Origin of the sequence: Halobacillus sp. B29 (assembly GCF_052246755.1) — a bacterium.
GTDB lineage: Bacteria > Bacillota > Bacilli > Bacillales > Halobacillaceae > Halobacillus > Halobacillus halophilus.
In genome coordinates this window covers 57,672-115,342 of sequence record NZ_JBQQCM010000008.1, presented here as the reverse complement: position 1 = coordinate 115,342, position 57,671 = coordinate 57,672, and the positions used below count along the sequence as shown (strand labels likewise).

Genomic DNA, 57,671 nt, shown 5'->3' with positions numbered 1-57,671 from the left:
TCGTTTCCTGGAGCCATTTACATCTTCCAACTATTTTTATAAAAAGGGCCAAACCGTCGGGGCCGTTAAAGAAGTTAATTTGCGCTCCCAGCCGACAACCTCCAACCCGAACGTAATAGGAAAAGTGAAACAGGGGGAACACCTGACGATCGAAGGTTCCTATGCGTATGAAAAAAGTCAGGAAAGTTTAAATCCATTTGTATGGTATAAAGTTGAAAAAGAGAACGGCACTAAGGGATACGTAGCATCGAATTATTTAAGAAATAAATTTAAAGATGTACCTGCTAATCATTATGCTGAAGAGAGTATTGATCAATTATTCGATATGAACATACTGAGGGGCCATAATGAAGATACTTTCGGGATGAAGGAGAATTTAATTCGTATTCATGCCGCTATGCTTTTCGTGCGTGCGGAGAATCTTTCATTGACTGGTCGTCCAGACCCTGGTTTTGTGGATGTATCACCAGAGAGCCGTTATTTTGATACTGTATCTGCTGTTGCTGATGAAGGTATTTTTAACGGAGATGAGAAAGGAAACTTCCATATAGAAGATGACTTGAAGCGGAGCGAAATGGCCGTCCTGCTGCAAAATGTCTATAATTTTGAAAAGTCATCGAAAGAGCATCCATTTGTGGATGTAGAAGATGACATATGGTACGACGAATCCGTAAACCGCCTTTATCATGCAGGGATAACTTCTGGTGTGAGTGCTGACCAGTACGGTCCATCAGAAACGGTGACACGAGAGCAGTTTGCTGCCTTTTTGATCCGATCCATTGAATATCAGAAAAACAATTAAAGTCTCATCAAATTACTCCGGCTTCGGCCGGAATTTTTTTGGGAAAAATGGATGATTTTTACCAGCGGGGACATACTACTGGTCGTAATCATTAAAAAGGAGGAATACAAATGAAATCTCTATCAATTAAGTTGCTAATTGCTATGCTGATGGTTTCCCTTTTAGGTGCCTGTGGTACGGATGAAGATCCAATGGGTAAAGAAGAAAATGACACGGAACAGAACATGAATGAGGAAGAGAACAAAGAAGAGGATCAAATGAATGAAGACGGTATGAATGAGGACGATGAAGAAAATATGGATCAAGAAGATATGACAGATGGGGAAAATGATGCTACGGAAGAAGATATGACGAACGAAGATACCATGGAGAATGACATGACAGAGAACGAAAATGATAGCAAAGACAATCAATAACAGAAAAGCCGCTAAACTTAGCGGCTTTTATTGTGTTTGTTATTATAGGATAAAAATACTGAAGTGACCACCATACATATTCCACCCAGGGTTAGAAGGGGAATAAGAAAATGAAAGGCTGACAAATAATCGAGTAATAGCAATCCAACTCCTGTAAGAAACGAAATAAATCCACTGACCGCCAACGTTTTTCCCTTCTGATTCACATAAGTTCCTCGCTTTCTAAAAGAAATAAGTGCATGGCGCATGCTTTATTTCTGGAACATAGTTTGCTGCTAGTGTGCGGAGGAGTTAACGACATATAATATTCTGCTTTATAGTTATATCGGTTAAGAAAAGGAAATATAAACAATTTTCCGGACTCTTTAAAACTAAGTCCGACTATTTGAAATTGATTGGAAAATCCGTTTCGCTTATGTAGAATAGAGGTAAGATACACATTAATAAATCCTTTACAATTTTACGTTTCTTGGTTTTATTGGTGTGGAATAAGCGAATAGAGGTGATTATTAATGAAATACAGAACGACAAGCGATTTAAAGGACTTACTTCTAGAAGACTTTGAAAATGTAGTCAACAAAATTCCACAGGAAAAACTGGACGTTTACCTCTATCTTCATAGAGAGTTCCAGAATACTTACGTACCGGATGATAGTTTATATCAATTTATCTTTCGTTATTTTTTCCGTTTAGACAACCCGAGCTTAACGAATGAGTTCGAAACATCTTATTTTAAGTTGATGGAAGAGCAGAGAAAAGTAGAAAGACCGAACATTGTACAAATTACAAAGAGCTTGTACGAGATTAAGAACCACAAAGGCAACCCGACCATGCAGTTCCCATTAGCGGCTTCCATGCTGCATGCGATCAATCCTCAATTCCCAACATACGATAGTGATATTGTGAAAGCATTCGACTTTTCTTCCACTTATCACTTGTCCGGTTTTGAGAAGAAGATGAAGCGTTACATGAAACAATATCAGCATGCTTACAGAACTTATACTGAATTAATCGATGATGAAGCTATGGAGCCTATGTTCAAGCACTTTGATGAACGCTTTCGCGATTACAATCTTCCAAAGGTCAAAAAGTTGGACTTAATGACAGCACAGCTCGGAAATATTATTCAATAAAAATAACCGGATCCGGCCCTGGGTCCGGCTTTTTTTATGAGTACTTTTTTTAAATTCACAACTTAATCTCATTTCCAGAAAAAGTGACACAATATTGTCATTTTAGAGTGTTTTGTACAAGTTGCATTACAATCCGTACTTTAGTAACATTATTCATAATTATGACTACTTGGTCAGAATGAAATGGAACGTTAGTGAAGGAATGGAAGTTGTCCTAGAGGAGACACTACGGAAATGAAAAGGTTACATAATCGCCCTCGTACACTAGTTTTATGGTTTGTTAAATGAGCTGCTTAGATATAGAAGGAGAGGAAGTCTTAGATGAAAAGAATAGCCGTGCTGATATTTCTAATAATTTTTCTGGCCGCCTGTTCAAACGACGACACGGAAGAAGAAACAGTGGAAAGAGAAACACCGGTAGAAGTTGAACAAGTTCAGACAGAGGATTTTGTCATAAATCGCGAAATAATTGGACGAACCACAACCTCTGATACGACTCCCGTTATTTCTGAAACGCCAGGAGAGTTGGTTACGCTGAACGTTTCCAAGGGAGATCAGATTGAAGAAGGACAGCAAATCGGTGTAGTAGATCCTGGAGATGGTGAAAGCCAGGTTGAACTCCAGCAAATCGCAGTACGCCAAGCAGAAAAACAGCTCGAAAATGCGCAGATTTCTAAAGAGCAGGCGGAAAGTGGCCTTGAGAGTGCGCAGGATCAGCTGGAAGTAGCTGAAGAGGCCGAAGATGCCCAGGAAAATCAAAATGAGCAGGCGAAAGAGATGGCTAAGCAGCAATATGAGCAAGCCCAGGGGCTTGCTGATCAGACGAAATCACTTTTTGAAGAAGGAATCATTCCTGAGGTTCTCTATCAGCAGGCTCAAAGCCGTGCGGATCAGGCCCAGGCTCAGCTTAAGCAGCTGCAGGGAGGGTCACAGCAATCTTCAGGTGTAGCTCAAGCTGAAGCACAGGTGGATCAGGCTCGTCAGCAACTGGAACAAGCGAGGATTGCTGTCGATCAGGCTGAACTGCAGGTGGAGCAGGCGAACGTCCAACTGAACCAAACGCAGGATCAAACCTCGAACAAAATTATTAAAGCCCCGGCTACCGGTGAGATTGCTTCCCTTGAAGCAACTGAAGGCGCACTCGTAACGAATCAGCAGCCCTTTGCTACCATTGTGGGGCTAAACCCTATGACGGTAACAGCATCGATTACAGCTGAGCAGCTTTCTCTATTTAATAATGGAGATGAACTGGAAGTAGAAATTAGTACGTTGGATGAGAAAATAACTTCTACTGTGGAATCCGTTTCTTCTATTCCTGACGATACGGGTCTTTACCCTGTTGAAGCAGCAGTTGAAAATGACGAAGAGAGTATCAAACCAGGCATGATGGCGACTTTTTTACTTCCTGAAACGGTAGTGGAAAACAGTTTGGTTGTACCAACGGATGCCGTAATGGAAGAAGGTAACGAATCTTATATTTACCACGTAGTGGATGGGAAGGCTGTACGTGTAAATGTTGAAGTCATAGAAGCTCAAACCGAACGTACAGCCATAAATGCTGAACTTCCAGAAGATGCTCAAGTGATTACTACGGGTCAATTGACGCTGACAGATGGCAGGAAAGTGACGATCATGGAGGAGGACGAACAGAGTGAAGCTAGTTAATCTGTCTGTCAAACGCCCCGTTGGGGTTATCATGATTGTCGCGGCTATTCTTGCTTTAGGATTTGTTTCATTACGAAGCTTGACGATTGATCTCTATCCGGAAATTGACTTGCCCATTGCCGTAGTTTCCACTTCCTATGAAGGAGCAGCGCCGCAAGAGGTAGAGGAGCTGGTCAGCCGGCCCGTTGAATCCTCCGTAAGTTCGATTGAAGGTCTTGAAGTGCTCCAGTCCCAATCGCAGGCTGGGGCTTCACTCGTTCTTTTGCAATTTAATACGGGAGTAGATCTGGACAGTACCTTGCTTCAGGTGAGGGAAAATGTAGACCAGGCCCGGGCTGCTCTTCCAGATGGAGCGGGAGAACCTAGTGTTCTGCGCTTTGATCCCCAGCAGCTCCCAATCATGACGGTTGGCTTATCAGGTGATGATCCGGAAGAATTACAGCAAGTGGCTGAGAACCGGCTTGTCCCTTTCCTGGAAAGACAGGAAGGTGTGGCGTCTGTAAGTATTGAAGGCGGCAAGGTACGAGAAGTACAAGTATTAGTAGATCGTGCTCAGATGGCTCAGTATGGACTTGATTCCCAAACCATTGTTCAAACGTTGAATGCTTCCAATCAGTCGGCCTCTGCAGGTGCTGTAGATAAAGGACAAAAAGATTTGCAAATTAGAATTGATGGTGAGTTTGAGTCAATTGAAGATGTGCGCAGTACGATTTTACAATCGCCATCCGGTGCGCAGGTAACCTTGGATCAAATAGCTGAGGTGGAAGAAAAGCTAACCAATTCTAATTCAGTCGCAAAAGTAAATGGTTCTTCTTCAGTTGTACTTTCCGTTCTGAAGAAAACCGATGCGAATACCGTAGAAGCGGCTGATAACGTCCGAGAAGCATTGAATGAAGGAAGTGCGGACCTTCCGGAAAATGTGAGTTCTGAGATTGTGCTGGACACTTCTGAATTTATTAAGATTTCAATTAATAGTGTTGTGCTGAACATTATTCTCGGAGGGATTTTCTCTATTCTTGTTTTACTACTGTTCCTGAAAAGTATCAGGGCCACTCTTGTAATTGGTATCTCGATTCCGATTGCGATTATTTCAACGTTTACCCTTATGTATTTTACAGGGGAAACATTGAATGTATTAACGATGGGGGGACTTGCTTTAGGAATAGGGATGATGGTGGATAGTTCCATCGTCATACTAGAAAATATCGTCAGCTACCGGCAGCGGGGTTACTCGATGGTGGAAGCTGCGAAAGAGGGAGCTTCTGAACTGGCTCCAGCAGTAGTGGCTTCAGCTACTACAACGCTTGTCGTATTTCTGCCTATTATATTTGTTGAGGGAATTGCTTCCGAATTGTTTACACCTTTAGCGTTGACTATTATGTTTGCCTTAATTGCATCGCTGGCTGTATCAGTCACCTTAATCCCGATGCTCTCCTCGAAATTGCTGACGAAATCATTGAAGGAGAGTGGACGGCGTTACTGGTTTGATCGCTTCCTTGATAAAGTAAATGATAAATATCGCTCTTTACTGCGAAGGGTATTAAAGTTTAGAAAGACAACCATAGCCATTACTGTGGCTCTAATAGCAGGAAGTGCGGCCTTAGTTCCTCTCATTGGGACGGAATTTATACCTCCTTCTGATCAGGGTCAAATTGAAGTGAGTGTGGAAATGCCGGCCGGTACGTCGATTGAAGATACAGAAGAGTTTACAAACCAAATTGATTCACGAATAGAAGAGTTCGGAGACGTTATTGACGTGAGCTACTTATCTGTTGGTGGAGGGGGCATGGGGAGCGTTGGAAATGGCTCTTCTGACCAGGCTTCTTACACGATACAACTGGTGGATCCCGATGAACGGGAAAGGACCACACAGCGAGTAATGGAACAGCTGGATGAATCGCTGAGCGGCCTGGCTGGTGCTGAAGTTCAAGTAAGTGAATTGAATGCAGGACTGGGCACAGGGGCCCCGCTCCAAGTACAGCTGAACGGTGATGATTTTGAAGTACTGTCCGAGTTAGCCAATCAAGTTTCTTATGTTATGAATCAAGTCGATGGGGTGAGTAATGCCACTTCTTCTACGGAGGAAGGGCGTCCGGAAATGCGGATAAATGTTAACCGTGAAAAAGCTGCGCAGTATGGTCTTTCTTATCAGCAAGTGATTGGCCAGACTCAGCTTGCGTTTAACGGCCAAATTGCTACCCGATATCGCCAGGGTGGCGACGAACTTGATGTGCGGTTGATTTTACCGGAAGATGAGAGACAGACGATTTCTGATTTGGAAGGAATGACGGTACAAACACCTAATGGAGGACTTGTTCCGCTGGCATCTATTGCTGATCTTGAACAAGTCCAGGGTCCTGTTACACTGCTTCGCCAGGACCAGCAGCCGCAAGTCAATGTTGAATCGGAAGTGACAGGCCGGGACCTCGGAAGCGTGACAGAAGATGTTCGCGCTGAATTGGAGAGTTTGAATATGCCAGATGGCTATTCCTTCGAAATTGGAGGGCAGGCGCAGGATATGCAGGAAGCCTTTGGGGATCTCTCCTTAGCGTTAATCTTCTCCCTCTTCCTGGTCTACGCCGTGATGGCCATTCAGTTTGAAAACTTCTTGTTTCCATTTATCATTATGTTCTCATTACCTGCAACGCTAATCGGTATAACCGGCGGGCTGTTTATTACGAATTTACCGTTCAGTCTGCCAGCATTTGTAGGTATTATCATGCTCGCAGGTATTGTAGTCAACAACGCCATTGTCCTGGTTGACTACATTAATATCCTGCGAAGGAAGTCTTACGATCGTTACGAAGCGATCCTTGAAGCTGGACCGAATCGCCTGCGCCCTATCCTCATGACCACGCTGACCACGGTCCTAGGAATGGTGCCGCTGGCTATAGGGATCGGCCGCGGTGCAGAAGCTCAGCAGCCGCTTGCCGTTACAATTATTTTCGGTTTAACGGTATCCAGTTTCTTTACACTTGTTTTAATTCCAGTGGTTTATACGTACTTTGACGATTTATCCAATAAGATCACCGGAAAGTTTCGTAAAAACAAAACCAAAGAAACAACAGAATAAGGCTCCTATTTATTGCCACCTCAGGTCATCCATAATTTGGATGACCTGAGGTGGTTTTTATTTTCAAAAAAAATCTTTAAAAAAATTCTATTAAAAAGTGATCCAATTCATTTTACTAGACGATAGCTATGTGAAAAGGCAAACCAATCAATGAGAGAAAATAAAAAATTAAAAGGAGAGATGAGAACATGAAAACATTCAAGAAAATTTTTGTCGTGATGATGGCGATCCTGCTGTTAGCGCCATCCGCAGCATTGGCTGATAACCACGGGGACACGATGGCGACAGTTAAAACTCCCGCCGCGGATTTAAGAGCAGACTTGGACAAATTGTTATCTGAACACTTTGTTCTGGCTACTACATTTATGATGAAATCCTATGAGGACGCTGAAGACGCCGATCAGGTTTGGAATAAGCTGGATCAAAATGCACAGGATATGACACCGGCTATCGCTTCTGTCTACGGGGAAGAAGCAGCGTCGCAGTTTGAGGACATATTCAGAGGTCATAATGATTACTCCGACGAGTTTGTGAAAGCGGCAAAGAATGATGACCCGGAAGCCCGCGAAGCGGCTGAACAAGAAGTAGAAGAATTTGTGAATGAATTTGGAGCATTTTTATCAAAAGCAACAGAGGGAAATCTGTCTGAAGAAGCAGCAAAAAAAGTACTGACTGCTCACGAAGAGGACGTAATAAACGTTTTTGACCACTATGTAAATGAAGAATACCAGAAGGCCTACCAATCATTCCGCGATGGGTTCCATCGCATGTTTGATATTAGTAAAGCCCTGTCAACGGCCATTACAACCCAAATGCCAGACAAATTTGAGCAGACTGCAGCAGATTCTAAGGCAGCAGATCTTCGTTCTAACTTAAATGCGCTCGCATCTGAGCACTTTGCATTGGCTACCCTTGAAATGCAAAAAGGATTCAACCAGGCTCCAGATTATGATTTTGTAACCTGGGCAGAAAATGAACATACAAAAGAGTTTGCGGCAACAATCGACTCTCTTTATGGAGAACAAGGGGCAGAGCAATTTGAGAAAGTATGGCAGCAGGATCATATCACAGCTCAATCTGATATTGTAACAGCAGCTTTGGAAAACAATGAAGAAGCTCGTATGGATGCAGAAGAAAGCTTGAAAATGTTTGCAGAAGATTTCGGTGCTTTCTTAGCTTCAGCAACGGAAGGCAACCTTCCTCAAGAAGCCGCAACGGAAGCGGTATGGACACATGAAGAAGATGTACTTGAAACGTTCGATCACTATGCAGCGGAAGATTATGAAGCTGCTTATAACAGCTTCCGTGAAGGCTATGGCTTTATGTTTGGTATCGGTGAAACGCTTGGAGATGCGATAGCTAAACAAATGCCAGATCAGTTCGGTAACGATCAAATGCCTGAAGAAATGCCTGATACAGGAATGGGTGGCATGAGTAAAGCAGGTTCATTATCTGTATGGGCCTGGGCAGCATTTGGAATTCTTGCTCTTCTATCTGGCGGATTGCTTTACAGAAAGAAATCCAATCAATAAATTCGCTTCGCAAGTTTCGGTTCGTTAGACTAAGAAGAGAGGCTATTCCTCTCTTCTTAGTTGTTTTAAAAAATGGATAACCAATAAACGAAAAAGGTGATGGGTTATGGAGATGAAGTGGAAGATTTACTTTACAATCGTAGGAATAGTAGCCCTTCTCATGGTTGGGTATGAAACGAATGTATGGGCGAATCTGACCAGTTCGGAGTCGGAAACTCAAGTAGAAAAAATTGAAACACCAGAAGTCGAAGCCTCAGATATCACACCTCCTGAGGAAAAGCTCAAGGAAAAAGTGGCTGGCGGAGAGTTTACCGTAATTAATAAAAATAAAGATATGAATTCATCGGAAGTGGTCAAAGAAGAAAAGCAGAAAGAAACCGGAATTGTTCCTGCCAATATTCAAATCCCTGCTATTGATGTTAATTCTGACATTGAATCGGTTGGCGTCCTTGATAATGGACAAATGGGCGTGCCTGAAGATCCGGATAAAGCGGGGTGGTTTGAACCTGGTACGGAACCTGGTAATACAGGGAATTCAGTTATTGCCGGGCACGTGGACAGTCGTACAGGTCCTGCGGTTTTCTATGACTTGGATAAGCTTGAAAAAGGTAATGAAATTACAGTCACCGATCAAAACGGCGAAAAGAAAACATACGTCGTTCAGAAATTGGAAAGTTATCCAGAGAAAGAGTCCCCTATCGGACGGATTTTTGGCCCCACTGATGAAAAGAGGCTGAACCTTATCACTTGTACGGGAGAGTTTGTGAGGGATCAAGGAGGTCACCAGGATCGTCTGGTCGTTTATTCCACCCTGAAAGAGACTGAAAAGGAAAAGTCGGATATTAAAGCTCCTACGAATATCGAAGTTAACGGCAGCCTTGTTACATGGTACGCCGTTCGTAAAGATTATGTAGCGGGCTATAGAGTATACAGGAGTAGAGATGGAGATGAATTTGAGAAAGTTGCCAGTATCTCGGCTCATGAGAGAAAAGCGTATGCAGATTCCGAAGCTTCTCAATATAAGTATTATGTAACCACGGTTGATTTAGAAGGAAATGAATCAGAACCATCCCAAACGGCTTCATCAAAATAACACAAGCTTCCATCACCCGACACCCATAACCAATATTTACCACCTCAGGTCATCCAATATTGGATGACCTGAGGTGGTATGTTTATATCCAAAAAAAGCCTCCCCGTGTGGGAGGCTTTAAATTAAATGAAGTTTTTATTTTTGTTCAGGGACTCGCCCAATCGGTAAATTTCATTGCGGAGAGATTCAGGGAACATAAATACATTAACCCCGCAAGTCATCGTACCATTATCCGAGCTGATCCAGATAATCCGGCCTTCTGCTGAGTACGTTTCTTTATGATAAATAAAAGAAAGAAGAACCTCATCTTTCATGGAAAGATCCGGGTTTTCATCACAAGAGAAGCGCAGGCCATTCAAGCTGATGTCTTTCACTTGCAGCGGTCCGGAGATATTCGGGCTTAATTTTTTATTATAAAACCCTGGCAGCGGTTCATTAAATGAGTAGCGGAATGGTTCAATTCTTCGTTCATCTGCCATAACCAAACCCCTTTACTTAAGTGTAGTTAATCTAATGATATACTTCATTAAGTTATGCTACAACAATAATATTCAATAAACGCCAGATCTTCCTAAGAAATGACCTGTTGATCAACAAGCTGCCGGTAAAGAATATTTTGATCATAAAGTTCTTTGTGAGTCCCTTGCCCAGTTACCTGCCCTTTTTCAAATACAAGCATGTGATCCGCTTCAACCACTGTAGACAACCGGTGCGCAATGATAAATGTAGTGCGGCCTTTCATAAGAGCCTTTAGAGCGGTCTGCACAGCAGCTTCGGATTCTGAGTCAAGGTTCGATGTCGCTTCATCCAATAGCAGGATAGCAGGATTGCGCAGTAAGGCTCGAGCAATGGCTATACGCTGCTTTTGACCTCCAGAGAGTTTGATTCCACGTTCACCGACCATAGTTTCTAACTGTTCGGGTAAGGCTTGGACGAATTCATAAGCATTAGCCTGGTGCAGGGCATGTTCAATTTCTGAATGTGTTACGCTCCGGTCAAGACCATAGCACACATTGTCACGGATAGACCCTGCCATAATAGGGCTTTCCTGTGAAACGTAACCAATGGACTGCCGCCACACAGCAAGGTTAATCGATTCGATGGGCGTCTCACCCATTCTTATTTCACCTGAGACAGGGGCATAGAAACGTTCGATTAAAGAAAATACAGTAGTCTTTCCGGCCCCGCTCGGACCAACAAGAGCGACGGTTTCCCCGGGTTGAACTGTAAAATTCAAATCATATAAAACCATCTGGTTTTCAGCATAGGAGAAGGAAACGTGATGGAACTGAAGAGGTTTCATTTTAAATGTACCATGCTGCGTATTCATTTCAGCGGGCGTTTTTAAAAGAGCCTGAATTCGCTCCGTAGCCCCCATAGCCTTTTGAAAAGCTGTCATGAATGTAGCCATCTGGCTGAAGGGAACAATAATTTGAAACATATAGATAATAATGGCTACAAGAGAGCCCGCACTCAGCTCACCAGAAGCGACACGGACACCTCCATATCCTATAAGTATGACGAGGACGACCATAATAATTGTCGTCATAAATGGAGAAATGACGGACTGAATTCGTGCTTCCTTCAATCCGTAAGTAAAAAGACGGTTAATTCCTCCCCGCCCCTTATCCTCTTCTGCGTCTTCAGCATTAGAAGATTTTACAAGTCTGATTTCACTTAGAACTCGACCCAGATTTGCACTGAAGTCGGCCATTTCATCCTGCATTTTTTTAGATACACGGTACATCATGCGCCCCAGTGGAAGAATGATAAGAAAAGAAAGGGGAACCGCGGCAAGCATGATGACCGTCATTCTCCAATCAATAGTTAACAAAATGACCACAGCCCCAATAATGGAGATAATCCCTGTAAAAAAAGTAACCAGATGATTGGTAATTAAATTTTTAACAGTATTAGTATCCTGCGTGATCCTGCTCATTGTTTCACCGGATTCATGCTCATCAAAATAAGCTACCGGCAGATGAAGAACCCTTTCCCACAACTGTCTTCTTATGTATGAAACGATGTGTTCTCCAATATAGGCAAGCAAGTAATATGAAAAGCCGCTGGAAACTGTTTGGATCACAAAGGTTATGATAAGGAAGGTAATAAGTCCGGTGCTCAAAGAACCTGTAGACAGCCCGTCAACTAAATTCCTGGTGAATAATGGAACAACCAGGCTTGCGGCTGTTTCAAAAAGACTGAGAACAATGGCGAGGGTAAGAATCCATTTAGAAGGAATCCCACCCTTAATAAACCTGAAGAAGTCGCGAACCGTCGTTTTTTCTTCACTCATCCTCATTCCTCCGATCCACCTTGATTAAATCCCAGGTGGTTACGATTCCTAAAGGAGCGTCATTAGCTTTACCAGATTCAGTGAGAATCACAGCTTTTAATTTACGTTCCTCTTCCAGACTTCTTTCAAATCGTTCCTCTAATTCATACACCGTTCCGTGAGAGGATAAAAATTCTATACTAGGGTTTAATCCGTCTTGTAGAACATCCTTAGCCGTAACATCCGCCAAATTTACAACGTTGTTGTCCACTGACCGGGCAATCCAGCGAACGATTCCATCATTCGTTAGTAAACCAAGGAAGTCATTGTCTCGGCTATAAATTGGAAATTGTGAAACCGCTTGTGTATCAAAAGCATTCATAATTTCAGTTAATAAGCTGGTTTCTTTAAAGAAGATGACCGGTTGAGTAGCAAATTCAAGCGCTTCAGGAGGTTGATCAAGCGTTTGTTTAATATGCTCCAAGCTCTCGACTACTTCCAAATGAGGGGTGGCAATATAATAATCATCACGTATCCTCTCGTGGACAAGTGCATTTCGAAGTTTTGCATATTGTTTTAAAAGATCAAAGTGGACACGGATCACACTGTGCTTCAATTTGCTTCGCTGTAATAATTCAACGAAGTTATCATTTTTCGGATACCCATTAAACTCCTTAAGGTGCTGATGGATTTGGTTAAAGGCTACCTCGAAACGTTCAACAAGATCGTTCATAGCAATCACCTGTTATTTTTTATTTATCTTTATTATATCTGATTGAACAAAGTCTCACACCTCAAACCAAGGATCTTTCGGAATAAAAAGCTTAAATAAATGACTTCTTAGCCGATGAATATAATAGGAATGGATTACATAGGCATTTTGGATAACTATTATGTTATAAGATACAGAAGAATGAGTTATAATGTTCAAGAATAGGTCTACTTACTGATTTTTGTGCTTTAAATAGAACGTACTCATAAAATATGCTATACTCATACTAGGTAAGAAAGTAGGTGAAAATATGATCGGTGAACGCATCAAACAAATTCGCAAAGCCCGTCATATGTCGCTGTCTGAATTAGCTGAGAGAGCTGGGGTTGCAAAGTCGTACCTGAGCTCCATTGAACGTAATATCCAGACCAATCCATCGATTCAATTCTTAGAAAAAATATCAAAAGAATTGGATGTCTCTATTAATTTTCTTCTTCATGGAGAATCAGATGCAAAAGATGAAACGCTGGATGATGACTGGCTGGAACTCGTTCAGGAAGCAATGAACTCAGGAGTGTCTAAAGACCAATTTCGCGAATATTTGGAATTTAATAAATGGAAGATCCATCAAAGTAAATAATCAGGCCTGGTTCAACAAGTGAACCCAGGCTTTTTTACATACCGAGAAAAGGCGCAGACTTTTTTAAAGCCTGCGCCTTATTTTTATTTAAATTTCTGCTTAATATAATCCATACTGATCGCGAGGCTCTCTAAAGGAGAACGGCGGCTCTCATCCTGCTCAATAATCCACCACTGTACTCCTGCTTCCTCACCTGCCTGGAATACAGCATCCAGGTCTACACCACCCGTACCGAGCTCTGCAAAAAATGATTCGTCATCCACCGTCATATCCTTCAAGTGTAAAAGAGGACTTCTGCCCTGATATCGTTTCAGCCATTGATCCGGCTGTTCCCCTGCTTTTTTTAGCCAATAGATATCAAATTCCGCTTTTAAGTTCTCATTTTGAGTATCATCTAAGATGGTCTCAAGAGCTGTACGGCCATCCGACAGCTTCTTCAACTCAAAATCGTGGTTGTGGTAACACAACGTGATCCCTTCCTGACGGCACTGTTCACCCAGACGATCTAAAAGAGGAATTAACTGCTGATAATCTTCTTCCTCACGTTCATCTATGTAAGGACAGACGATATAAGAGCTTCCGATTGTTTTCTGGTCGTTAATGATTTGTTCCAGGTTATTTTTTAAATCTTCCAGCGGAACATGGCAGGAAGCCGCCTGTAATCCTGTTTCTTCAAGTAAACTTTTAATTTCCCAGGCTGATAATCCGCCGAACCCGGCAAACTCTACAGCATCAAATCCTAAATCGGCTACTTTTCTGACTGTACTGGCAAAGTCTTTTTGAGCTTCTTCTCTTAGTGTGTACATTTGTGCGGCAACTGGTATTGTTTTCATTTGTAAATCCCCATTTCTAAATAATTATCCCCCTTTATACAACATTAGATATTTGAGAGAAAAACCCCTTTAAAAATTCGGTATTTGTTTATAAAAAATTGAATAACCAGTGTTCAATTCCTTTTAAAGATAATAACTTCCTCATTAGTAGAAGAGTAAGCAGTATCTTATACTTTGATTATTGAGATCCACCCGTAACATACTCCACAGTCGAGTATGCGACTATACGGCGAAAAATCTTTATAAAAAATAACAACACTTAAGATATCAAAACATGGAAAAGGGGAGAAACACATGGGAAGATTCGACGAGTTCCTCCGCGACATAAATCGAAGAAATAAAATCTGCTGGAATTGTCAAAGGGAAGTAAGTGAGGATGACCTGGTCATACCGGAAGACGATTGGAAAGTCCATATCCAATTGTGTATAGATTGCTATGATCTTATGGAAGAGGATAGGTGGAAAGGAGAGAAAGGAGCCGCTGGGGGTAATCAAACACCTGGGTGACTGACACGTTCCCCTGCGGCCTGGAATAGGATATTTTAACAATGAGGTGAGGTGAAATAAATGCCTGTTTCCGTAGTATTTAACCAGATTGCTGTTAATGCACTTAATGATAACTCGACCATTTCCACTGGGCAGAACAATCAGCCCGACTGGACCTGGCAGGGAAAAAACAATAATGCTGCCGGCGTCCCTGTAGGGTTCATGATTGCGACCAACAACGTGAATACAGTATTCGATAATGATTTTGTAGATCTGCCGCTTAACAACCCGACTGTTAACAACCCGCAGCCTAACGTTCAATACTAAGGGGCTGGTTCGATGGAGATACAATTCGATTGCATTAACGTTAATCAGATTAAAATGAGTTCTGGAATTTTTGTGGGGCCTAATAGTCAAAACAACTGGTCTGCTCATAAAAAAGAAAATTCTGCTTTAGGTACTATTGTTGGAAACGGTAACGTGGTGCACCAGAATATCAATGTAATCCATGATGAAGATATGGTAGATATGCCTATTAAAAAAGAAACGATAAAGAATTCCCATGGAAAAGGCTATGAGGACGCGTGAATATCCTTTTCCATCTCGTTCTTTACCATCGTTTGAATCCATTCAGGTACTTCTTGATCTTTACTGTTCACCATCATATCAAGAATCGCTGAATCACTTAAGATCGAACGCAAGCCTTTGAGAGAATTCCCGTCACCATATACATTGCCAAATCCCTGGTTATGTTTTTTGTGGCTTTCGAACCCGCTGGGCGCATTATTTCCAAGATTGACACACGAAGCGTCTTCTACTGTTCCAATATGAATATTGCGAATGAAGAAATTAGGAGAAAGAAAGTTCAAGTTACTCCTCCTTTTCTTTGAATGTAAATTTTAAGCCATCTCTTGTTTTTTCCAATTTAGGTTTTTCTTTGTAAGATGGTTTCACATGAACGCCAAAGTTATTTCCCAGATTCAGAGCTCCACTTAAATCTTCGATATCTAAATGCTCCAGTTGGAAACTTAATTGCTCCAGTTTAGGGTCGTGGATATCAACTTTATCAAAATGAAAATGGTACTCTATAGTTTTACCCTGATTTTCCAATATGGCTTTCTGAAGTTTTAAAATCTCTTTGTAGAGGTGTTCGGTATCTTGAGATGGTTTGTTTCTTCTGCCAAAAAACATGACAGCTACTCTCCCTGAGGATTTGGCTTTTTAATAATCAGATGTCTGTTCTGCTGCAGGACATTTTTGTTTCCTATAATCATTCCGCTGCCTTCATTTTTCTGGTGATAAGCGGAGAATCTGGACTGAACATTCGTGCCAGAATAAATTCCTGAAGAGTTGGAGACTTGATCAATGGTGAGGTTATGAAAAGATATACGAGTCATAGTATCCACCTCCTGTCATTAAGGTATGAAAGGATTTTGTAAGCATGAAAGAGTTTATGAAGTGGTTCAATCAATCGGACCGTGATCAAAAGGACGGCAAGCCTGGACTCCCTTTTTCAAATTCAATGTTTGATATGGCAAACATCAATAAATATGTGCAGCAATCGATTGAAGATGCCCTTAAACCAACCCAGCATATGTTTGATTCTCCTCATCCCACCTCTGATCCCAAGGAACACGCAGGTTTTGATTATGAAGTGGTTGAGTTAATGCTTTATTATATTGTTCAAATTCGACTGCCCAAAGAAACAAATATGGATGCACTGCGTCTTACTCTTGGTAACTGTAAATTATATGTGGAAGGCATCGGGGAGGGGAAAAAAACGATTCCTTTGCCCGGACAGCCCAGCCGTCGAAATATATCTGCTCAATACAGCGATGGGATGATTGAAGTACGTCTCCATAAAAAGAGAGAGGATTATGAAAAAGAAATCCACGTTTTTTATTAAAACTGGATTTCTATTTCATTTGCCGAAGTGTTCTTTGTAATTTTGATAAGCACAACCCCGTCCTTGTAGGACGTTTGTACGTCTTCATACGTGAAATGAAAATGGACGGGAATGATTCGCTTGAATTCACCCTTCAATCTTTCACTGTGTAGTAATTTTTCTTCAGGAACCGGGTACGGATAGGAGATTTGTCCCTTAATAATTAGTTGAGTCCCTTCCTGGGACAAGTGAAGTGGATCATTGGAATGATAACCGGGGAGATCTACAATAATAACGCCTTCTTTCTCTGTCTCATAATAATCATAAGAAGGCCCTCTCTTCGGAATGACATGATGCATATCGTTCCAAAAATCTTCACCCAGAACTTTCTCAACATTTTCAGAAAAAGCATTCCAGTTTAATTTTGCGTTCTTATTATTCATAAGCTCACCCCGCTGTTTTAGTTTATGAGAACTACCCTGAAATCATGATGCTAGAATCATTTACAATGGTTTTAGTCTTTAGATAAATAAGTATTCAAGAGATAGACGATCTCATTGATCTAAATTATTTTTCGACTGAGCTCGTTACTAAGCCTGGCCATAAACCTCTTTTATCAAAAAGCGGTTTTAAGACTCTTAGAATGCAAGGTTCATAACCTCTTTTTCGTTTAAGTCACATTAGAGCTTGTCAAATCCACGTTGGTATCGCTTCCAATTTCGAGAATTTTTTAAAAATTACTTGTTGTTTTTATAAAATGACCATGTTACTATTTACTTAACTTAAGAGTTATTGAATTTTGTGCAAACGTATTCACAAAATTGCTCATTGGTAAGAAAACTCACTGAATTAGGGAATTTTAATCTGGTAGATGAGTTTTTTTAAGTAACAATTGTGCAAACGTATGCATGATTCTCGTAGTTAGGGTGTGGCAAGGTCGAATATTTTTTTGTCACGTATTGAAAGCGGATTCAATAATTCAGAAAAATAGGGGTGGAAAAATGAAAGGTAAAAAATTTTACTCGGGTATTGCTACTGCACTTCTAGCTTCTAGTATCGCATTAACAGGCTGCTCTTTCTCTTCAGGCGACAGCGGTGGAGATTCAGGGGAGGAAGCTTCTGGAGACGCGGTAACGGTGGATGTTTTCCAATTTAAAGTTGAATTTAAAGATCAGTTTGAAGAACTGGTTTCCATGTATGAAGAAGAAAATCCTGATGTAAATATTAATGTGAAAACAGTGGGCGGTGGAAATGACTATGGTGCTTCCCTGAAAACGTCCTTCTCTTCAGGAGAGGAACCAGACATTTTCAACGTCGGCGGTCCGACAAGCGTGGACGAATATGAGAAATACTTAGCTGATTTATCTGATACAGAAGCAGCGGGCGCTGCTCTTGAAGGAACGCTTACTAGTGTTAAGCGGGATGACCAGGTGCTTGGGCTTCCATTCAACCAGGAAGGTTATGGCCTTCTCTATAACAAGAAAGTTTTTGAAGAAGCAGGAATCAATCCAGATGAAATTAAAACGATGGATGATTTAGAAGCTGCTGTTGAAACACTTAACAGTAAAAAGGACGAGCTGGGTATTAAAGCTCCGTTTGCCTTCCCTGCCAAAGAGAAATGGGTAATGGGTAACCACTTGGCTAATGCTTATCTTGCAGATGAGTTCAATCATGATGTGATGGAAGCTTATGAAGCTGAGACGGTGGAATTCGCTATGGGTGACCAAATGAAGCAATTCACAGACTTGCAAAATGATAATTCTATTCAACCAACCTTAAGCCTTGACTATTCTCAACAGGTTGAGGAGCATTTCTCACTTGGGAATGTAGCAATGATTCAACAGGGGAACTGGGTGTATAACACCATTGCCTCCATGGATGAAGAGTTCGCTCAAAACAACGTTGGACTTCTTCCGATTCCTGTAGAAGGATATGAAGGAAGCATTCCAGTTGGCGTTCCTAACTACTGGGTAGTAAATAAAGAGTCTGAAGAGGAAGTCGTGCAGGCAAGTAAAGATTTCTTAGACTGGATGTACACTTCTGAAACAGGTAAGAAGTTCGTAACAGAAGAATTCAAGTTTATCCCGGCATATGAAGGTTATGAAGATCAGGAAATTGCAGATCCAATTTCTCAGGAAATCTATAACTATGCAAAAGAAGGAAATACACTGGGCTGGGTCTTCCTTGGTGCTCCAACAGCTTGGACAGAAGATGCTCTTGGTGTAGCTATGCAGGAATATATCGCAGGTGACATTACCTGGGAAGAAGTTGAACAACAGGCAACGAAAGCCTGGGAAGATGCGCGTCAGTAGTCTTTAACTAAACAGCCGGCAGGATCGCTTCTATACGATCCTGCCGGAACATATAAATATCTCCTCTATTAGGATATTTAGACGTATAGGTAGTCTAATAGGAGAGATGTTTATTTTATCAGATTATGAAATCGATATCATATCGATAAACCACGGACTTTTTACATAAAAGTGCACGTGTAAAGTATTGGAGGAGGTTTACATGAAAAACCGCAGTCTTGCCTTTTGGTTATTCTTAACTCCCGTGATCCTCGGGTTGGGAATTGTTGTCGTTATTCCGTTCATCTATGGTTTTATTTATTCATTCACAAACTGGAATGGACTTACAGCTACGGAATTCTTAGGATTCCAAAACTACATTAATTTGTTCCAGGAAGACGAGTTCATGCAATCGATTTGGTTTACAATCAAATTTGCAGTCGTTACGGTTCTGCTCCTCAATGTATTTGGAATGGCACTGGCTTTGATTGTGACACGTAACATTAAGTCCAATAATTTATTGCGTACCGTATTCTTTATGCCGAACCTGATTGGTGGATTGATTCTAGGCTTTATCTGGCAGTTTATCTTTATTAGTGTGTTTGGCGACATAGCGAACTTAACAGGTATTGAAGGTTTGAATGGCTGGTTATCCACCACAAATACCGGTTTCTGGGGTCTGGTCATTTTAACAGCCTGGCAGATGGCCGGGTACATCATGATCATCTACATTGCTTATCTTGAGAACATTCCTAAAGACTTAATCGAAGCGGCTAAAATTGATGGCGCGAGCAGTTTCCAGCGATTCAAAAACATTACGTTTCCGCTTGTAGCTCCAGCTTTCACGATCAGCATGTTCTTAACGCTGTCTATGTCCTTTAAGATTTATGATCAGAACTTGTCACTCACGAACGGCGGACCTTTTAACTCGACACAAATGGTGTCCATGGAAATTGTCCGTACGGCGTTCTCTGACAATCAAATGGCCTATGCGCAGGCAAAGGCGGTTATTTTCTTCTTAATTGTGGCCGTCGTTGCATTAACCCAAGTGTATTACAACAAGAAACGGGAGGTTGAGATGTAATGAAAAAAAATCAGGAAAAACGGAATTTATTTTCCATTGAAATTCTCGGCCTTCTGCTTGGTTTATTGTGGATCGCTCCTTTCTACTTAATGGTCGTCAATGCTTTTAAGACAAAGCGTGATATTTTCGGCGGGGTTTTAGGTTTCCCATCGGAACTCGCCTTTGATAACTTTGCACAGGCCTTTGTCGACTTAGCTTTTCTTAAATCATTGTTTAATTCGGTGCTTGTCACCGGATGCAGTATAGCTATCATCATTCTGTTTTCTTCCATGGCCGGCTATGCTCTTGCTCGTAATAAAAGTAAATTAAGCGGGTTCATTTTCTTCATATTCGTTGCTGCGATGCTTATTCCATTCCAGTCTGTTATGATTCCGCTCGTGTCCATATTTGGACAAGCAGACATGCTGAATGCAGGCGGATTAATCTTCATGTATCTTGGTTTCGGGTGCAGCTTGTCAATCTTCCTTTATCACGGGGCGATGACGGGTGTTTCTAAATCTATGGATGAGGCCGCGATTATTGATGGGGCAAACCGCTTCCAGTTGTTCTGGTATATTATTTTCCCGCTGTTAAAACCTATATCCGTGACTGTAGGGATTTTGAACACCATCTGGATCTGGAATGACTACTTGCTGCCTTCTCTAGTACTTAGTGAAGCAAATGCCACCATTCCACTTAAAATGTTCTATTTCTTCGGGCAGTACACGAAACAATGGCACTTAGCTCTGGCAGGGCTGACGATTGCGATTCTTCCGGTTATTATCGGATACTTCTTCGCTCAGAAACAAATCATCAATGGCGTTTCTGAAGGTGCTGTGAAATAGAGTCAGAGGAGTAGATGCACGTGTCTGTCACTATTAAAGATGTAGCAAAAAAAGCAAATGTTGCCCCGTCCACTGTATCCCGTGTCATTTCTGACAGCCCAAGGATCAGTGAAAAAACGAAGCGCCGGGTGCGGAAAGTTATGGATGAGCTCGGCTATCACCTGAATTACAATGGCCGGGTTCTTGTCAGCCAGTCCACGCAAACAATTGGGATTGTGACAAAGGTGGCTTCTGTGCATTCTTTTGATAATCCTTTCTTTTCAGAATTGCTCAGAGGAATCAGCGATGCCTGTCATGACAAGGATTACAGTATCTACTTAACCACTGGTAATACAGAAGAATCGATTTACCGGGAAGTGGTGAAGATGGTTCAGGGGAAACGAGTGGACGGGGTGATCGTTCTGTACTCAAGAGAAGATGACAATGTTGTTCCTTACTTAAGGGAATGCAACTTTCCATTTGTGATGATTGGTAAACCTGTCTCTCATACGAGTGATACCATGTTTGTGGATAATGATAATGTCCAGGCGAGTAAAGAGGTTACCGATTATCTCATTGGTCTGGGGCATCAGAAAATCGGTTTTATCGGCGGAGACTCCCATTATGAAGTGGCACGTGACCGTTTGTCAGGGTTCAAATTATCTCTGAGCGAGCAAGGTCTGGAGCTGCCGCGGGATTACTTGAAGAATATCCAATCCGGGAAAGCGGATGCTGAGACCGTGGTGGAAGAGATATTGCAGTTGACTGAACCTCCGACCGGGCTTGTGATTACAGATGATTACAACTCGATGAAGGTGATGAGGGCTCTGGAGGACAAAGGAATTCGTTTGCCGGATGAAATGAGCATTGTCGGGTTTAACAATACGATGATTGCCAGGTTATCAAAACCGCCGCTTACAACAGTCGATACGCAGTCCTTCCAGCTCGGTCACGAATCGGCGAGGAGTTTGATCGAATTACTGAATCATCCGGATATGATGAAAAAGAGCATTATTATCCCGACCGTTATTGTCGAAAGAGAATCCTGCATAAGACTTGAGGTTCAAAATACAGACCCAGAACAAGACCGGACACCACATTAAAAAGAGATAAAGAAAGGGAGAGGAAATCATGAACGTATTAGTTTGGAATGAAAATCGCCATGAAAAAGAAAACAAAGTAGTCAGTGACATCTACCCAGAAGGAATTCACGGAGCAATTGCCGGCTTTCTTGGAGAAGATCACGAAAATGTAAAAACAGCCACGCTGGATGAAGAAGAACACGGCTTGACCGATGAAGTTTTAGCGGAAACGGACGTACTGGTCTGGTGGGGACATAAAGCACACGAAGACGTAAAAGATGAAATTGCAGAAAAGGTAAAGCAACGTGTTTTGGAAGGTATGGGTCTTGTCGTTTTACATTCGGCCCACTTTTCTAAAGTGTTTAAGAAACTCATGGGCACGACCTGCGATTTGAAATGGAGAGAAGCTGACGAGAAAGAACGTTTATGGGTTGTAGATCCAACTCATCCGATTACAGAAGGTGTGGGAGAGTATATTGAGCTTGAAAAAGAAGAGATGTACGGTGAACATTTTGATATTCCGGCACCGGAAGAACTGATTTTCTTAAGCTGGTTTGAAGGCGGAGAAGTGTTCCGGAGCGGAGCCACTTTCCGACGTGGCAGAGGTAAAGTCTTTTATTTCCGCCCCGGTCATGAAACTTATCCAACTTATCACAACAAAGAAATACAAAATGTTATTAAAAATGGTGTAAAATGGGTGAATAACACGAATACTCCGAAACACGTTTATGGGAACGCCCAGCCTTTAGAAGAAATTTCTACTAAATAACAGGAGGTTTTTACTATGTCTAAACTGAAGATTGCTGTCCTTGGGTGTGGGAGCATTGCTCAAAATCGGCATTTATTAGAATATGATGCGAATGAACATGTAGAGATCACAGCTGTATGTGACATTGTTGAAGAAAGAGTTAAAGAAGTAGCTGAAGAGTATGGAGCCAACGCTTACACGAGTTATGAAGATCTTTTGGCTAAAGAGAATGTGGATGCCGTCAGTGTGTGTCTCCCGAACTATCTTCACGCACCAGTATCTATTGCAGCTTTAAAAGCCGGTTGTCATGTATTGTGTGAAAAACCGATGGCGACTTCCAGAGAAGAAGCGGAAGAAATGATTCAAACCGCCGAGAAAAATAACAAAAAACTGATGATTGCTCACAATCAGCGCTTTGTTCCTTCTCATGTAAAGGCGAAAGAACTAATCGCTTCTGGAGCTCTTGGAAAAGTGTACAGTTTCCGCACGACATTTGGACACGGCGGCCCTGAAGGCTGGAGTGCGGAAGGAAAAGACAGCTGGTTCTTCAAGAAAGATCAAGCCTTTATAGGTGCGATGGGAGACCTCGGAGTACATAAGGCAGATTTACTTCGTTACATACTTGGACAAGAGTTCATCGATGTAGCCGGGTTTATCGAAAACAATGCCAAAGAAAATATTACCGTAGATGATAATGCTGTTTGCATTCTGCGCAGCGAAGAAGGCGTGGTAGGGACCATGACAGCAAGCTGGGCGTACCAACCGGGAGAAGATAATTCAACCGTTATTTATGGTGAAAAAGGAACCTTGCGTCTGGAGGATGATCCAGTTTACTCCTTAATTGCCCAATACACCAATGGAGATATCGTAAACTATCAGCTTGGCAAGATCCAGTCCAATGATGAAGGCGGACAGAGCAATTCTCATGTGGTCGATCACTTTGTAGAAAGTATTCAAAATGATACAGAGCCGTTGATCACAGGGGAAGAAGGAATGAAATCCCTGGACGTTATATTGGGAGCCCTTCGCTCTGGAGAAACAAGACAAATCAGCAGTTTGGAGCGGGTCAAGAAGTGACACGTTTGAAGATGGGGATCATCGGAGCAGGGGGGATTGCCCAGGGGAGGCATATCCCCTCTTTTCAACAATTAGAGGATTCCGTAGTACTAACGGCTGTACAGGATCTAAACAAGGACCGGGCTGAAGAAGCTGCCAGCCTTTTCGATATACCTCATGTATTTGAGAATTACGAAGACCTTTTTCAGAAGGTGGATGCAGTGACAATCTGCACCCCAAATAAGTTCCATGCGGAAATCGCAATTGCCGCGCTAAACGCAGGGGTTCATGTGCTCTGCGAAAAGCCAATGGCGATTACAACGGAAGAATGTACCCGCATGATCGCTGCAGCTAAGAAAAATGACCGCCTGCTGTCCATTGGCTATCACTACCGATTCACCCCTGAAGCTCAGCTTGCGAAAAAAGCTATGGATAACCAGGAGATTGGCGACCCATTAGTCACACGTGTGCAGGCGATGAGAAGACGTAAAGTTCCGGGCTGGGGCGTGTTCACCAATAAAGATTTGCAGGGCGGTGGAAGCCTGATTGACTTTGGCTGCCATCTTCTTGATCTTGCCCTTTGGCTCCTCGATGATCCGAAACCTGTGGAGGTTATGGGAAAAACATATGATCGTTTGAGTAAGACACCGGGCCAGGTGAACGATTGGGGTGCGTTCGATCACGAGACGTTTGATGTAGATGATCATGTAACCAGTTATATTACGTTTGATAACGGACTTTCCTTACAATTTGAATGTTCCTGGGCTGCAAATATTAAAGATGATGATACGAAATTAAGCATTTCTGGAGTAGATGGCGGCTTAAGCGTATATCCTTTTGAATTGTATCAGGCTAAATATGGAGCTCTCTGGGACAGTTCAGCGAAGATCCGTGAAGGAGAGCCGAAACCAGGTCTGTATCAGGCCAAAAACTTTGTCGACAGCTGTCTCGGTCAGGATGAATTAATCGTCAAGCCTGAGCAGGCTCTCCAAGTGACGAAGTTAATGGAAGCTATTTATTTAAGCAGTGAAACCGGCACAAGTGTGAAGCTCGACTAAACGAATGAATGGAGGAGTCATGACATGAAACTAGGTGTATTTACAGTATTATTTTCCGATAAATCTTTTGAAGACATGCTTGATCACGTAAAAGCTTCTGGACTTAAGGCAGTTGAGATTGGCACGGGCGGCTACCCGGGAAACGCTCACTGTAACGTTGATGAGCTGCTTGAAAGTGAAGAGAAACGTAACGATTACTTAGAAAAAGTACATTCCCGTGGATTAACGATCAGTGCCTTCAGCTGCCACGGAAATCCAATTTCACCTGATCAGAAATTTGCTGAAGAATCACACGAAGCTTTTGTGAAATCGGTTAAACTGGCAAGCCTGATGGATGTTCCGGTTGTGAACACTTTCTCTGGTACACCGGGCGGCCATGAAAACGATACGGCACCAAACTGGCCGGTCACACCCTGGCCCGCGGAGTACTCAGATGTGTTAGAATGGCAATGGAACGAAAAGCTGATTCCTTATTGGAAAGAGCAAGGAGAATTTGCAAAAGAACATGGAGTTAAAGTAGGCCTTGAGCTGCACGCAGGTTTTCTTGTGCATACGCCTTATACAATGCTTAAGCTCCGCGAAGCTACCAATGATGCCATTGGTGCGAACCTTGACCCAAGTCACCTCTGGTGGCAGGGCATTGAACCGGTAGCAGCAATTAAAATTCTTGGGAATGCGGATGCTATCCACCATTTCCACGCGAAAGATACGTATATTGATCAGGAAAATGTAAACATGTATGGTCTTACAGACATGCAGCCTTATGGTAATGTAAGGACTCGCGCCTGGTCGTTCCGTTCCGTAGGGTATGGTCACGGGACGCAGGAATGGTCGAATATCATAAGTGCTTTACGAACATACGGCTACGATCATGTGGTCAGCATCGAGCATGAAGACCCAATCATGTCGATCAATGAAGGATTCAGCCAGGCAGTGAAAAACCTGAGAGCTGTATTAATTGAAGAACCACCAGCCGAGATGTGGTGGGCGTAAATAAATAGGTACTAACCCCTTTTCCAGTAAAAGGGGTTTTCTTCAGATAGGAAGGGGAGACAGATGAACCGTACATCAGGAATTAGAGGCGGACTATATGCAGTAAGTGAGTGGATTGCCAAGTTTTCACTCAACAATTTACAATGGGCAGTATGCAACCTGCCGATTGCTTTACTCGTTATCAGCATGATATATGCGGAAAAGATAGAGGATATCTATTACCTGGCCCCTACATTGATCGTATTGATGCCGATTTTGTTCTTTCCCGCTACAACGGCGCTGTTTGCTAAAGCGAGGGAATGGGTGAGAAAAGATCACGACGACAGACCTGATCGGACGTATCTTAGCTATTATAAGGAAAATTATAAAGTAAGTTTACAAGCCGGGATAGTCTTTACGATTCTATGGGGCGTCTTACTCGGAGATATTTATTATTTCTCTACGGTTAATGAGTTGATCATGAATGTTTTCTTTATCGTGGGGATCATTTTGTATGTATTCACGGTCAATTTCTTCTCGGTAACGGTGCATTTCGATCTTAAAGCAAAACCAGCGTTTAAAAAAGCATTTCTTGTGACGATCGTGAGTCCTTTGTCATTCGTAACGGTTGCGATTACATCGGCGATTATGCTTTATATCAGTGTTTATGTCTTTCCGCTGATGATTCCGATCTTTACAGGATCAATCATCGCATTTCTCTCCTTCTCATCATTCTACAGGCTGTTTTTAAAGTTAAACCATAAGGAAAAAAATGGATGACCTGAGGTGAACACCTCAGGTCATCCATTTTTTGTTAAATAGGACCTTCTTAGAGAATGAGAAAGAAGGATCCTGCGATAATTAAAGTAACGCCGATTACTTTCTTTAGTGTAATGACTTCTTTAAGAAGAAAGTAGGAAATAACAAGTGTCCACACATAAGTGATTGACGTAAGCGGGAACACGATCGTGTATGGCAGATAGTTTAGTGTAATGATATTCAGTATGGCTCCTGCGCCGTAAAAACTGCAGCCCACGAATAAATGTTTAAAGAAATACGTGTTTAAGGCAAATCCATGGCTGGTAGCTTTTTTAAAAAAGTACCCGCCTACAGCCCCTAGCAGCGTAAACAGGAGCACGACAAGCAGCCAGCTAATTGTCGCCACCCCCAATAAGTGCGGCCCCTACAATGATGAGGAAGGTACCGATCAAATTACTTTCGGTAATGGTTTCCTGCAAAATGATACTTCCGAAAAATAAGGCAAAAACGTACCCAATGCTGAGCAGAGGATGGAGTACGGATAGACTTCCAAAACGGAAGGAAACGATCATCATAACGGCACCCAGGAAATAAAGGAAAAAGCCTATGATTAAGAAAAAGTTGATTCCTCCATCTGACATTTTCCAGAACATCTGACCCAGGGCAGTTTGGAGGGAAGCGAGTACCATGAACAGGATGCCGATTCGATTTTCTTTTAAAGATTTCGTGAAATTACTCATGCTGAACCTTCTTTTGTTTAGAATCGAACGTAACGAATACAACAGCCGCCATAAGGAATGTTACCAGCACATTAGCAAATTGGTAACGGAAATCCTGGGCTGGGGTAGCGAGCAGCATCGTTCCCGAATTGAGAAGAACGGGTAACAGGATGAGCAGGGAACGAACTCCCGTTTTAAGAGCCAGCGCTACTCCTGTCAGCAGGATGATGGCCGTGTAGGCAGCAGGTCTTAAGACCACTTCCAGCAAGTACATTTCAACCCTTACTAAATTGTCGTTGATAACTTGATAAACGGTGCTGCTCAGAGGAGACGTTTTTAAATCGTAGTCATTATAAAGATAGACGTTTCTTGCATACGTACTTGTGTAGCCATCTTCAGGCTGATTGATCTGCCAGATAATCGATGTCTGATCCAAATAAGCTTCTACAGCAAGGCCGAAGTTATTTGAAACGACAGCGGCCCATGTACTTAAATAGTAGCCGAAATCATCGAAAATGACATTCTGGTCATACTCCCCGGCAAACTTAATTTTATCCGTCAGATAAGGATTATAATTCTCTTTCCAGGTTTCCAGAGGCAGAATGGAATCAAGGTAATTCCTCTGTTCTTCCGTTAATTCACCGTTCTCTTTAATGATGTGCGCCAATTGCTGTGTAGGGATACTTAACGCTTCATTCGGGCTCGTTGCACGAACGTCCATATAGTTAAAGAAGGGCCCGGAGATGAGGAAGTAGGCTAGTCCGACGAGCACAAGCGTAGTTATCAAACGCTTGAAATAGGCCCGGTAAGCAATCAGCAGGAGAAGGGCCATAACCACGAAAATGGGCAGGCCGTTGCTGCGCATTAAACTGATGGCTAAAGCATTAATCCCGAGCATAAGCTGGTGCCAGTTGGAAGCAAGCCAGGTACCTCTGCTTGAAACGATGTTATAAGTGAAAATCGTGAATAAAAAGAGGAAGCCGCTAAAGAATATGTCTTTCCAGATGGCAATTGGAAAGATTCCGTTTAATGGATAGAGACCGAATAAAAGCACACCGATCCAAACCCACTTAGAAGCTATTCCACGTTTTTCAAGGCTGTACGCCGCATACCCTCCAAAGAGGGCAAGAATGACAATTTGGGAAAAGGCTATAATCGCCGGTGTTTTCCATATAGTGGTTAATGCCATGATATACCACGTATAAACGACCGGGTGCCAGTTGCTGAAATCAAGCGTATGGATCTGTTCCCAATGCGATAGAGAATCCGGTGTCATCGTTCCCGGATAGTAGGCTACTAAATACATAGACCAGACTAGAATAGGAAAAATCGCGTAAATGCAGATTTTCCACCTCGAAACGGTTTTCCAGTGAAGGGAGACCGAATGGTGGACCAGTAGATAGAGCAGCCATGCGCCGGAGACGAATAAGGTTACATAGGAAATAAGAAAAACATAGGCATCGAACAGCCACGAAGAAGCGGCTAAATACCCGGAAGACGTTTTTAAACTCCACATCAGGATAAATGAAAATAAGAGTAAGAAGACCAGCACCGGAGGGCGCATTATAAAACGAATATATGAGTGCTTCTGGTTCAAAAAGGATGTCAGGATTAATTTATGGATCACGGTGAAAAAGACAAGTGTGAATCCAATGACCACCCCATGTGTTTCGCCGAATTTCTGGTAAAGGGACACTAAAGCTATTGTACTTAATACACTGGCTAATATACTGATTAACCAGAGGCTGGTCTTACGATTCATAATCTTGTACCTTCATATCCTGCTTAATTTTGTTCAGTTCCCATTCAAATTGTTTTTTAAAGTTGGCTGCTACGGTATCCAGAATCAAGCCGCAAGCGAACGATAAAACGGAGAGAATTACGAGTCCAACCGCTAAGATGGCCGAAGGAATTTTATCAATAAATCCCGTTTCCCAAAATTCTATGATCACGGGGACGCCGGCAATCAGCCCAAACACCAGAAACAGTATGGACCAGAAAGAGAAGAACAACATGGGTTTATACTCTTTGAACAAGGTGAAGATCTTATTAAGTACTTTATAACCGTCACTTAAGGTATTAAGCTTGGATTCGCTTCCTTCCGGACGGTCTTTATATTCGATCGGGATTTCTTTAATCATAAAACGTTTATCAAGCGTGTGAATCGTCATTTCGGTTTCGATTTCAAAGCCCGGGCTCATGACCGGCATCGATTTTACAAATAAACGGTCAAATGCACGGTAACCGGTCATAATATCTTTCAGGTCACTTTTATACAAGAAGTTAATTAATCCTCGTACCATATTGTTTCCTAAATTATGAAACTTCCGTTTATTTTCTTCCACGTAGGTTCCATTAGATAAGCGGTCGCCGATGACGATGTTCGCTTCCTGATTTTTTAGAGGTTCAAGGAGCTGATGGACAAATCGAGCCGGGTACGTCCGGTCCCCGTCTGCCATGACATAATAATCGGCGTCAATGTCCCGGAACATAGAGCGGACCACGTGTCCTTTACCTTGCCGGAATTCTTTCTTAACAATAGCCCCGTGCTGACGGGCTACCTCGGATGTTCGGTCTTTAGAGTTATTATCGTATACGTAAATATCAGCGTCTGGCAGTTCTTTTCTAAAATCTTCAATGACAGCGCCAATGGTTTGCTCTTCATTGTAACAAGGCAGGAGAACGGCAATTCTCAACTTAAAAACTCCTTTGTCTCTAAACTCAACTTGTAAATTGGATAACTTCATAAATATAGCAGATATTTCAACAGATTTCTAGTTTCCTATGGAGTAGGATAAACTCAGGGGATTAAGGGTCATTCCAGGGAAACGTGCACTTCGATGATAACACAGCACTTCCCCCTTGTTGATGTGTATGGATAAGCAGGTTTATATAATTATAGAAGAATGGGAGAGGGTTCTTTGGAAGAACAGAAGTTTTTTAAAGGATGTCTATGGGGGACGCTGATTTCCTTCCCTTTATGGCTGATCGCTATCCTATCCGCGTGGAAACTGTTTAAATCTTAACTTAAAAGCTCTGTTATTGTTTATTGTTGCTTTTTCATAAGACTTATTACGTAATAGGGCCGGTTACTGTAAGACTCAGTTTCGAGATAAATTGAGTCCGTTTCCAGAAATTTGATGAGGGTGGCTACGGAAACAAACTCGCTTTCCTGCGGGGGAACTGGCAAGCCTCCTCGCTCGTTTCACTCCCTGTGGGGTCTCGCCTAGCTCCTTTTCCCGCGGGAGTCTCGTCGTTTCCTTCGCCACCTTATGAATGAAGAGTGAACGGACATTTCTATAGGCGAAAAGGAAAGTTTGATCCGCCTCAAATGCTTATATAACGGGATTCATTCAGCTGGATAAGCTCATTGTTAAAAATGTCTCTCCATCATAAACCAGAATTTTTCAAACACAATTTCGAGCTCTAGATATCGCAAGGTCCGGAGGGGAACGGGGAGACTCCTGTGGGATAAACATGATCGGTGAGACCCCGGAAAGCGTTAGCTTGAGGAGGCTCAGCACATGCCCACGGAGAGCGAGTCGTTCCCCGCAGGACCTAACTCTCTCACGAGATATCTCGAAACTGAGTCTTCAACAAACGGGAGCTTTACCTTAATAACAACACGGAAGTTTTACAGAACCACCCCAACTTAAAAAAGAGCAAGGAACCCGGTGGGGGCCTTGCTCTTTTTCATGATAAATCAGCCGATGATCATCGGCTCTCGAGGATAGCGGTAATTTTCAGGAGTCATTCTTCCTCTTAAAATAAATAAGAAAGAAAAGATACCGATTCGGCCGATAAACATGAGTCCAATGATAATGATTTTTCCAATGGAATGAAGGTCTGAAGTAATGCCCATTGATAGACCGGTAGTACCAAAAGCAGAGCAAGCTTCAAACATGACTTCAAGCAGTGAAAATTGAGGCTCAAACAAGGAAAGTAAAATGACGGCCCCGCTTGTAATCATAATGGCCGTGCTAATAACAATGAAGGAACGGAAAATATCCTCCTGATCAATTTCTCTATGAAAGATGCGTACATGACTTCTTCCCCGTGCATAGGCGAAAATCGCAAGCAGCGTGATTGCGAACGTAGTGGTTCTTATGCCGCCGCCCACACTGCTCGGTGAAGCTCCGATAAACATTAGTACACAAATGACTAACAACGTAGAGGGGGTAAATTCACTAACATCCATCGTAGCAAGACCGCCATTCCTTGTCGTTACCGATTGGAAAAAAGCATAGAAAAACGATTCGTGCCAGGATTTATTTTGAAAAAAATGAGTGCGATCGAAGAGATAAATAAGCACGGTTCCGATCAGAACGAGCAGTCCGAAAGTTACCGAAGTAAGCTTTGTGAATAAAGAAAAGTTGAAAAAGTCTTCGTTTCTTCGCGTAAGGTAATCTTTCACTTCGATCAGTACAGGGAATCCAATCGCTCCAAGCGTCAGCAGCAAAATATTAATGAACTGTACAAAATAATCGCTTTCGAACATGACAAGCGAAGATCCTGTGATATCGAATCCAGCATTCGTCGTTGCACTGACAGAAGCAAAAGCCCCCTGGATGAATGCTTCGCTTGTGGTGGGGAAGTATTGGGTAAAATAAACTCCGAGAATAAGGGCGCCTATGATTTCGATAATGACGATAATCAGTAAAATCTGCCGGATCAGCTGGACCATTCCAGCGAAGGTTGAGCGGTTTTGATCCGTTTTAATGAGCTGTCGTCTTTTTAAACCGATTTTTTGGCCGAGCAGCAGCCAGATAAACGTTCCAAGCGTCATGACACCGATCCCGCCAAATTGCAGAATAAACATTAATACGAAGTAACCGGGCGTATTAAAGGTGTCAGCTGTAGAGACCACGGTCAACCCTGTCACGCTGATGGCACTTACTGCAGTAAACAAACTGTCAATAAAGCTTAGATGTACACCTTCCTGGTGAAGAAAAGGCAGGCTGATCAGCAGGGTAGATAGTAAGGCTGCGGATAGATAGAATAATACAATAATTTGAAAGGGAGAAAGCTTGTCAAAAAAATGTGGAGTTTTAAATGCATGGGCCATGAATCAGTACTCCTTAAAATAGGGTAGATGCTATGTCGTCTGTACCTATGGATTTTATACATATTTAAAGAACTTAGCAAGAGTAACTAATGGGAGAAAATGGATGACTTGAGGTGGGAATTTATGGTTGCGGGGGAAGTGAGGGTTGTCTATGATGGGAGGAAGAGTGTTGGAGGGAGGAAGTGCGTATGGATATTCGTCATTTGCAGTATTTTATTGAGGTTGCGAGATTCAGCAGTTTTACAAAAGCGGCCGATCATTTATTCATCAGCCAGCCGACGATTAGTAAAATGATTAAGAATCTGGAAGCGGATCTGGGGGTAGAATTATTTGAGCGTTCCCGTAAGAAAATCACCCTTACCGACGCCGGGAGAGTCATTTTAGCTCAGGCTGAAGTCATTGATAAAGCTTTCAACAACCTCCAGACGGAACTTGATGATCTTCTCGGCCTTCAAAAAGGGCACATCCGGATTGGTCTTCCTCCAATTATGGATGCGGATCAGTTTATTAAAGCACTCGGAGGGTTTCACGATCAATACCCTCATATTACATTTCAACTTCTGGAAAATGGAGCCAAAAAAATAGAAGACAATATCATCCAGGAAGAGCTCGATGTCGGGATCACGGTACTGCCTACGGAAGAAGAAAGATTTGATTACTTCTTCCTTATGAGTGAGGAGTTGAGCGTTGTACTTCCACCTTCTCACAAGCTTTCCGGACGTAAACAAATTCATTTAAAAGAATTGGAAGAGGAATCGTTTATCCTGTTTAACAAAGATTTCGTATTGAATGACCGGATTGTATCCGCCTGTAAGGAAGCAGGTTTTCTGCCTCAAGTCGTTTCGGAGAGTTCGCAGTGGGATTTTATAGGGAAAATGATCACCGCGAATCTTGGAATCTCGATTCTTCCAAATAGTGTCGCACATTTATTAAAAGAAGATGTCAGAATCATAAAAGTTGTCCAGCCTGCCCTTGAATGGGACTTAGCGATTATATGGCCGAAGGATCGTTATTTAGCTTACGCCACGAAAGAATGGCTGAAGTTTACTCAGGATCGTATAGCCACACAGGCCGGGAAGGAACAGCCCCTTAACAAATAAGCGGGCTGTTTTTTTATGCCAGGATTGAATCGATGAAAACATTTACATAGACAATGTCTATCTAAAGCATGATGAATAACTATTTCACTTTCTTGGAAATGGCTCTTACACTATATTTATACTCCTTTTTGTAGAGGCATGTCTTTACGAATAAGCGCTTATGAAGAATTTTTTACAGAGAGGATAGATAAAGCGATGGATGCCAAAAAACCAAAAGAAAGTTTAATTATCAGCACGGACCAAGTGCTTGTGAATGATTTAAATAACTATAATACGCTGTTCGGCGGCGTTTTGATGAAAAAACTAGATAATAGTGCCACACTATCAGCGAGGCGTCATGCCCGTGTGAAAGAATGTGTAACTGCTTCAACAGACTCGATTGATTTCCTGAACCCGGTTCAACAGTCGGATTCGGTTTGTGTAGAGTCCTTTGTATCGTACACAGGCAACCGTTCTATGGAAATTTTCTGTAAGGTAATCGCAGAAGATATGATTACCGGGAGAAGAAGAATGGCAGCAACAGCGTTTCTAACCTTCGTGGCGCTGGATGAGAATAAGCAGGCGGTGCCGGTTCCGGATGTAATTCCTCAGACTGAAGAGGAGAAGTTCCTTTATGAATCTGGTGAAGAAAGGGCTCAGACCAGAAGAGTACGCCGTAAGCACTCCAAACAATTGACGGATATTATCGGCCTTGAAAAGCCCTGGGAGAAAGGAGAATATTTATATGGTGAAAACATTAGCCAGTTTGGGTGATCTGTATGCAGCTAAAGAAGACTTTGGGGAGGTGAGAAATCAGCATCCGGAAGTTTATGAACAGCTTATTCATGTAGTAAGTCTGACCCGCCAGCTTCAAATGAAATATGGCTATATGGGCAGTCTTCTCATGGATGAGGACATCACGGTATATGAACCAGAATATATGAAGGACTCGATCCTTACCCTTTATCAAAAAGAGGTTCAAAAGCTGACCGATCACCAGGAGGTGGAAGTCGTAAGACAAACGCTAACGAAGCACCGTGAGATCGGCTATCCTAAACTATTCTTACTTATCTTAGGGGCAAAGCCGGAAATGTTGAAAGGTTCGACGATTTTTAAATAACCACTTTTCAAAAAGAACAGGCTCATCGGACATTAGCCCGGTGTGCCTGTTCTTTTTAGGATATCTTAAATCCCAGTATTGATCTTAAAGAAAAGCTCCCATTACTTGAAGACTCAGTTTCGAGATAAATGGGTCCGTTACATAAGATGGGTAAGGGTTGGTGGGGAAATAACTCGCTTTCCTGTGGGGGAACTGGCAAGCCTCCTCAGTCGTTTTCACTCCTTGTGGGGTCTCGCCTAGATCCTTTTCCCACGGGAGTCTCGTCATTTCCCCACCAACCCAGCGATTTCTTGTGAACGGACCCTTCTAGAAGAGAAAGACCCTCCTACTTGATCTGGATTAAATGCTATTATGACAGGCTATTGCTGGTATTTAACATCCTGAAAATAGGTACAAAACTACCTGGTCTAATTCCTCGAATACCTCAGCACGCAGGTGATGTTTGAAGTGGTTTCGAGCGTCTGATTTGGCAAGGTCTGGAGGGGGAGGATGAAGACTCCTGCGGGATGAACATGATCGGTGAGACCCCGGAAGTCGAAGACTGAGGAGGCTCAGCACAAGGGATGTTCGACTAAGACCGCCACGTCCTGTGGCAACGTCGAACGACCCTGCGTCGTGCAGGGCCGCGGAAAGCGAATCATCCCCCGCAGGACCTTTCTTCTCATAAAAATATCTCGAAACTGAGTCTTCAACTAAACGGCCCTATAGCTTAATAAACCCTTTCTGAAAATCAATAGAAGCTTTTACAAGTGCTTTTTTAAAGCCAGTACAAGGCTTCTTTATTACTCCCGAAGATTGTCCTGAAAACGTCCCATATTTATATATTCATTTACATACAAATATGATAAGGTATTTTAAAATGAACAAAATGGAAAGTTTAGGAATGAGAAGGGGTTTATATGAAGGAAATTATTTTAATTCTGGCTGAATTGGTGAATATCTGGCACGATGTTCTCTTGGACCTCACGAGGGTACTTGGATGGGATTTGTCTGACAAAGACCTCCACTTTTGGGTAATTGGTATTCTAGGACTTATCGCGCTATTATTTGTGGATTCTCTTTTTCAAGCCTTATCTAAGTTAAGTATCTCAGCAATTTCGTTTTTATTCACTTTTTCTATGGTTCTTGTTTTCGTATTCGCTGTAGAAATCCAGCAGAAAATTACGGGAAGAGGAAATATGGAATTCGGAGATGCAGCAGCAAGTATATTCGGGTTTCTCGTTTTTTGCGGCGTCTATTTTGTTATTCGTCTGCTTTGGAGATGGGTGCAGGCTTCCCGTCGGAAACAACCGACTTCATAAATCATTGTTTTTCATAAGGGAGAGTTTACAATACCAGAGCTTTCATTCGATAAACCCTGGTCTAATAGGCTGCTTGCCCATTTTATAAAAATGAAACTAAACCGCCTCGAAAAAATCGAGGCGGTTTTCTTAATTAGAACCAAAATCAACAATCATATCGTGTGTTTTTTGTATTTCCTGATCGGACATAATCATGAGATACATTCCATTAATCATTCTTCCTTCACCACTCATTTGATAGGAGGAAGTGTTTTGACGGGCACTGCGATAGTTAGCCGCAAGTCTGCGCATGTCCTCAAATTGCATGTTGGTGTTTACGTTATCACCGAGAACATCCAGGATATCGCCAACTTTATTAACCACCCCGATACTTGCTCCTTTATCAATAATTCCCTGAATGACCTGGCGCTGACGTTCGTTACGGCCAAGGTCGCCACTTGGATCATTTTTGCGCATTCTCACAAACGCTAGTGCTTCTTCACCGTTTAATTCAATTGTTCCTTCCTTAAAGCTGTGTCCGCCAGCACTGAAAGCACGATCGTTCTGAACAGTTACGCCGTTCACCGCATTAACCAGTTGAGAAAGACCTTCCATATTCACCTTTATATAATAATCAAGATCGATATCTAAAAAGTTCTCAACAGTATTAACGGCCATATCGCTTCCGCCATAGGCGTAGGCATGGTTAATCCGGGTAGTTCGCCCGTCTCCGGCAATCTTTACTCTCGTATCACGGGGGATACTGACCATCTGCATTTGATTGTTGTTCGGATCAAGCGACATCACAATCATAGTGTCGGATCTTCCAACGTCATTCTCACGCTCGTCCACACCTAGAAGCAGTACATTAATAGGTTCTTTCTTATCCACTTTTTCTTTCGTTTCATCTGTATCAATGGTAGAAACATCTTCATGAAGATCATCATTGATTGTCGTTCGGACATCATTAAAGAGTTTGAAAATGAAGATACCGCCTGCGATTAGAAAGACGGCTAATGCGGCGAGAAGGATTTTCAAAACTCTTTTCCTTTTCCGCTTCTTTTTATTACGTTCACTCCGACCCATACGTCCACCTCTTTTTTTAAGGAGTTCTCTTCTATTATACTTTTTTTGCAGAATTCTGTAAAAATAGTAGACAACGTTTTAATGGCATTAGAAAAACCAGTACAATAGAAGAAAGAGAGTTCTACTAAAAGGAGCGTAGTTAGCTATGGGAATTAATATAGGAATTGACTTAGGCGGTACCAACGTTCGTGTTGCTATTGTAAATAAGAACGGGCTGGTAGAGGAACTGTTACAAGAACCGACAGAAGTAGAAAAAGGACATCTTCATACTATAAAAAAAATGGTGAACATGATCCACACCATTTCTGAAGGAAAGAAACGTATCGACGGAATTGGTATTGGAGCCCCGGGACCACTCGACCCGAAGCGTGGAGTGATTTTAGGTCCACCGAATTTACCGGGCTGGGACGAAGTTTATCTGGTTGATGAAATCAGCCAGCATTTCTCTGCAAACGTTTATTTAACGAACGATGCAAATGCTGCGGCTCTTGCTGAAGCCACCTACGGCAGTGGAAAGGGCTATGAAAGTGTCTACTATGTAACGGTAAGCACCGGGGTAGGCGGCGGTCTGGTGACCAATGGACAAGTCTTTCATGGGGCTCAAGGGTTCGCAGGTGAAATCGGAAATATGATTGTCCAGCGCGGTGGTACTCAGTACAGTAATTTAAATAAAGGGGCACTTGAAGGGTACGCAAGCGGAACGGCGATTGGAAATCGGGCAAAGGAGCTTCATAACATAGAAGGAGGAGCGGAAGCCGTATTCGATCTTGTCAGAGAAGGAAATGAAGAAGCATGGCAGATTGTCGATGACGCGGTTGATTATTTAGCTGTAGGCATTGCAAATGTGACGCACGTCGTAAATCCTGATGTGTTTGTTATTGGCGGTGGGGTGATGAACGCCGGTGATCTGGTGTGGGCACCTCTTAGAGAAAAAGTAAAAGGGTACGTCTATGAAGAACTGGTTCCTCATATTAATCTCCAGCCGTCTTCGCTAAGCGGAGATGCCGGCGTAATAGGAGCTTCCCTGCTCACCCGGTAATACCCAATAAAAGGGACCTCAGGTCATCCAGATTCTGGATGACCTGAGGTCCCTTTTTTTCCCTTTCAGGGATAAATGGCATAAAGCAAGCGTACAGTAGAATAGGTTAATCTTTTGGAGGAATGAAAACGTGAAGAAGATGTTATCTATGCTGTTCGTTGCTTTCTTTATGGCGGGATGCGCTGATGCTTCAGGGCGAGCCATCGAGGAATTTAAACCCTCTAAGGATAATGAATGGCACATAGTCGTGTTTTATGAGAATGATCCGCCCGAAGAAGCCTATCAATCATCGCTAAATGGAATTAAAGTGTTTCTGGCAAGAAAAAATATTGCAGCCAAGATCAGTTATCAACAAATAGAGGACCCGAAAAATTATCGTGAACTGCTGCAGGTAGAGCCTAAACAAATCGTTGTCTTTGATTACAAAGGAGTGCGCCTGAAAGCAAGAAGTCCGGAAGTACTGGAAGGAATGGTGCTTCAGCTCAATTAGCAGCTTTACCAAAAATCCCCACCTCAGGTCATCCAATATTTGGGTGACCTGAGGTGGGGATTTTTGGGTTTTATCGTTACCTGACGAAGAACTCTTCCAGTACAAGGACGCAGGCTCCTATGGCGGAAGCGTGTTCGCCAAGCTTGGATAGAACGATAGAAGTTTCTTTCGCTTTATCGGTTAATCCTCTGGACTGTATCGTTTCTTCTATTCCTTTCATCAGGAAATCTCCTGCATTCGATACACCACCGCCCACAATGATTCGCTTGGGATTAATCGTGTGTATTAAATTGGTCAATCCAATGCCCAAATATCGTCCCGTCTGATTTAATAGATCAATACTGAACTCATCACCTTCACACGCCGCCTGATAGACTACCTGACCATCTACCTTCTCAAAATCTCCATCAACCAGCTCATGTATGATCGAAGGTTTTCCGGTTTTTAATTCTTTTCGAGCCCGTTCGGCAATGGCTGGTCCGGCAGCCAAGGTTTGCAGACAGCCGTAATTACCGCATGTGCATTTTGGTCCTGATAGATCAATGGTTACGTGACCAATTTCACCAGCTATACTGTTTTCCCCGTGAAAAAGCCTTCCCTTAATCATCATTCCTGCACCGATTCCGTTCCCGACATTTACTCCAACCATGTTGTCCGCATCGTTTCCATTACCGAACCAGTATTCACCTAACGTCATGGTACGCGCATCATTTTCGACTTTTACAATCATATTGAAATCTTTTTCCAGTTCTTCTTTTATAGGAATATTTCGAAGCTGAAAAGAGGGAGCAAAAAGGGAAATACCTTCTTCGGGGTCGACAATGCCGTGCATCCCCACCCCTATTCCCAGAAACTTATCTGGATCGTTTTTTCCTGAATAAAGAAGATCCTGAATTCCTTGTTTCATAATGGATAAGATATCTTCATTCCCTGGATAGTTACCGATGGGCAGGCTGGTTACATCTTTTAAATCTCCGAACAGGTTGGTTACTACGAATTTCATATGGAAAGTTCCTACATCTATGCCAAGAGTATAAAATTGGTCAGCATTAATTTCCAGAAGTGTAGGCTTACGGCCGCCCTTAGACATTCCCTGGGTAGTCTCTATAACAAACTGTGTATTAATCAGTTCCTTCACAATGTTACTGACTGTGGGTGGAGTAAGACGGGTTTGTTTAGCGATTTCCGCTCTGGATATAGGTCCTTCTTCACGTATCATATTTAAAATGATGGATCTGTTCATGGATTTCATTAATTGGAAACTGCCTCGTGTGTACTTTGTAGTCATTTCATCTCCTCCAGCATTTCTATCTTACCCTATCATATCATAAATCTTACTAATTTAATTTATTTAACTAAGTAAAAAGATTACCAGCAAAAGCATGATAAAGTATCTCTTTCGCCCTATAAACTATTTTGGTAATTTTGAAAAAACTCTTTTAATTTTACGTTTAGTATGCTAACTTATAACTAGTTAATTAATTTATTTTAGTAAGTTTTGAAAACGCTATCAAAAAAGGGGGAGCAAGATAATTATGAAAAACTGGTGGAAAATGTTTCTGGTAGTGGGCCTTGTTGCTGGGGTTCTGGCTGCCTGTTCAGGCAATAGTGGAAGTGGTGGAGATGAATCTTCAGGTGATGAGGGTGGAGAACCATCCGGTGAAATAACGGTTTGGGGCTGGAACGTAGCAGCTGAGTCGATGGAACTTGCGGTTGATGGATTTAAAGAGCAATATCCTGATGTTGAAGTGAAGGTAGAGGATATCGGCCGATTGGATGTTTATGAAAAGCTGACGGTAGGACTAGCTTCAGGAGGTAATGGTTTACCCGATGTAGTTATGGTAGAGTCAGATCGCCTGGCTAACTATTATGACCAATTCCCTGATGCCCTTACTAACCTTTCAGAACTTGGTTATGATGACCATAAGGATAAGTTCGGTGAATATAAGAAATCTGTTACTCAGAATGCCGACGGAGAATTTTTCGCGGCTCCGTGGGATGTTGGACCGACAGGCGTTTTCTATCGTACCGACATCTTTGAGGAAGCAGGAGTAAATCCCGAAGATATTAAAACATGGGATGATTACATTGAAGCAGGAAACACAATTAAAGAGAAAACAGGTACGCAGATGGTGCCGATCGATATCGCAAAAGATGATGCCTTGTACCGCATGATGCTGAACCAGCAGGGCGCGTATTATTATGATGAAGAAGGAAATATTGATGTGACTTCAGAAGAATCTAAAAAAGCATTTGAAGTGATTCAGCAGCTGGAAAATGAAGAGCTTGTGCTGAACAACGATGGCTGGAATGGTGTAGTATCTGCCACAGTAAACGGGGAAGTAGCAACCGTTCCATTTGGTGTATGGTATTCAGGTACCATTAAAGACCAGGCCCCTGATCAAGATGGGCAATGGGGAGTCTTTCAACTGCCAGCTTTTGAAGAGGGCGGCAACCGTGCGGCTAACTTAGGCGGATCAGATCTTGTCATTCCATCTTCAACGGATAATCAAGGTGCAGCTTATGCTTTCGTAGAATATTTCACGACAGAAGTAGATCCTCAAATGAAAGCTCTTAAAGAAAAAGGAATCTTCCCATCCTTGAGCTCTACTTATGAAGAAGAGTTCTTTAGCCAGGAGTCTGAATACTTCTCTAATCAACAGATCTATAAACTGTTCTCTGAAGAAGTGGCTGATATTCCTGTAGCCAACTATACAGCTGACTATGCTCGTGCATTTGATACAATGTCTGATACTCAAGCTTCTATTTTGCTTGATGGTACGAAAATTGAAGACGCGTTACAAAATGCAGCTGAAAAGCTGAAAAGTGAGACAGGTCGTGAAGTGACCGAGTAATCCTTATGATCTTCCTGCATGTATTTGTATAGTAAGAAATGGTCGGTCAGTCTCCTTCACATAAGGAGATTGACCGACTTTTTAGATTTTTGGGAATTAAAGCAGACATATAAAAAACGTTGTGTTATCATTAAGTAAATTAAATTAATTAATAAAGTCATCCGGTTTTGAAAGCGCTTATATATAAGGCGCGGGTACTTTAATTAAGGAGGTAGAATTCATTTGAGTCAAAGCAATGCTGAACCAGCAAAATCCAATCAACCTAAGAAACGTAAGCGCTGGATTACGCCCAAGAATGTCCCTTATTTATTCATTCTGCCGGCTGTCACCTTTTTTCTAATCTTCACGGTTTATCCTGTTATTTCTTCATTACTATTAAGTTTCCAAAAGCGTGAAGGTTCCGGCTATGTATTTGCAGGTCTTGAAAACTATATACGGTTGTTTCAGGACGGACTCTTCTATAAAGCGCTTGGCAATACGTTCTTGATTCTACTCATACAAGTGCCAATTCAGTTATTTCTTGCCGTGATCATCGCTGTAGCATTGAATTCCCAACTAGTAAAAATGAAGAGCTTTTTCCGGATTGCCTTTTTCATGCCAGCCATTACAGCGCTCGTGGCTTCGTCAATTATTTTCATGATTATGCTTGATGAAAACTATGGTCTGATTAACTATTTGCTATCTTTTGTGGGCGTGGAGCCTATCGCCTGGCTGTCTGACCCATTTTGGGCGAAAGTAGCTCTTATGGTTGCGATTACCTGGCGGTGGACGGGCTATAACATGGTTATCTTCCTGGCAGGTCTTCAGAATATTCCTGGGTCCCTTTATGAAGCTGCGGAAATGGATGGGGCAAGCAAGCTGAAGCAGTTCTTTTATATAACGATTCCTCAGCTGAAACCTATCTTCTTATTTACTTTCGTACTTTCTACCATTGGTACTCTGCAATTATTTGATGAACCATACATCCTTACCGAAGGCGGACCGAATAACTCCACTTTAACCATTACTTTGTACTTGTATCAGAATGGCTTCAGATATTTTGACTTTGGTTATGCCTCCGCTATTGCATATGTACTCGTACTAATCATTGGTGTTCTATCCTGGGCACAAATGAAATGGGCAGGTGAAGATAAATAATGAAAAATGTCAGTCCTTTAAAAAAGACTCTATTATACTTCTTTTTATTTGTAGGGGTTATTGTTTCCGTTTTTCCATTCTATTGGATGTTTGTAGGCGCAACGAATCCATCGGGTGAAATCTTCAAAGTGCCGCCTAACTTCTTTCCAGGCACTCATGGGTGGGAGAACTTTAAGAATCTAAATGAAAATGTCGGCATTATTAGAGTACTAGGCAACTCATTGCTGATTACACTCACCTTCACCGCTTTAGCTGCCATCATCTGTACAGCAGCCGGTTACGCTTTTGCCAAGTTTCAGTTTAAAGGAAGAAATCAGATCTTCTTTATGCTGCTAGTGGCGATTATGATTCCGTACCATGTTACGTTAATTCCTTTGTTTGAAATTTTCTCTAATGTCGGCTGGCTGAATACGTTCCAGGCAGTAATTCTGCCACAGGCTGCCTATCCATTCGCGATTTTCTTAATGCGTCAAAACATGCAGGCCATTCCGGATTCTCTACTGGAAGCGGCGCGTGTGGACGGAGCTGGAGAATTCCATATCTTTTTCCGGATTGTACTTCCGGTCATGAGACCAGCACTCGCTGCCGTCGGTATTTTCTTATTCATGTTCCAGTGGAACAACTTTATTTGGCCGCTTGTTGTACTGCAGTCACAGGATATGTACACCTTACCGGTAGCTTTATCCAGTCTGGTAGGGATGTCCCGTATAGACTACGGACAGGTTATGATGGGGACCACGCTCTCCACCTTGCCAATTATGATTTTCTTCTTACTACTGCAAAAACAGTTCATCTCCGGTATTCTTGGTGGATCTGTTAAAGAATAAAGAACGAATAGACAGGTGGTGTCGTTGTGTCGATATATATTAATGAAGAAAGACAGCAATTTCATCTTACAAATGGTCAAATCAGTTACATCTTTCATGTGATGAAAAATGGGCAGTTAGGGCATCTCTATTATGGCCGGGCGTTGACGGACCGCGAGGACTTCACACACTTCCAAACCTATGAAAATACCGTTCCGTACACCACTCATACATTCGCGGATGATGCTGATTTTTCATTGGAAACAGTGAAACAGGAATTTCCCCTTTATGGAAAAGGAGACTTCAGGGAGGCCGCTCTTCAAATTGAAGACGATCAACAAATCCAAGTATCTGATTTTTCTTTTCAGGGATATGAAATAGGAAAAGGGAAGCCGAAGCTACAACGTCTTCCCGTTTCCTTTGCCGAGGAAATGGAAGCAGAGACGCTGACTATCCGATTAATGGATAAGGTAACCGGAGCAGAAATTCATCTGTTCTATACCATATTTGAGAACCTGCCTATTTTAACCCGAAGTCATAGGATTAAAAATGGTTTTGAATCAACGCTGGAAATAAAGCGTCTAATGTCCTTAACGCTGGATCTGCCGGATGCGGATTATGAACTGATGCATCTTTCCGGAGCCTGGGCACGTGAACGACATGTTAAAAAGCGAAAGCTGGAGCAGGGAATTCAATCGATATCCAGTAACAGAGGAGCAAGTTCACACCTGCATAATCCGTATCTCATGTTGAAAAGACCCGCCGCCACAGAACATCAGGGAGAAGCGATCGGTCTCCAGTTTATCTACAGCGGGAACTTTCTTGCGCAGGCAGAGGTGGACCATTTTAATCAAACGCGATTATCCATGGGTATTCATCCGGGGTCATTTCAGTGGACATTGGAAAAAGGGGGAAGCTTTCAAAGCCCTGAAGCAGTTCTGTCATTTTCAGATAAAGGATTAAATGGCATGAGCCAGGCGCTGCATGATTGGCAGCGGAGGCATCTCATTTCTCCTGAATGGATGAAGAAAGAGCGGCCGATTCTTATTAATAATTGGGAAGCTACTTATTTTGATTTTAATGAGGAAAAGCTGGATGCTTTTACAACGGAAGCTGCAAATTTAGGCATAGAGTTGTTTGTTTTGGATGACGGATGGTTCGGAAATCGGGACGATGATACGAGTTCTTTAGGAGACTGGTTTGTCGATAAGAGGAAATTGCCGAATGGAATTGGTGCGCTTTCGCGTACGGTGAAACAGAAAGGTCTGCAGTTTGGATTATGGTTTGAACCGGAAATGATCAGTCCTAAGAGTGAACTGATAAAAGAACGGCCGGACTGGGTTATTGGTTCACATGGTCGTCATCAGACGCTTGGAAGGAATCAGATGGTTCTTGATTTCTCCAACCCTGAGGTCGTCCATTATTTATACGAGAGAATGAGCCTTTTGATTGAAGAAGCAGATCTGGATTATATTAAGTGGGACATGAACCGTAATATTACGGAGCCTTTCTCTCAGCACCTCCGGAACCAGGGAGAACTTTATCATCGTTACATCCTTGGGGTTTACGACTTATATGAGCGTCTAACCACCCGGTATCCGAATGTATTATTTGAATCCTGTGCAGGCGGAGGCGGCCGGTTTGATCTTGGAATGATGTACTACGCTCCGCAGGCGTGGGCGAGTGACGATACCGATGCTGCTGAACGGCTGAAAATTCAGTATGGCACTTCGCTGGGGTATCCGCTCGCTACAATCGGCTCTCACGTTTCAGCTGTCCCGAACCATCAGACGCTTCGGGAAACGCCACTCAAATTTAGAGGAGATGTCGCGTATTTCGGGACGTTTGGTTACGAATTAGACCCCTCACAGCTGAGTGAAGAGGAAAAGTCTGAAGTGAAGCAGCAAATTGAATTTTTTAAAAAGGTCAGGAAATTGATCGCCCAGGGCACGTTCTACCGGCTGAAAAGCCCATTTGAAGGAGAAGAAACAGCCTGGATAGCGTGCAGCGCAAATGGAAAGCAGGCGATTGTTGGCTGGTACAAAGAGAATTACCGGCCCAACCCTGGGCATAACCAAACCTTGAAACTTAAAGGATTGCAGCCTGAAAAGCGATATGAAATTGAAGGATTTACTCGTTTGTTCTATGGAGACGAATTGATGAATCGGGGCCTGCCTCTAGGCAAGGAATTTAATGGCGCCAATCCTCATCAGGCAGAACGCGGAGGAGACTACCAGTCCCGAATTTTCCTGCTGAAGGAGAACTAGGGGATCCTTCGCTTCTACTTAACAATATAGTAATGAGGTGATCGATATGAAAGAATTGAAGCAAGCATTTAAGGAACAATTAGGAAAGGATGAACCGGTCGATTTATTTTTTGCACCGGGACGAGTGAATTTGATTGGCGAACACACGGATTATAATGGAGGACACGTCTTCCCGTGTGCTTTAAGCGTGGGAACTTATGCAGCCGCACAAAAAAGAGAGGATACAACGATAAGGTTGTATTCCATGAACTTTCCTGACTTAGGAGTTATTGAAACCGATATAGACTATCTGAAATATAGAGATGAAGATGACTGGGCCAACTATCCGAAAGGTGTCATCGAGACTTTTCGAACTGCCGGGTATGAGATTTCTTCCGGCATGGACATTGCTTTTTACGGGAATATTCCTAATGGAGCAGGACTGTCTTCGTCGGCATCTATTGAGCTGGTCACATCGGTTGTTTTAAAAGAACTATTTCAACTTTCGGTTGATCCGGTGAAAATGGTCAAGCTTTCTCAACAGGCAGAGAATGAGTTTGTCGGAGTTAACTGCGGCATCATGGATCAGTTTGCCATCGGAATGGGCAAGAAAGATCATGCTATTTTATTAAACTGTGATTCTCTGGAGTATCAACATACGCCTATTGATTTGACGGATCATGCTTTAATCATAGCGAATACGAATAAACGCCGTGGACTCGCTGACTCAAAATATAATGAGCGGAGAGAGCAGTGTGAGGAAGCTCTGAAGGATCTGCAGCGGAAACTATCGATTCATAGCTTAGGTGATTTAACCAAAGAAGAATTCGAAGACCATAAACATCTTATAGAAGACTCTTTAGCCCAGAAACGGGCAAAGCATGCCGTTTACGAAAATCGTCGTACGATGGAAGCGGTGGAGAAGCTGAACGCTGGAGATATTGAAGGGTTTGGGCAGTTGATGAACGAATCGCACGTCTCCTTACGTGATGATTACGAAGTAACGGGTAAAGAGCTCGATGCGCTCGTGGAAGCAGCTTGGCAGGAAGACGCCGTCGGTTCAAGAATGACCGGCGCAGGATTTGGCGGTTGTACAATAAGTATTGTGAATCGAAACCAGGTCGAAGCTTTTATGGATAATGTCGGCCGTAAATATTCCGAACAGACAGGACTTGAAGCTGACTTTTATAAAGTAGAAATTGGCGATGGGGCCAAGAAATTGAAGGAGGTTCATAAATGACCGTACTCGTTTGTGGAGGCGCCGGTTATATTGGAAGTCATGCCGTCGCCCAATTATTGGATCGTAATGAAGAAGTAGTGGTCGTGGATAATTTGCAGAAGGGCCATCAGGCGTCCATTTTCGAAGAGGCTCGTTTTTACAACGGTGATTTAAGGGATGAGGCCTTTCTAAAGCAGGTGTTTACTGAAAATGAGATCGATTCCGTAATTCATTTTGCAGCGGATTCTCTAGTTGGAGAGAGCGTCGAAGATCCCTTGAAGTACTATGACAATAATGTTTCTGGTGCGATCAGTTTACTGAAAGCGATGGCGGAGCATGAGGTAAAACGAATCGTCTTTTCATCTACGGCAGCGGTTTACGGTGAGCCTGATCAAGTACCAATTCAGGAGGATGACCGTACCACACCAACCAATCCGTATGGGGAAACAAAACTGGCCATTGAGAAGATGCTTCACTGGGCCGAACAGGCTCATGGTATCAAACATGTGGTTCTCCGCTACTTTAATGTTGCGGGCGCGGATCCAGAGGGAAGGGTCGGTGAAGATCACCGTCCGGAAACGCACCTCATTCCGATCGTACTCCAGGTGGCGCAGGGCAAGCGTGATAAAATCATGATATTCGGCGATGATTACCCGACCGAAGACGGCACGTGTATCCGTGATTATATTCATGTAACAGACCTGGTAGACGCTCACCTTTTGGCAATTGAGAAGTTGAAAAAAGATGAAACGAGTGCCGTTTACAATCTCGGAAATGGGCAAGGATTCAGTGTGAAGGAAGTCATTGATACGGCGCGCCGGGTGACTCAGTGTGAGATTCCGGCCGAAGTTGCTCCGAGACGTGCAGGTGATCCGGCCCAGCTCGTGGCTTCTTCTGAAAAGGCCATGAAGGAGCTCAGCTGGAAACCTGCTCATGCGGAGCTTGATACGATGATTCAAAATGCCTGGGACTGGTTTCAGAAGCATCCGGAAGGTTATGAAAAATAAACAAAAGGGTTGGTGAACAGAGTGGCGATTTATCGTGACATCGAACAGCTTATTCAATATGGTCTCAACAAAAAAATGGTGTCCGTCTGGGACGTTGATTACGTACGGAATGCCCTGTTTCGTTTATTCGAGCTGGACGGGAAGACTGCTGAACCTGTTCAAGCAGAGGAGGTGCCGGAAACGCCGGTGCCGATTCTTGAAAGGATGCTGGATTATGCGGTCGAGCAAGGGCTGATGGAGGATAATACGACGACAGAGAGGGATTTATTTGATCCGAAAATTATGGATCAGCTGATGCCGAAGCCTTCGGAAGTCATTCGGAACTTTTACCAGACGTTTGAAGCCAGGGGGCCGATTGCGGCCACGGATTATTTTTACCAATTATCCAAGGACAGTCACTACATCCGTACTAATCGGATTGAAAAAAATAAGCACTGGTACAGTGAGACGGAATATGGAGATCTTGAGATTACCATTAACCTCTCCAAACCCGAAAAGGACCCCAAAGCCATCGCAGCAGCACGGGCGAATAAGGGAGATGGACCTAATTATCCTAAATGCCTGCTGTGTAAAGAAAATGTCGGTTATGCCGGCCGTCTGGACCATCCCGCTCGCGATAACCACCGTGTGATTCCGCTGGATCTCGAGAGTGAGCACTGGTTTCTGCAGTACTCTCCATACGTTTATTACAATGAGCACGCGATTGTCTTCTCCCGGGAGCATCGCCCGATGAGCATTACGAAAGACAGCTTTGACCGGCTGCTTGATTTCACTGATCAGCTGCCTCATTATTTCATCGGTTCGAATGCAGATCTTCCGATTGTCGGAGGCTCGATTTTAAGCCACGATCACTTCCAGGGCGGCCATCACGAATTCCCTATGGCTCAGGCTCCGATTGAACAGGAGTTTACCATTCAAGGGTTCAAGGATATTAAAGCCGGAATTGTCCGCTGGCCGATGTCGGTCATCCGACTCCGTTCTGAGGATCGATCACGGCTGTCTGCAGTTGCGGATCAAATTCTAAAATCATGGCGCGGATATACGGATGAAGAGGCAGACGTTTATGCAGAAACCGACGGGGAGCCGCATAACACGATCACGCCGATTGCGCGTTACCGGAACGGGGCGTTTGAAATGGATCTGGTGCTTCGGAACAACCGGACCAGTGATGAACATCCAATGGGAATTTTTCACCCGCACGAAAATGTCCATCATATTAAAAAGGAGAATATAGGCTTAATCGAAGTGATGGGTCTTGCCGTTTTACCTGGCCGTTTGATTGAAGAATTGGAGCAGCTGGCGGAGTATATGAAGACGGACGAACTGGAGGGGAAGGCACTCCAGGATGAACGGACAGCAAAACATGCCACATGGGCGAAACAAATGAACTTGGCAGATAACGAGGACATTGAGGAGCGGTTGAGGCAGGAAGTCGGCAAACGCTTTTCGACGGTGCTGGAACATGCTGGTGTCTTTAAACGAACGCAAGCTGGGCAAGAGGCCTTCACGCGGTTTATTAAACAAATTATATAGAAGGGAGAGTGGAACATGGTTGACCTGCCGGTGATAGAGACGCTTAACTTTAAAGGACTTGAAGCTGTTGTACTTGAAAATGAGCAGATCCGCTGTGTCATTCTTCCTTCTTATGGCGGGAAAATGGTCAGCTTTTTTGATAAAGAAGCAGCCTATGAATGGCTGTTTCAGACGTCGGCTTCAGAATTAACGGTGCCTCCGTATGGAGCCGATTTTTCTAAATATGATTCAAGTGGGTTTGATGAGATGTTTCCAGGGATCGATCAAGGTCCTCATCCTGCAGACTGGAAAGAGATCCCTGATCATGGTGAGGTATGGGCATTGCCATGGAACTGGGAAAAGACAGAGGAAGGGATTTCTCTCGATGTGGAAAGTCCCGCATTTCCTTATTCAATAAGAAAAAATGTCGCGTTAAAAGGTTCAAGCATCGAAATCGAATACGAAGCCTTGAATAAAAGCGATGAACCTTTCTCTTTTATCTGGACGCCTCATGCCTTATGGAATTTAAATGATTCAACGAAATTAGAAATTCCGCAGGGGTTAAATGAAGTGATGAATGTTGAAAAAGGGGCCCAGCATTTAGGAGAGTGGGGGACGACCCATTCGTATCCGGAAACGCAGTCGCTGAAAACGGGAAAAACGCTTGATTTAGCTGAGCTTGAACCAAAAGAGGATGGTACGGTAGAGAAGTTTTATTTTACGGATCGTCTAAATGAGGGCTGGTGTTCCATCATTCAGGAAGACATCAGCCGTAAACTTACGTATCGTTTTCCGGAAGATAAAGTCCCTTATCTCGGGATCTGGAAAACCCGTGGAGGCTACCGCGGTGAATATAATGTAGGCGTTGAACCGTGTACAGGGGTTTATGATGACGTTTATCTCGCTGAGAAAATCGACAAAGTTTCACGGATTCCTGCTCGCGGTTCTTACACGTGGTCGCTAACGTTTTCAATTGGAGGGTTATAAATGACGTACTTAGGTGTAGATTACTATCCGGAACATTGGCCAAAAGAAATGATCGACGAAGATCTTCAGGGCATCAAAGAGCTTGGAGCGAACATCGTAAGGATCGGCGAGTTTGCGTGGCACTTAATGGAGCCGGAAGAAGGGCAGTTTGATTTTTCATATTTCGATCATGTTCTTGATAAAGTGAAAGAGCAGGGACTGAACGTGATGTTCGGCACGCCAACGGCTACTTTTCCAGCCTGGCTTGCTCATAAAGAACCTTCTGTTTTATCAGAAGATGAGAACGGACAGACCCGCGTATTCGGCGGGCGCCGTCAATATTGCTTTAACTCGGATGTTTACCGTAAATATGCCGGGAGGATTACGCGTAAGCTGGTCGAGCATTACAGCAGCGAGGAAGCGATTATATCCTGGCAGATCGATAATGAATTTGGCCATGAAGGCAGTGATATGTGCTACTGTGACCAGTGTCACAGCAAGTTCCAGCAGTACCTGGCAGAAAAATATTCATCTGTCGAGGCTTTGAATGAGGAATGGGGCACGATTTTCTGGGGGCAGACGTACAATGACTTCTCGGAAATTCCTGCGCCGAAGCCGACTGTGACGACGCACAATCCAAGTCTGAAATTGGAATGGGCTCGTTTTCGTTCGTTTTCAGTGAACAGTTTTACTCATGAAATGACAGAAATCGTCCGGGAAGCTAAAGGCAGTCACCAGGACGTCACCACGAACGTTTCTGGTGGATTTTTCGATAAATGGTTCGACCATGCGGAAAATGTGAAGCCGATGGACTATGTCTCTTATGACAACTACCCGGTCTGGGGTGGCTTGGAAAAACCGGTCCCGCCGGAAGCGATTGCGATGACACACGACTTTAACCGCGGCCTCAAGAATCAGAACTACTGGATTGTAGAAGAACTGATGGGCGCGCAGGGGCATGATGTTATTGGTTATCTCCCGAGACCGAACCAGGCGAAGATGTGGTCGTACCAGGCGTTTGCTCATGGCTGTAACAACCTGCTGTATTTCCGCTGGCGCGGCATGACCAAAGGCGCGGAGCAATTCTGTTACGGGGTAGTGGATCATGATAATGTGTACGGCCGGAAATATAAAGAGGTCCAGTCGTTATTTACGGATATTCAGCAGTATGAACGTGTACTGGAATCCCGAATTGAATCTGAAGCAGCGGTTTTATATGATTATGATAATATCTGGTCGTGGCGCTCACAGATTCAAAGTAAAGATTTTGATTTTAACGAAGAGTTGTTGCGAATGTACCGCCCGTTTTATAAGCGGAATATTCCAATTGATGTAATCCCTGCCGATCGGGATTTTTCGCAGTATAAAGTAGTCATGGTACCTGTTATGCAGATGATGGACGAATCGCTGGCAGAGCGTCTTCGGTCGTTTGCTGCTGGCGGAGGCACCGTCCTGTTCTCTTTCCGGACTGGATTAAAGGGCAAAGACAACAACCTGAGACTTGGCGAAGTGCTCCCAGGATTGGTGCGCGACCTGACTGGTGTACGAGTGGAAGAAATCGAATCGCTGACGAAAGAGCATGCCGTGGAGCTGAAAGGTGAAAGTGAGTTTGCTCAGACGAGTGGCGCGGTGTCTGTGTGGAGAGATCTGCTTGTGGCTGAAACAGCGGAGGTTCTTTACCATTATCAGGACCAATTCTATGAAGACTATGCGGCAGTAACGAAGAATGAAGTGGGTAAAGGAAGCGTCTATTATATCGGCGGTGGATTAAATGAAGCTCCTCTTGATCAGATGGCAGAGCAGATTCTGGAAGAACGGCATATTGAGTATATCGATTCTCCTGAGGATGTAGAGGTCTATCGACGGGAAGTGGATGGTACTAGCTATCTATTTGTTATGAACCACAGTCCCTATGTGAAAAGCTTCGATGGCAGGCAGCTGGAACCTTACGCAAGCGAAATAATAAAAAGATAAGGAATTAATTTCCACCTCAGGTCATCCAGATTCTGGATGACCTGAGGTGGGATAAAATGTAAGGAAAGCACCAGCGCTAATGTTGCGCTGGTGCTTTTCTATAGAAATGATTATGGAATTAATGTGGCGTCGAACGCAGCGGTTACAGCCTGAAATTCGGAAGAACTGCTGCCGTATAAATCTACTGCTACGGTTTCGACCGCATTACGTAAATCTTCAAATGTAGAATCGGCTGTTAATAGGTCAACGTTAGCATAATAGAAAAGATCAAATACTTTCTCTTCTCCAATACCTTGTACGCTTACTCCATTATGACTTCCACCTGCTGCAAGAAGGTAAGCAGCTTTATTAATGATGCTGGAATTGAAATGGACACCGCCATTGTCATAAGAAAGGTTCTGGTAATCATTGTAGTCATCTGGATACACGAGAGTAGATGAGAATTGAATGGATGACGGGTCCGACATGCTGCGGAAGACTTCTCCGGATTGCTCTCCGATTGTCCAGTTAAAGGATCCATTGTTTACATTCTTTTCAATAGCTACCCCAAAGATATCCGAGATTGATTCGTTTAATGCTCCCGATTCACCGCTGTATACGAGGTCTGACTCACTGGAAGTAATGGCGTGAGTAAACTCGTGTCCTGCCACATCATAAGCCCCTGCTAATGGATCTCCATAAATGAGCATGGCGCCGTCGTTAACACTTGCAGCATTGAACCAGTTTTCCGGATCATTGGTTGAGCTTGAATCCCACGCATGTACGACTGATTTCACCTGTTGACCGTTATTATCAAAGCTATTACGGTTATATTCATTTAAGTAGTACTCATAAACAGAGGTTGCTAAGTAGTGAGCACTGACACCCTCATCGTCAGAAAACGTAGTAGATGTACTGGATAATAGTTCACCTGGGTAAAGTCGGTATTCACGATTTAAATCAGCATACTGTGCATCATAAGTCAGGATCCCCTGGCCTCTTGTATAATCAGCTAATTCATAAGTACCATCAGACATTTCGCTTGCTGTAAACGTACGTGAGTTTCCGTTTTTATCAACACCGGATCCTGTAACTGGACCGACTACTGTCGAGCTGGATCCTGGTTTGCCCCCGCCGTTTCCATTACCACCATTGCCGCCTTTCGCATATTGAATGGTTTCATCAGACAGAGCTTTGTCCATTTCTTTCACGGCATGTAAAAGGGTCTCTCCTTTTTTCGTATCAAGAATGACAAACCCTTCGGCAAAAGTAGGAGCAGCTACAGAGAAATCTACTTTCCACCCAAAGGAAGCTTTATCCTTCTCATTTACATAGACGACCTTGTCCACCGTTGTGTCTGTAAGCAGCTCAACATCAGAACCATATGTATCGGACACATAGCTTGCGGCCTCTTCCTTAGAAATTTTCTGCTTTTCCTTTAAGCCTTTTTTACCGTTTAAATTTTTGGCTACATCTCCAAGCGCATTTTTGATAACCCCTTGATCCAGCTGGCTGACCAGTACTTTTCCGAAGATGTCGTATCCTTTATATGTCTGCTGAAGCTTTACTAGATCCTGCCCATTATAATCTTTCGCTTCTTCTACTACGCGATAGTCTACGTAACTTTCATTGTTTTTCTGAGAGTTTGACAGCTTACTGTCAATTTGTCCTTTTACGGCTGCTTTAACAATATCCGACGCTTTAGATTCAGATGGAGCTGTCAGGTTGCCCATGGATTGTTTACTCTCCTGGATTTTAGCCTGAACGCTTGCGGTTGCTTCAACATTGACGGCTCCTAAACCTGAACCAGCCAGCAGCCCCACGGATAGGGCCATTGCGGAAAAAACTTTTCTTTTCTTTTTCATAAAAAACCTCCTGATTGAATATTTTGAATATTTAACATTTTCTATCATATCAGAAAGGTATACCCAGGTCTTTGGGTAAATGGACACTTTTGGAAGCGATATCCATTTTTTCTATAAAATAATTCAAATGACATGCTTCTTACTTCCTGTATGGTCTAGCACACGGTGATCAACCTCTATAGCAAGCCATGATGTGCGCAGTGAGTATATCAATTTATGGAAAATTCCTTTATACTTTTTACTAGAAATAATGATCTGAAAATGACATATTTTCATAGAAAGGGGAAGGTTTTGTGGAAGAATGGATTCAGCTGCTCAAGCAAGTTGTCCCGTCTAAACATGTTTTGACCGACCTGTCAGACCGCTATAGTTATAGTTTTGATGCTTCTTTTGGAGAGCATCTTCCAGAAGCTGTCGTCCAGGCAAAAAGCAATGAGGAAGTTATGGAAGTACTTAAGATAGCCAATGAATATCGCATACCGGTTTATCCCAGGGGGCAGGGGACTTGCCTAAGCGGAGGTCCGCTTCCTGTACATGGGGGCATGGTGCTGGATATGTCCCAGTGGCCCGAGCGAATTGTGATGAGTCCTGATGATTTAACAGTAACGGTATCCCCGAGTGTACTAACCGGAAATATTAATAAAGAAGCTGAAAAGCACGGGCTTATGTATGCGCCTGATCCAAGCAGTGCCCATGTGGCTACCATCGGAGGGAATCTCGCGGAAAATTCAGGCGGTCCGCGCGGGTTGAAGTATGGGGTAACGAAGGATCATGTCATTGGTTTAAAAGTAATTACACCGGAAGGAGAGCTGATTCGAACGGGTGGCAATACGATTAAAAATGTAACCGGTTACGATCTGACGAAGCTGATTGTCGGTTCAGAGGGGACGCTTGGAGTGATTACAGAAGCGACCCTGAAGTTACTGCCTAAACCTCCCGCTGTCCAAACGTTAATGGTCTCTTTTGACGAAGTGAGAAAAGCAGCTGAGGCCATTTCCAGAACCTTAACGTCGGGTATTCTTCCTTCCAAAATGGAGTTCATGGATCAGGCCTGTATTGAAGCCGTGGAAAACTTCCAGCCAGCGGGACTGCCTGTGGACGCGGCAGCCATTGTCATTATTGAACTTGATGGACACCCGGAAACATTGAAAATTGAACGCCAATTAATAGAAGAAATCATGGAGAATATCGGAGCTCGGGAAACAGTCGTACCCGAAACTAGCGAAGAAGCTGAAAAAATCTGGCATGCCAGAAAACAAGTTTCACCAGCGATTGCTAAAATTAAACCGACGAAAGTGTCAGAGGACGCCACCGTGCCACGTAGTAAAATTCCAGATTTAATCGACCGCCTGCAGGTGATTAAAGAAAAATACGACGTAGAAGTCGTCGTTTTCGGTCATGCAGGAGACGGAAACCTGCATCCTAACATCTTGTGTGATAAAAGGGATCAGGAGGAAATGAAAAGGGCGGAGCTTGCGGTGGAAGAGTTGTTTGAAGCGGCTGTTGAGCTTGGCGGCACCCTTTCCGGTGAACACGGGATTGGCACGATGAAAGCCCCGTTTATGGAAATGGAAGTAGGCGAAATCGGAATCAATATGATGAAGCGCATTAAAGAAGCATGGGATCCCAATGGAATTATGAACCCGGGCAAAATTTTCGCAGAAAAAGGGCAGAAGCTGGTGCTTCGCAATGAGTGATCTGCAGACGTTAAGCCAGAAGCTGAATTACGACAAAACGTTCGACTGTGTGCAGTGCGGTTACTGCTTACCGGCATGTCCAACCTATGAAACGATGGAAAGGGAAACCCATTCTCCGCGGGGCCGTATCAATCTTGTGAAAATGGTGGCGGAAGGGAAAGCAAGCGTAGAGGATCTGCAGGAGCCGATTGAGAAATGCCTCGGCTGTATGGCCTGCACGACTGTTTGTCCGACTAATGTTCAGTATGGTGAAATTCTGGAGGGAGCGATGGGGGTCATTGACGAATATGAGGTAAAATCTACCTCCCAGCGAGTGACCGAAGACTTCTTATACGATTCCTTTTTCCCGTCCTCAAAGTGGATGAACACCCTCGGTCACGCAACGTGGCTGTATCAAAAATCCGGGCTGCAAAAAGTGGCGCAGACTTTTCAGTTAACGAAAGTCGCTCCGCTGCATTTGGATCGATTTGAAAAAGTTCTTCCAGATTTGCCTTCGCCTAAGCGTAGGAAAGAACAGCGCGCCAAGCGGTATATTCGCAAACGTCCGGCCACCGCAAAAGTTGCTTTCTTTCCGGGCTGCATAATGGATAGTGTATTTTACGAATCGAATCAGAAAACAATTGAACTGTTACTGCGAAGCGGGGCAGAAGTGGTGCTGCCAGAAGCGCAGACGTGCTGTGGTGCGCTGCACGCTCACTCAGGGAAAATTGATACATCGATCGAACTTGCGAAGCAGAATATTGAAGCGTTTGAAGAGGAGAAGTTTGATTATATCGTCAATAATGCGGGAGGCTGTGGAGCCAGACTGATCGAATACCACCATCTCTTTGAAAAAGGAACACCGTGGCATGAGCGCGCGTTGGCGTTTGTGGCTAAAGTAAAAGATATTTCTGAAGTGCTGACCGGATTGGACGAGCTGGTATTCAAGCAGCCTCTGAACCGGACGATTACGTATCAGCCCTCCTGTCACATGACGAATGTTCAGGGCGTCACGGAAGCTCCTATTCAGCTGATTCGTAACATCCCAGGAATTGAGCTGAAAGAACTCGAGCGTCCGAATTTCTGCTGCGGCTCAGCAGGCATCTATAACATTGTGAACTATGAAGATTCCATGGATATTCTCGATGTTAAGATGAAAGATGTGTGCGAGATCAATCCGGATGGAATTGTAACGTCCAATCCAGGCTGTCTGCTTCAGATGAAGCTCGGTGTCGAACGTGAAGGCAGGAGCGACCAAATCGATTCGATTCATTTAGTCGATTTACTAATGGAAGCCGATCCTGAGCCTGCTTGGAAATAATATAATGGCAATGCGGAAATGCAAAAAACTACCACCTCAGGTCATCCAGATTCTGGATGACCTGAGGTGGTGTTTATTTCCTTATATTATTCGCAGCTGTCATCTGTGCAGGATGCTCCGTTTTGTCCAGAGAATGTTTCAAATGCAGGAGCCTGCTTCTCTTCTGAATAAGCTTTCTCCAGTGCCTGGGTAAATATTTCTTTCGGCTGGGCGCCGGATACAGCATATTTGCGGTTGATCACAAAGAAAGGCACGCCTTGCACTCCGACCTGGTGAGCTTCGGTTTCTTCCGTGCGAACGAGTTCCATATAATCGGTGCTTTCGAGTACCTGGCGTACTTCACTCTGGTCGAGTCCTGCTTCCTGAGCCAGTTCGATCAAGGTTTCATGATCACCAATATCTTTAGAATCGGTGAACACGGCACGGAAGAGGATCTCTGATGTTTCTTGATCCAATCCTTTTGTTTCAGCTAACTTTGCAATTCGGTGTGCATCCATCGTGTTCGTTGGAACCATGGTGTCGAAACGGAAATCAAGGCCAACCATGGATGCCTGCTCCTCCATATTCCTTGTCATTTCTTTCGCTTCCTCCAGGGACCGGCCATACTTAGCTGCCAGTTTTTCATGCATGGACTGTTTAGAGCTGCGCTCCGCATTAGGATCAAGCTCAAAGCTTTTATAAACAACTTCTGCTTTTTCTTCATTTGGGAAATTCTCTAAAGCCTGTTCCAACCGGCGTTTTCCAATATAACAGAACGGACAGACAAAGTCTGACCAGATTTCAATTTTCATATCTGTTTCACCTCTTCCATAGAATACATCTTTATTGTACG

Annotated in this window: 54 protein-coding genes (2 of these 54 cut by a window edge); 37 read left to right on the top strand and 17 right to left on the bottom strand. The window is 43.3% G+C overall.

Annotated elements, in window-relative coordinates:
• From ACTWP7_RS11860 to ACTWP7_RS11830, 7 genes are all read left to right on the top strand, one after another.
• A protein-coding gene (locus tag ACTWP7_RS11860; RefSeq protein WP_443123357.1) for an S-layer homology domain-containing protein crosses the window boundary here: on the top strand, positions 1–802 show its 3' portion. The gene continues 500 nt to the left of window position 1, outside the view; only the last 802 of its 1,302 coding nucleotides appear in the window; its start codon lies beyond the left edge, outside the window; the stop codon is at positions 800–802.
• 110 nt (positions 803–912) lie between these two features.
• On the top strand, positions 913–1,218 hold the full coding sequence (locus ACTWP7_RS11855) for a hypothetical protein (protein ID WP_014644803.1): 306 nt from the start codon (positions 913–915) through the stop codon (positions 1,216–1,218).
• Between the two features lie 512 nt (positions 1,219–1,730).
• Positions 1,731–2,351 (top strand): hypothetical protein, encoded by a 621-nt coding sequence (locus tag ACTWP7_RS11850; protein ID WP_443123356.1) that lies wholly within the window; start codon positions 1,731–1,733, stop codon positions 2,349–2,351.
• A gap of 321 nt (positions 2,352–2,672) precedes the next feature.
• Positions 2,673–4,016 (top strand): efflux RND transporter periplasmic adaptor subunit, encoded by a 1,344-nt coding sequence (locus tag ACTWP7_RS11845; protein WP_443123355.1) that lies wholly within the window; start codon positions 2,673–2,675, stop codon positions 4,014–4,016.
• Entirely contained in the window at positions 4,003–7,089 is a 3,087-nt protein-coding gene (locus ACTWP7_RS11840) for an efflux RND transporter permease subunit (RefSeq protein ID WP_443123354.1), read from the top strand. Before ACTWP7_RS11845 ends, ACTWP7_RS11840 begins: the two co-directional genes overlap by 14 nt.
• Positions 7,090–7,277: 188 nt before the next feature.
• Positions 7,278–8,621 carry a copper amine oxidase gene (locus ACTWP7_RS11835; protein ID WP_443123353.1) on the top strand — a complete coding sequence of 448 codons (1,344 nt, stop codon included), beginning with the start codon at positions 7,278–7,280 and terminating at the stop codon, positions 8,619–8,621.
• 106 nt (positions 8,622–8,727) lie between these two features.
• Complete coding sequence (locus tag ACTWP7_RS11830) at positions 8,728–9,714, top strand: sortase domain-containing protein (RefSeq protein ID WP_443123352.1); 987 nt, start codon at positions 8,728–8,730, stop codon at positions 9,712–9,714.
• A gap of 122 nt (positions 9,715–9,836) precedes the next feature.
• On the opposite strand, the gene ACTWP7_RS11825 is transcribed toward ACTWP7_RS11830, so the two are convergent.
• From ACTWP7_RS11825 to ACTWP7_RS11815, 3 genes are all read right to left on the bottom strand, one after another.
• Positions 9,837–10,193: a PilZ domain-containing protein gene (locus ACTWP7_RS11825; protein WP_443123351.1), complete on the bottom strand. Its 357-nt coding sequence runs from the start codon at positions 10,191–10,193 to the stop codon at positions 9,837–9,839.
• A 92-nt stretch (positions 10,194–10,285) separates the two neighbouring features.
• Positions 10,286–12,010, bottom strand: a complete 1,725-nt coding sequence (locus ACTWP7_RS11820) for an ABC transporter ATP-binding protein (RefSeq protein ID WP_443123350.1) — start codon at positions 12,008–12,010, stop codon at positions 10,286–10,288.
• On the bottom strand, positions 12,003–12,722 hold the full coding sequence (locus tag ACTWP7_RS11815; RefSeq protein ID WP_443123349.1) for a CBS domain-containing protein: 720 nt from the start codon (positions 12,720–12,722) through the stop codon (positions 12,003–12,005). Before ACTWP7_RS11815 ends, ACTWP7_RS11820 begins: the two co-directional genes overlap by 8 nt.
• 289 nt (positions 12,723–13,011) lie before the next feature.
• Between ACTWP7_RS11815 and ACTWP7_RS11810 the strand changes: the two genes are divergently transcribed.
• Positions 13,012–13,341: a helix-turn-helix domain-containing protein gene (locus ACTWP7_RS11810; protein WP_224893925.1), complete on the top strand. Its 330-nt coding sequence runs from the start codon at positions 13,012–13,014 to the stop codon at positions 13,339–13,341.
• 83 nt (positions 13,342–13,424) lie between these two features.
• Here ACTWP7_RS11810 and ACTWP7_RS11805 read toward each other — a convergent pair whose 3' ends face one another.
• Positions 13,425–14,174 carry a sugar phosphate isomerase/epimerase family protein gene (locus ACTWP7_RS11805; protein WP_443123348.1) on the bottom strand — a complete coding sequence of 250 codons (750 nt, stop codon included), beginning with the start codon at positions 14,172–14,174 and terminating at the stop codon, positions 13,425–13,427.
• A gap of 567 nt (positions 14,175–14,741) precedes the next feature.
• Between ACTWP7_RS11805 and ACTWP7_RS11800 the strand changes: the two genes are divergently transcribed.
• The gene (locus tag ACTWP7_RS11800; RefSeq protein ID WP_014644791.1) at positions 14,742–14,987 is read left to right on the top strand and encodes a hypothetical protein; all 246 of its coding nucleotides are present in this window, start codon (positions 14,742–14,744) and stop codon (positions 14,985–14,987) included.
• Positions 14,988–14,999: 12 nt separating this feature from the next.
• The gene (locus ACTWP7_RS11795; RefSeq protein WP_014644790.1) at positions 15,000–15,248 is read left to right on the top strand and encodes a hypothetical protein; all 249 of its coding nucleotides are present in this window, start codon (positions 15,000–15,002) and stop codon (positions 15,246–15,248) included.
• Here ACTWP7_RS11795 and ACTWP7_RS11790 read toward each other — a convergent pair.
• From ACTWP7_RS11790 to ACTWP7_RS11780, 3 genes are read right to left on the bottom strand one after another with little or no spacing between them, the layout of a single operon-like run.
• Positions 15,233–15,529 carry a hypothetical protein gene (locus ACTWP7_RS11790; RefSeq protein WP_014644789.1) on the bottom strand — a complete coding sequence of 99 codons (297 nt, stop codon included), beginning with the start codon at positions 15,527–15,529 and terminating at the stop codon, positions 15,233–15,235. The two genes, ACTWP7_RS11795 and ACTWP7_RS11790, sit on opposite strands and share 16 nt — an antisense overlap.
• Before the next feature lies 1 nt (position 15,530).
• On the bottom strand, positions 15,531–15,851 hold the full coding sequence (locus ACTWP7_RS11785; protein ID WP_443123347.1) for a hypothetical protein: 321 nt from the start codon (positions 15,849–15,851) through the stop codon (positions 15,531–15,533).
• A 5-nt stretch (positions 15,852–15,856) separates the two neighbouring features.
• On the bottom strand, positions 15,857–16,057 hold the full coding sequence (locus tag ACTWP7_RS11780; RefSeq protein WP_443123346.1) for a hypothetical protein: 201 nt from the start codon (positions 16,055–16,057) through the stop codon (positions 15,857–15,859).
• A 44-nt stretch (positions 16,058–16,101) separates the two neighbouring features.
• On the opposite strand from ACTWP7_RS11780, the gene ACTWP7_RS11775 reads away from it, so the two are divergent.
• Complete coding sequence (locus tag ACTWP7_RS11775; RefSeq protein WP_443123345.1) at positions 16,102–16,566, top strand: hypothetical protein; 465 nt, start codon at positions 16,102–16,104, stop codon at positions 16,564–16,566.
• Here the strand turns inward: ACTWP7_RS11775 and ACTWP7_RS11770 are convergent.
• On the bottom strand, positions 16,563–16,988 hold the full coding sequence (locus ACTWP7_RS11770; protein WP_443123344.1) for an Hsp20/alpha crystallin family protein: 426 nt from the start codon (positions 16,986–16,988) through the stop codon (positions 16,563–16,565). The genes ACTWP7_RS11775 and ACTWP7_RS11770 overlap by 4 nt on opposite strands.
• A gap of 558 nt (positions 16,989–17,546) precedes the next feature.
• Here ACTWP7_RS11770 and ACTWP7_RS11765 point away from each other — a divergent pair.
• The 9 genes from ACTWP7_RS11765 (at position 17,547) to ACTWP7_RS11725 (ending at position 26,419) form a co-directional block, all read left to right on the top strand.
• The gene (locus ACTWP7_RS11765; protein WP_443123343.1) at positions 17,547–18,857 is read left to right on the top strand and encodes an ABC transporter substrate-binding protein; all 1,311 of its coding nucleotides are present in this window, start codon (positions 17,547–17,549) and stop codon (positions 18,855–18,857) included.
• A 202-nt stretch (positions 18,858–19,059) separates the two neighbouring features.
• Complete coding sequence (locus ACTWP7_RS11760; protein ID WP_224893914.1) at positions 19,060–19,920, top strand: carbohydrate ABC transporter permease; 861 nt, start codon at positions 19,060–19,062, stop codon at positions 19,918–19,920.
• A complete protein-coding gene (locus ACTWP7_RS11755; RefSeq protein ID WP_014644782.1) occupies positions 19,920–20,744 on the top strand; it encodes a carbohydrate ABC transporter permease in 825 nt (274 codons plus the stop codon). Before ACTWP7_RS11760 ends, ACTWP7_RS11755 begins: the two co-directional genes overlap by 1 nt.
• A 20-nt stretch (positions 20,745–20,764) precedes the next feature.
• Positions 20,765–21,826 carry a LacI family DNA-binding transcriptional regulator gene (locus ACTWP7_RS11750; RefSeq protein WP_443123342.1) on the top strand — a complete coding sequence of 354 codons (1,062 nt, stop codon included), beginning with the start codon at positions 20,765–20,767 and terminating at the stop codon, positions 21,824–21,826.
• Positions 21,827–21,854: 28 nt separating this feature from the next.
• Positions 21,855–22,574 carry a ThuA domain-containing protein gene (locus tag ACTWP7_RS11745; RefSeq protein WP_443123341.1) on the top strand — a complete coding sequence of 240 codons (720 nt, stop codon included), beginning with the start codon at positions 21,855–21,857 and terminating at the stop codon, positions 22,572–22,574.
• A 15-nt stretch (positions 22,575–22,589) separates the two neighbouring features.
• A complete protein-coding gene (locus ACTWP7_RS11740) occupies positions 22,590–23,630 on the top strand; it encodes a Gfo/Idh/MocA family protein (RefSeq protein ID WP_443123340.1) in 1,041 nt (346 codons plus the stop codon).
• Positions 23,627–24,667, top strand: coding sequence for a Gfo/Idh/MocA family protein (locus tag ACTWP7_RS11735; RefSeq protein ID WP_443123339.1), 1,041 nt, complete (start codon positions 23,627–23,629; stop codon positions 24,665–24,667). The genes ACTWP7_RS11740 and ACTWP7_RS11735 overlap by 4 nt, the downstream gene beginning before the upstream one ends.
• 24 nt (positions 24,668–24,691) lie before the next feature.
• The gene (locus ACTWP7_RS11730; protein WP_443123338.1) at positions 24,692–25,660 is read left to right on the top strand and encodes a sugar phosphate isomerase/epimerase family protein; all 969 of its coding nucleotides are present in this window, start codon (positions 24,692–24,694) and stop codon (positions 25,658–25,660) included.
• A 63-nt stretch (positions 25,661–25,723) separates the two neighbouring features.
• Entirely contained in the window at positions 25,724–26,419 is a 696-nt protein-coding gene (locus ACTWP7_RS11725) for a YesL family protein (RefSeq protein WP_443123337.1), read from the top strand.
• Positions 26,420–26,468: 49 nt separating this feature from the next.
• Here ACTWP7_RS11725 and ACTWP7_RS11720 read toward each other — a convergent pair whose 3' ends face one another.
• From ACTWP7_RS11720 to ACTWP7_RS11700, 5 genes are all read right to left on the bottom strand, one after another.
• Positions 26,469–26,810, bottom strand: coding sequence for an EamA family transporter (locus ACTWP7_RS11720; RefSeq protein WP_014644775.1), 342 nt, complete (start codon positions 26,808–26,810; stop codon positions 26,469–26,471).
• Positions 26,791–27,138 (bottom strand): EamA family transporter, encoded by a 348-nt coding sequence (locus ACTWP7_RS11715; protein ID WP_014644774.1) that lies wholly within the window; start codon positions 27,136–27,138, stop codon positions 26,791–26,793. Before ACTWP7_RS11715 ends, ACTWP7_RS11720 begins: the two co-directional genes overlap by 20 nt.
• On the bottom strand, positions 27,131–28,879 hold the full coding sequence (locus tag ACTWP7_RS11710; RefSeq protein WP_443123336.1) for a DUF6020 family protein: 1,749 nt from the start codon (positions 28,877–28,879) through the stop codon (positions 27,131–27,133). The genes ACTWP7_RS11715 and ACTWP7_RS11710 overlap by 8 nt, the downstream gene beginning before the upstream one ends.
• Positions 28,869–29,813 (bottom strand): glycosyltransferase family 2 protein, encoded by a 945-nt coding sequence (locus ACTWP7_RS11705; protein WP_443123335.1) that lies wholly within the window; start codon positions 29,811–29,813, stop codon positions 28,869–28,871. The genes ACTWP7_RS11710 and ACTWP7_RS11705 overlap by 11 nt, the downstream gene beginning before the upstream one ends.
• Positions 29,814–30,820: 1,007 nt before the next feature.
• Positions 30,821–32,182: a TrkH family potassium uptake protein gene (locus ACTWP7_RS11700; protein WP_443123334.1), complete on the bottom strand. Its 1,362-nt coding sequence runs from the start codon at positions 32,180–32,182 to the stop codon at positions 30,821–30,823.
• A gap of 188 nt (positions 32,183–32,370) precedes the next feature.
• Here ACTWP7_RS11700 and cidR point away from each other — a divergent pair, with 188 nt between their 5' ends.
• The 4 genes from cidR to ACTWP7_RS11680 all read left to right on the top strand — a co-directional run bounded on the left by cidR (position 32,371) and on the right by ACTWP7_RS11680 (position 35,682).
• A complete protein-coding gene (gene cidR, locus ACTWP7_RS11695) occupies positions 32,371–33,282 on the top strand; it encodes a cidABC operon transcriptional activator CidR (RefSeq protein ID WP_443123333.1) in 912 nt (303 codons plus the stop codon).
• Between the two features lie 195 nt (positions 33,283–33,477).
• Entirely contained in the window at positions 33,478–34,035 is a 558-nt protein-coding gene (locus ACTWP7_RS11690) for an acyl-CoA thioesterase (RefSeq protein WP_224893901.1), read from the top strand.
• On the top strand, positions 34,007–34,381 hold the full coding sequence (locus ACTWP7_RS11685) for a hypothetical protein (RefSeq protein ID WP_443123332.1): 375 nt from the start codon (positions 34,007–34,009) through the stop codon (positions 34,379–34,381). The genes ACTWP7_RS11690 and ACTWP7_RS11685 overlap by 29 nt, the downstream gene beginning before the upstream one ends.
• Positions 34,382–35,280: 899 nt before the next feature.
• Positions 35,281–35,682, top strand: coding sequence for a hypothetical protein (locus ACTWP7_RS11680; RefSeq protein WP_443123331.1), 402 nt, complete (start codon positions 35,281–35,283; stop codon positions 35,680–35,682).
• Between the two features lie 129 nt (positions 35,683–35,811).
• Here the strand turns inward: ACTWP7_RS11680 and ACTWP7_RS11675 are convergent, their stop codons facing one another.
• Positions 35,812–36,747 (bottom strand): LCP family glycopolymer transferase, encoded by a 936-nt coding sequence (locus ACTWP7_RS11675; RefSeq protein WP_443123330.1) that lies wholly within the window; start codon positions 36,745–36,747, stop codon positions 35,812–35,814.
• A gap of 145 nt (positions 36,748–36,892) precedes the next feature.
• On the opposite strand from ACTWP7_RS11675, the gene ACTWP7_RS11670 reads away from it, so the two are divergent.
• A complete protein-coding gene (locus ACTWP7_RS11670; protein ID WP_443123329.1) occupies positions 36,893–37,786 on the top strand; it encodes an ROK family protein in 894 nt (297 codons plus the stop codon).
• 139 nt (positions 37,787–37,925) lie between these two features.
• Positions 37,926–38,276: a hypothetical protein gene (locus ACTWP7_RS11665; RefSeq protein ID WP_443123441.1), complete on the top strand. Its 351-nt coding sequence runs from the start codon at positions 37,926–37,928 to the stop codon at positions 38,274–38,276.
• 76 nt (positions 38,277–38,352) lie between these two features.
• On the opposite strand, the gene ACTWP7_RS11660 is transcribed toward ACTWP7_RS11665, so the two are convergent.
• Positions 38,353–39,564 (bottom strand): ROK family transcriptional regulator, encoded by a 1,212-nt coding sequence (locus ACTWP7_RS11660; RefSeq protein ID WP_014644763.1) that lies wholly within the window; start codon positions 39,562–39,564, stop codon positions 38,353–38,355.
• A 247-nt stretch (positions 39,565–39,811) separates the two neighbouring features.
• Here ACTWP7_RS11660 and ACTWP7_RS11655 point away from each other — a divergent pair, with 247 nt between their 5' ends.
• The 9 genes from ACTWP7_RS11655 (at position 39,812) to ACTWP7_RS11615 (ending at position 51,998) form a co-directional block, all read left to right on the top strand.
• The gene (locus ACTWP7_RS11655) at positions 39,812–41,131 is read left to right on the top strand and encodes an ABC transporter substrate-binding protein (RefSeq protein WP_014644762.1); all 1,320 of its coding nucleotides are present in this window, start codon (positions 39,812–39,814) and stop codon (positions 41,129–41,131) included.
• A 222-nt stretch (positions 41,132–41,353) separates the two neighbouring features.
• A complete protein-coding gene (locus tag ACTWP7_RS11650) occupies positions 41,354–42,268 on the top strand; it encodes a carbohydrate ABC transporter permease (RefSeq protein WP_014644761.1) in 915 nt (304 codons plus the stop codon).
• Entirely contained in the window at positions 42,268–43,095 is an 828-nt protein-coding gene (locus tag ACTWP7_RS11645) for a carbohydrate ABC transporter permease (protein WP_014644760.1), read from the top strand. Before ACTWP7_RS11650 ends, ACTWP7_RS11645 begins: the two co-directional genes overlap by 1 nt.
• Before the next feature lie 26 nt (positions 43,096–43,121).
• Positions 43,122–45,341 (top strand): alpha-galactosidase, encoded by a 2,220-nt coding sequence (locus tag ACTWP7_RS11640; protein WP_443123328.1) that lies wholly within the window; start codon positions 43,122–43,124, stop codon positions 45,339–45,341.
• Positions 45,342–45,387: 46 nt separating this feature from the next.
• Positions 45,388–46,560 carry a galactokinase gene (locus tag ACTWP7_RS11635; protein ID WP_443123327.1) on the top strand — a complete coding sequence of 391 codons (1,173 nt, stop codon included), beginning with the start codon at positions 45,388–45,390 and terminating at the stop codon, positions 46,558–46,560.
• Positions 46,557–47,546, top strand: coding sequence for a UDP-glucose 4-epimerase GalE (galE, locus tag ACTWP7_RS11630; RefSeq protein WP_443123326.1), 990 nt, complete (start codon positions 46,557–46,559; stop codon positions 47,544–47,546). Before ACTWP7_RS11635 ends, galE begins: the two co-directional genes overlap by 4 nt.
• A 21-nt stretch (positions 47,547–47,567) precedes the next feature.
• A complete protein-coding gene (gene galT, locus ACTWP7_RS11625; RefSeq protein WP_443123440.1) occupies positions 47,568–49,079 on the top strand; it encodes a UDP-glucose--hexose-1-phosphate uridylyltransferase in 1,512 nt (503 codons plus the stop codon).
• Between the two features lie 15 nt (positions 49,080–49,094).
• The gene (locus ACTWP7_RS11620; RefSeq protein ID WP_443123325.1) at positions 49,095–50,045 is read left to right on the top strand and encodes an aldose epimerase family protein; all 951 of its coding nucleotides are present in this window, start codon (positions 49,095–49,097) and stop codon (positions 50,043–50,045) included.
• Positions 50,046–51,998: a beta-galactosidase gene (locus ACTWP7_RS11615; protein ID WP_443123324.1), complete on the top strand. Its 1,953-nt coding sequence runs from the start codon at positions 50,046–50,048 to the stop codon at positions 51,996–51,998.
• Between the two features lie 110 nt (positions 51,999–52,108).
• Here ACTWP7_RS11615 and ACTWP7_RS11610 read toward each other — a convergent pair whose 3' ends face one another.
• The gene (locus ACTWP7_RS11610) at positions 52,109–53,842 is read right to left on the bottom strand and encodes a M4 family metallopeptidase (protein WP_443123323.1); all 1,734 of its coding nucleotides are present in this window, start codon (positions 53,840–53,842) and stop codon (positions 52,109–52,111) included.
• Positions 53,843–54,135: 293 nt separating this feature from the next.
• Here ACTWP7_RS11610 and ACTWP7_RS11605 point away from each other — a divergent pair, with 293 nt between their 5' ends.
• Positions 54,136–55,539 carry an FAD-binding oxidoreductase gene (locus ACTWP7_RS11605; protein WP_443123322.1) on the top strand — a complete coding sequence of 468 codons (1,404 nt, stop codon included), beginning with the start codon at positions 54,136–54,138 and terminating at the stop codon, positions 55,537–55,539.
• Positions 55,532–56,839 (top strand): (Fe-S)-binding protein, encoded by a 1,308-nt coding sequence (locus ACTWP7_RS11600; RefSeq protein ID WP_443123321.1) that lies wholly within the window; start codon positions 55,532–55,534, stop codon positions 56,837–56,839. Before ACTWP7_RS11605 ends, ACTWP7_RS11600 begins: the two co-directional genes overlap by 8 nt.
• An 86-nt stretch (positions 56,840–56,925) precedes the next feature.
• On the opposite strand, the gene ACTWP7_RS11595 is transcribed toward ACTWP7_RS11600, so the two are convergent.
• Positions 56,926–57,671, bottom strand: partial view of a DsbA family oxidoreductase gene (locus ACTWP7_RS11595; RefSeq protein ID WP_443123320.1) — the 3' portion only. 22 nt of this gene lie beyond the right edge of the window; 746 of the gene's 768 nt are visible here — the last part of the coding sequence; its start codon lies off the right edge, out of view; the stop codon is at positions 56,926–56,928.

Excerpts from the sequence above, each read along its gene's own strand:
- ACTWP7_RS11855 (WP_014644803.1), top strand. The coding sequence starts at position 913 with ATGAAATCTCTATCAATTAAGTTGCTAATTGCTATGCTGATGGTTTCC.
- ACTWP7_RS11850 (WP_443123356.1), top strand. The coding sequence starts at position 1,731 with ATGAAATACAGAACGACAAGCGATTTAAAGGACTTACTTCTAGAAGAC.
- ACTWP7_RS11845 (WP_443123355.1), top strand. The coding sequence starts at position 2,673 with ATGAAAAGAATAGCCGTGCTGATATTTCTAATAATTTTTCTGGCCGCC.
- ACTWP7_RS11835 (WP_443123353.1), top strand. The coding sequence starts at position 7,278 with ATGAAAACATTCAAGAAAATTTTTGTCGTGATGATGGCGATCCTGCTG.
- ACTWP7_RS11830 (WP_443123352.1), top strand. The coding sequence starts at position 8,728 with ATGGAGATGAAGTGGAAGATTTACTTTACAATCGTAGGAATAGTAGCC.
- ACTWP7_RS11825 (WP_443123351.1), bottom strand. The coding sequence starts at position 10,193 with ATGGCAGATGAACGAAGAATTGAACCATTCCGCTACTCATTTAATGAA.
- ACTWP7_RS11820 (WP_443123350.1), bottom strand. The coding sequence starts at position 12,010 with ATGAGTGAAGAAAAAACGACGGTTCGCGACTTCTTCAGGTTTATTAAG.
- ACTWP7_RS11815 (WP_443123349.1), bottom strand. The coding sequence starts at position 12,722 with ATGAACGATCTTGTTGAACGTTTCGAGGTAGCCTTTAACCAAATCCAT.
- ACTWP7_RS11810 (WP_224893925.1), top strand. The coding sequence starts at position 13,012 with ATGATCGGTGAACGCATCAAACAAATTCGCAAAGCCCGTCATATGTCG.
- ACTWP7_RS11805 (WP_443123348.1), bottom strand. The coding sequence starts at position 14,174 with ATGAAAACAATACCAGTTGCCGCACAAATGTACACACTAAGAGAAGAA.
- ACTWP7_RS11800 (WP_014644791.1), top strand. The coding sequence starts at position 14,742 with ATGCCTGTTTCCGTAGTATTTAACCAGATTGCTGTTAATGCACTTAAT.
- ACTWP7_RS11795 (WP_014644790.1), top strand. The coding sequence starts at position 15,000 with ATGGAGATACAATTCGATTGCATTAACGTTAATCAGATTAAAATGAGT.
- ACTWP7_RS11785 (WP_443123347.1), bottom strand. The coding sequence starts at position 15,851 with ATGTTTTTTGGCAGAAGAAACAAACCATCTCAAGATACCGAACACCTC.
- ACTWP7_RS11780 (WP_443123346.1), bottom strand. The coding sequence starts at position 16,057 with ATGACTCGTATATCTTTTCATAACCTCACCATTGATCAAGTCTCCAAC.
- ACTWP7_RS11775 (WP_443123345.1), top strand. The coding sequence starts at position 16,102 with ATGAAAGAGTTTATGAAGTGGTTCAATCAATCGGACCGTGATCAAAAG.
- ACTWP7_RS11770 (WP_443123344.1), bottom strand. The coding sequence starts at position 16,988 with ATGAATAATAAGAACGCAAAATTAAACTGGAATGCTTTTTCTGAAAAT.
- ACTWP7_RS11765 (WP_443123343.1), top strand. The coding sequence starts at position 17,547 with ATGAAAGGTAAAAAATTTTACTCGGGTATTGCTACTGCACTTCTAGCT.
- ACTWP7_RS11760 (WP_224893914.1), top strand. The coding sequence starts at position 19,060 with ATGAAAAACCGCAGTCTTGCCTTTTGGTTATTCTTAACTCCCGTGATC.
- ACTWP7_RS11755 (WP_014644782.1), top strand. The coding sequence starts at position 19,920 with ATGAAAAAAAATCAGGAAAAACGGAATTTATTTTCCATTGAAATTCTC.
- ACTWP7_RS11745 (WP_443123341.1), top strand. The coding sequence starts at position 21,855 with ATGAACGTATTAGTTTGGAATGAAAATCGCCATGAAAAAGAAAACAAA.
- ACTWP7_RS11740 (WP_443123340.1), top strand. The coding sequence starts at position 22,590 with ATGTCTAAACTGAAGATTGCTGTCCTTGGGTGTGGGAGCATTGCTCAA.
- ACTWP7_RS11730 (WP_443123338.1), top strand. The coding sequence starts at position 24,692 with ATGAAACTAGGTGTATTTACAGTATTATTTTCCGATAAATCTTTTGAA.
- ACTWP7_RS11725 (WP_443123337.1), top strand. The coding sequence starts at position 25,724 with ATGAACCGTACATCAGGAATTAGAGGCGGACTATATGCAGTAAGTGAG.
- ACTWP7_RS11715 (WP_014644774.1), bottom strand. The coding sequence starts at position 27,138 with ATGAGTAATTTCACGAAATCTTTAAAAGAAAATCGAATCGGCATCCTG.
- ACTWP7_RS11710 (WP_443123336.1), bottom strand. The coding sequence starts at position 28,879 with ATGAATCGTAAGACCAGCCTCTGGTTAATCAGTATATTAGCCAGTGTA.
- ACTWP7_RS11700 (WP_443123334.1), bottom strand. The coding sequence starts at position 32,182 with ATGGCCCATGCATTTAAAACTCCACATTTTTTTGACAAGCTTTCTCCC.
- cidR (WP_443123333.1), top strand. The coding sequence starts at position 32,371 with ATGGATATTCGTCATTTGCAGTATTTTATTGAGGTTGCGAGATTCAGC.
- ACTWP7_RS11690 (WP_224893901.1), top strand. The coding sequence starts at position 33,478 with ATGGATGCCAAAAAACCAAAAGAAAGTTTAATTATCAGCACGGACCAA.
- ACTWP7_RS11685 (WP_443123332.1), top strand. The coding sequence starts at position 34,007 with ATGGTGAAAACATTAGCCAGTTTGGGTGATCTGTATGCAGCTAAAGAA.
- ACTWP7_RS11680 (WP_443123331.1), top strand. The coding sequence starts at position 35,281 with ATGAAGGAAATTATTTTAATTCTGGCTGAATTGGTGAATATCTGGCAC.
- ACTWP7_RS11675 (WP_443123330.1), bottom strand. The coding sequence starts at position 36,747 with ATGGGTCGGAGTGAACGTAATAAAAAGAAGCGGAAAAGGAAAAGAGTT.
- ACTWP7_RS11670 (WP_443123329.1), top strand. The coding sequence starts at position 36,893 with ATGGGAATTAATATAGGAATTGACTTAGGCGGTACCAACGTTCGTGTT.
- ACTWP7_RS11665 (WP_443123441.1), top strand. The coding sequence starts at position 37,926 with ATGTTATCTATGCTGTTCGTTGCTTTCTTTATGGCGGGATGCGCTGAT.
- ACTWP7_RS11660 (WP_014644763.1), bottom strand. The coding sequence starts at position 39,564 with ATGACTACAAAGTACACACGAGGCAGTTTCCAATTAATGAAATCCATG.
- ACTWP7_RS11655 (WP_014644762.1), top strand. The coding sequence starts at position 39,812 with ATGAAAAACTGGTGGAAAATGTTTCTGGTAGTGGGCCTTGTTGCTGGG.
- ACTWP7_RS11645 (WP_014644760.1), top strand. The coding sequence starts at position 42,268 with ATGAAAAATGTCAGTCCTTTAAAAAAGACTCTATTATACTTCTTTTTA.
- ACTWP7_RS11635 (WP_443123327.1), top strand. The coding sequence starts at position 45,388 with ATGAAAGAATTGAAGCAAGCATTTAAGGAACAATTAGGAAAGGATGAA.
- galE (WP_443123326.1), top strand. The coding sequence starts at position 46,557 with ATGACCGTACTCGTTTGTGGAGGCGCCGGTTATATTGGAAGTCATGCC.
- ACTWP7_RS11620 (WP_443123325.1), top strand. The coding sequence starts at position 49,095 with ATGGTTGACCTGCCGGTGATAGAGACGCTTAACTTTAAAGGACTTGAA.
- ACTWP7_RS11615 (WP_443123324.1), top strand. The coding sequence starts at position 50,046 with ATGACGTACTTAGGTGTAGATTACTATCCGGAACATTGGCCAAAAGAA.
- ACTWP7_RS11610 (WP_443123323.1), bottom strand. The coding sequence starts at position 53,842 with ATGAAAAAGAAAAGAAAAGTTTTTTCCGCAATGGCCCTATCCGTGGGG.
- ACTWP7_RS11600 (WP_443123321.1), top strand. The coding sequence starts at position 55,532 with ATGAGTGATCTGCAGACGTTAAGCCAGAAGCTGAATTACGACAAAACG.